Consider the following 43,473-nt stretch of genomic DNA (forward strand, 5'->3'; position numbering starts at 1 on the left):
CGGTGAACAGCTCCCGCTTGACCGCCAGGTCCTCGACGACCGCCTCGAGCAGCACGTCGCAGCCGCCGAGCTCGCCGAGGTCGGTGGTCACGCGCAGCCGGCCCAGGGCGGCGTCGCGGTCGTCGTCGGACAGCCGGCCCTTCGCGACCGCCGCCGCCAGCGACGCCGCCACCCGGTCGTGGGCCGCGTCGGCGGCGTCCGGCCGCCGGGCCCGCAGGATGACGTCATGACCCGATCGGGCCAGCACCTCGGCGATGCCCCGCGCCATCGTGCCGCTGCCCACGATCCCCACCGACCGAACCCGCACCGCCGCCCCGCCGACCGCCCCAGCCTCGCCGGGTGTCGCCGGGCCGCCGGGTGTCCTCGCGGCGGCCGTTCCCGCGCCACCGCCTCCGCCGGGCTCCCCGACTGCACCGGACTCCCCGACTGCACCAGGCTCCCCGACTGCACCGGGCTCGCCGACTGCACCGGGGTCCTTCCTGCCGGGGCCCTCGGGCGGCACGTCCGGGGCGTCCGTCGCCGGATAGGTGTAGAAGCCGCGGCCGGTCTTGCGGCCCAGCAGGCCGGCCGCGACGAGCTGGCCGAGCAGCGGGGCCGGGGCGTGGAGGNGATCGCGGGTCTGGTCGTACATCGACGCGAGGATGGCGTGCGCCGCGTCGAGGCCGATGAGGTCGAGCAGGGCCAGCGGGCCCATCGGATGACCGCAGCCGAGCCGCATCGCGGCGTCGACGTCCTCCCGGGTGGCGAAGCGCGCCTCGACCATCCGCACCGCGTTGTTGAGGTAGCCGAACAGCAGCGCGTTGACGATGAACCCGGCCCGGTCCGCGGCGACGACGGCCGTCTTGCCGACCGCGCCCACCAGCGAGACGACGGCGGCCAGGGCGTCGGCGTCGGTCACCACCGTGCGGACGACCTCGACCAGGCCCATCACCGGCGCCGGGTTGAACCAGTGCATGCCCAGCACCCGGGCCGAGCGACCGGTGCCCGCGGCGAGCTCCGTCACCGACAGGGAGCTGGTGTTCGTCGCCAGGACGGTCGCCGGCAGGCAGACCTCGTCGAGCCGGGCGAACAGGGCCGTCTTGGCGTCGAGCCGCTCGTCGATGGCCTCGATCACCAGGTCGCAGTCGGACACCGCGGCGAGCTCGGTGCCGAGGCTCAGCCGGCCGAGCAGCTCGCCGCGAGCGGCGTCGGCCAGCCGGCCATGGCGGGCCGCGCGGTCCAGGGAGTGCTCGATCCGCCCGCGGGCCCGGCGCAGCGCGTCGGTGTCCCGTTCGACGCCGACGACGTCGAGCCCGGACCCGGCCAGCACCTCGGCGATCCCGGCCCCCATGGTGCCGAGCCCCACCACCCCGACGCGCCGCCACCGCGCGCTCCCGTCGCCGGCGGCGGCGCGCCCACCCGGCGACACCGTCGCACCCTCACCGCCGGTGCGGGAGGCGTTTTCCGACCTGCCGTGCGCGTGCGTTCCCCGCCGGGCTTCTTCGCCCATTCTCAGGCTCCTCAAGGTCGTCGCGACGGCCCGACGACAATGTGCCCGATATCGCGGGCCACACGGTGTGCAACCGCGGACCCGTCGATTCTCCCAGCCTTTCCACCACCCGGCCCGAGATCAGTCGGGGCTTGCCCACGGCGACGGGATCCCCGGCCGCAAACCTCTTTTCAACGGCCTGGGAGAGGAACGACGTAGGACGAGAAACCGCCAAACCCGCAATGACCCATAACGGAATATCCGCGTCCTGGGCGGGGCGGTCAGAACAGGGTGGGAATGGAGGGTTCCAGTCCGCGCAGCTCGTCGTAGTCGACGACGGCGCAGCCCAGACCACGGTCGGCGGCCAGCAGGCGGGCCTGCGGCGTGATCGACTGCGCGGCGAGGATGCCGCGCACCGGATGCGGCAGCGCCGGGTCCGCGTCCANCCGGACGAGGTNGCGGGTGAGCTGCTCGACCCCGTCGATCTCGCCCTTGCGCTTGATCTCGACGGCCACGGTGGAACCGTCGCTGTCGCGGCAGAGCAGGTCGACCGGCCCGATCCCGGTCTCGTACTCGCGGCGGATCAGGGTGAGCCCCGGGGCGATCGCGTCCGGCCGGTCGGCGAGCAGGACCTGCAGGTGCGCCTCGACGCCGTCCTTGCGCAGTCCCGGGTCGACGCCCAACTCGTGGCTGGAGTCGTGGAGGATTTCCTCGAGGGTGATGACGAGCTGCTCGGCGGCCTTGTTGGTCACCCGCCAGACCCCGGACTCCTCCGCGATGACACACGGCGGGCTCATCCAGTTCAGCGGCTTGTAGGCCCNCCCGTCGGCGTGGATCGACACCGACCCGTCCGCCTTGACGAGCACCAGCCGCACGGCGCTCGGCAGATGGGCGGTGAGCCGTCCGACGTAGTNGACACTGCACCGAGCGATGACAAGCCGCATGACGTCACGTTATCGCGACCCCCCTGACCGCCCCGCCGTCCGGTGGCCGCCGGTGCTCACCCGCGGCCGGGACCGCCGNCGGTGCGGGCGGAGACGAGGTCGTCGAGGAGCTCGCGGCGGCCGGCGTAGCGGGTGGCGAGGCGTTCGGCCTGGTCCGGGGCGAGCCGGCCGAGGCGGACGGGGTCGGAGTTGTCCTGCATGTCCGCGTGTTTGACGACGACGGCGAGCGGGTCGCCGGCGACGCGGGCCAGGTAGTCCCGCATCGACTCGTCGGGACGGTGCGACAGGGCGTCGACGGCGGCGACGACGACCGCGGGGTAGCCGGCGGCCGTGAGGTCCGCGAGCGTGGTGTCGCTGTCCTCGACGACGTCGTGCAGGACGGCGGCGAGCTGGGCGGTGTGCGGGTCCACGCCGGCCGGCTCGGCGGNGCGGGCGACCGTCGCCATGACGCGCAGCGGGTGGCCGATGTACTCCTCGCCGCCCTTGTCGATCTGGCCGGTGTGGACCCGGGTGGCGAGGGCGATGGCGTCGTCCAGGGTCGGGCCGGCGCTCGGACCGGCGCTCGAGCTGCTCGGCGCCGGGCCGGGCCGGGCGGGGTCGGCCGCGTCAGGGATGGTCGAGGGCATGCCTCGACCGTACGACGTCCACGATGCCGCGCATGATGGCGTTGAGCTCGTAGTCCCGGGGCGTGAAGACCGCGGCGACGCCGAGGCGGGCCAGCTCGCGGGCGTCCGCCGACGGGATGATGCCGCCGACGACGACGGGGATGTCCCCGGCGCCGGCTGCCCTCAGCCCGCCGAGCACCTCGCCCACCAGGTCCAGGTGGGCCCCGGAAAGCACCGACAGGCCGACGACGTGCACGTCCTCCTCGACCGCGGCGGCGACGAGCTGCCCGGGGGTCAGCCGGATCCCCTGGTAGACGACCTCGAAGCCGGCGTCGCGGGCGCGCACGGCGATCTGCTCCGCGCCGTTGGAGTGGCCGTCGAGGCCGGGCTTGCCGACGAGCATCTTCACCGGCCGCCCGAGCTGCGCGCCCGTGCGGGCCACCAGGGCACGCAGGTCCCCGAGCCCGGTCGCACCCGCACCGGTGTCGCCGCCGACCCCGACGGCGCCGCTCACCCCGGTCGGCGCGCGGTACTCACCGAACACCTTCCGCAGGGTGTCGGCCCACTCCCCGGTGGTGACGCCCGCCCGCGCGCAGGCCAGCGTCGCGGGGACGAGGTTCACCTCGGTGCCGGCGGCGGTGCGCAGCCCGAGCAGCGCCTCCCGGACGGCGGACGGATCGCGCCCGGCCCGCCAGGCGGCGAGCGACTCCCGGGCCGCGGGCTCGACGGCCGGATCGACCGTCTGGATCGCCGTGTCGAGCTCGGCGAGCAGCGGGCTGGGCTCGGTCTCGGTGAACCGGTTCACGCCGACGACGACGTCCTCGCCGGTCTCGATCCGCGCGCGGCGGCCCGCCTGGGCGGAGACCAGCGCCGACTTCAGGTAACCGCTCTCGACGGCGGCCACGGCCCCGCCCATCGCCTGGACCCGGTCGATCTCGGCGGTCGCGTCCGCCACCAGCCGGCGCACCCGCTCCTCGACGACGGGCGAGCCGGTGAACAGGTCGTCGTACTCCAGCAGGTCGGTCTCGTGGGCGAGGATCTGCTGGACGCGCAGCGACCACTGCTGGTCCCACGGCCGGGGCAGGCCGAGCGCCTCGTTCCAGGCCGGCAGCTGCAGCGCCCGGCACCGCGCGTCCTTCGACAGGGTGACGCCGAGGGTCTCCAGCACGATCCGGATGACGTTGTTCTCCGGCTGGGCCTCGGTCAGCCCGAGCGAGTTGACCTGCACGCCGTAGCGGAACCGGCGGGCCGCCGGGTCGCTCACCGCGTACCGGGTGCGCAGCAGGTCGTCCCACAGCCGCCCGAACGCCCGCATCTTGCACATCTCCTCGACGAACCGCTCCCCGGCGTTGACGAAGAACGAGATCCGCGCGCACACCTCCCCCATCCGCTCGGGGGGGATCGTCCCCGTGGCCGCCACCGCGTCGAGGACGGCGATCGCCGAACACATCGTGAACGCGAGCTCCTGCACCGGGGTCGCCCCGGCCTCCTGCAGGTGGTAGCTGCAGATGTTGATCGGGTTCCACCGCGGCAGCTCCGCCACCGAGTAGGCGATCAGGTCGGTGACCAGCCGCAGCGACGGCCCCGGCGGGAAGACGTACGTCCCGCGCGAGAGGTACTCCTTGATGATGTCGTTCTGCGTGGTGCCGGCCAGCTCCGCCGGGTCGGCGCCCTGCTCCTGCGCGACGACCTGGTAGAGCGCGAGCAGCCACATGGCGGTGGCGTTGATCGTCATCGATGTGTTGGTGCGGGCCAGCGGGATGCCGTCGAACAGCGCACGCATGTCGCCGAGGTGCGCGATCGGCACGCCGACCCGGCCGACCTCGCCGCGGGCGAGCGGATGATCCGGGTCGTAGCCCGTCTGGGTCGGCAGGTCGAAGGCCACCGACAGGCCGGTCTGGCCCTTCGCCAGGTTGCGGCGGTACAGCGCGTTGCTCTCGGCCGGGCTGGAGTGCCCCGCGTAGGTGCGGATGATCCAGCCCCGATCCCGGGCTCCGCGCCGGTCGCCGGCACCGACACCGGCACTCGCGTCGGCGTCGGCGTCGAGACGGGCACCGGCGTCGAGACGGGCGTCGGCGGGGCGGTCGGCGCCGGTCTCGGGACAGGCGGCCGGCTGCTGCGTGCGGGTACCGTGCGGATTCGTCGAGCGGGTTGACAGATCCGTCATCGCCGCCGCCTCCCTGGGGCGCTGCGCCGTGGCCGGTGACCGACCGACGGCAGGCGCGGGCGGGGTCATCACGCCGGCCTCAGCCCGCGCGGACCGCGGGCGACGAGTCAGAGACTAGGCCGACCGACCGGGCCCCGCCTGTCGGCGCGGTGCGCGGTCAACCCGCGCAGGGAGCCGGCTGGCCGTTCCACTCGTGGATGAGGGCCGCGGGAATCGTCGTGCAGGCGTTCGGGCCGTTGCGGACGATCGTCCACGGTCCCGTGCCGACCCGCCGCCACACGTACGGGTCGGCCGCGGCGGCCGGTCGGTTGACGCCGCCCGCGACCTGGATGCGGCCGATCGCCCAGTACTCGTCGTGCGCGGCGTCGGCGCCCTCGATGGCGCCGAAGAACATTCCCTGCGGCACGGTGACCTGAGCGGCCGTGATCGTGCTGGCGCCCGCGGCCCTGATCTGCTCGGCGACCGTCCACGACAGGGCCAGGCGAAGAGCGGTGGGGTTCGGCTCGTCGTCGACCCGCATCTGGTGCGCCCGGCCCGGCTGGCGCGCGGCGTCCCACGGCGCGGTGCGCAGGGCGGGGGTGAGCTCGGGCGCCGGCTGGCCGGACGCGTTGACCGACGTGCCGTCGCCCGCGCCGCGGTCGGCGGTGGTGTAGCCGATGGCGACGCCGATCAGGACCGCGACGAGGAACGCCGCGAGCACCACGACCGGCCGCGACTCACGCACGCCGAGAAGCCCCGCGGGCCGCGCACTGCGTTCGCCGGNGATATCCACGCGCGCGGGCACCTCCACGTCCTGCAGACCTCCGTCCGGCGTCCACCATGCCATCAGCCGGGCCCGTGACCCGAAAGCAGTACCCGATCAGCAGGTACCCGGCAAGCATGCCGCATCGGATGTCCAGGCGGCACGCGGGCGCGCCCGGGATGACGGTGCNCATCCACCCAGGTTCGGTGCGCTCTGCTCGGTCGCCGACCGCGAGGGCGGCGCCGCGAGGCGGCTCAGGCGTGCCCGACGTGCACCAGCTCGGTCGACTCCTCGAACCGCAGCAGCCGCCCGAGCCGGTCGGCGGCGAACATCCGGCCCAGCGCGCTCGGCACGTCGACCAGCACCATGGATCGGCCCGCCGCCCTGGCCCGGCGCGCCCCGCCGAGCAGCACCCCGAGCGCCGCATGGTCGCCGAGCTCCAACCCGGCGACGTCGACGCGCAGCGGCCCGCTGCCGTTGTCGATGGCGGCGTGCAGCAGGGACCGCAGCGTGCCCACCGTCCGCACGTCCACCCTGCCCACCAGCCGCACCGCCTGCCCGCGGCGGTCGCCCGCCCCGAGTGGGCCGTACACGTGCACCACGTTCACGCCGTTGTTCATGTGGTCTCCCGTCCCCGGCCGCCCGGCACCCCCGCTCCGTGACGCCGGCGCTACCAGCTATCCGCGCCGACCGCGGGTAGCACCCAGGTGCGGTTCCGCGCATGGCGGACCGCCTCGTGCCCTCTCACCTCGTCCGAACCGTTGTCGCTCGGCCACGGGGGGTCGGGGCCGGTTACCTCGATGATCCCAGCCGTCGCGGCGCGATGTTTCCTCTGTCGGATTCCGCGGACGGGATCAGGACGGATCGGGGCGGGAACTCCTGCCGATCCGCCGAACGTCTGGGACCATGGAGACCGGAGGTCGACGGGCGAGGAGCTCCGTCCGAGGCTCCCGCGCGCCCCCGTGACCCGGCCGCGGCGCGGTGATTCGGAGGTGCCAGGTGGCCGTGAACTCGGCGCAATACCTCGTCGAACCGGCGTTGGCGATGCTGACCGTCGGGCTGCTGATGGTCATGGCGCGCTGGGCATCCGCCCCGCTGCGCGCGCTGCCCCGCGGGGTCGTGCTCGGCGGTGACTTCGGGCTGCTCGTCCCCGTCGCGGTCGTCGACACGCCGGCCGAGGTGAGCCGCGCCCGGGCCGCCCTGCGCACGCAGGGCATCCGCTCCACCTGGGCGATGGCGATGACCCCGCTGCACATCGACGCGGCCGGCAACATCCTGTCCCGCCCCCGGCAACGCCGGCACGTGCTCGTCTTCGGCGCCGACGCGGCCCGGGCCGCCCGCACCCTGGCCGCCCCGCCCGGCGGGCTGTCCTCGCAGACCTGAGCCGCCGCAGACCCCGAGACGCCGCAGACCCCCGAGACGCGGCAGACCCCCGAGACGGCAGCGAGCCGAGACGGCCGCTCAGGCCACCGCGCGGTCGGAGACCCGCCGGATGTCGGCGCCCAGCGCCGTCATGTTCTCCACGAAGCCGGCATAGCCGCGATCAATGTGGTAGACGTCGGTCACTTCGGTCTCGCCCTCGGCGACGAGCGCGGCGAGCACCAGGCCCGCGCCGGCGCGCACGTCCGACGACATCACCCGGGCACCCGTCAACCGCTCGGCCGGTCGCACGATGACGTGATGGCCGTCGGTGCGCAGGTCCGCGCCCAGCTTGTGNAGCTCGCGGCAGAACACGAAGCGGCTGTCGAAGACGTTCTCGGTGATCAGCGACGTCCCGCTGCTGATCGCCTCCAGCGCGATGATCTGAGGCAGCAGGTCCGTGGGGAACCCCGGGTAGGGCAGGGTCACGACGTCGATCGAACGCGGCCGGTCCCGGCCGACGACGCGGAACCCGTCGTCCAGGACGTCGATCTCCGCGCCGGCCTGCACCAGCTTCTCCAGCACGATCCCGAGATGCCCGGCCCGGCCGTGCCGGATCATGACGTCGCCGCCGGTCATCAGCGCGCCGATCGCGTACGTGCCGGCGACGATGCGGTCCGGCACCGTCCGGTGCTCGACCGGGGACAGCGCGTCCACCCCGTCGATCACCAGCGTCGACGAGCCCGCGCCGTCGATGCGCCCNCCCATCGCCGTCAGCATCGCGCAGAGGTCGGCGATCTCGGGTTCCTGCGCGGCGTTGTCGATCACGGTCGTGCCCTTGGCGAGGACGCCGGCCATGAGGAGGTTCTCGGTGGCGCCGACGCTCGGGAAGTCCAGCCAGATCGACGCCCCCTGCAGCCGACCCGAGCAGCGCGCCACCAGCGCGCCGCCCTCGACGTCCACCAGCGCCCCGAGCTTGGCCAGCCCGTTGACGTGGATGTCGAGCGCCCGCGAGCCGATCGCGTCCCCCCCGGGCAGGGCCACCCGTGCCTCCCCGCAGCGGGCGACCAGCGGCCCGAGCACCGCCACCGACGCCCGGATCCGCCGCACGAGTTCCCCGTCGGCCGAGAACCCCGGCTTCTCGGGAACGTCGATGGTCAGCCGGCCGCCGCCGACGTCCCGTTCGACCACTGCCCCGAGTCCGACCAGCACCTCGGACATCACCGTGACGTCGAGGATGTCGGGAACGGCGGTCAGGGTCGTGCGACCGGCGGCCAGCAGGCTCGCGGCCATCAGTTTGAGAACCGAGTTCTTCGCGCCCGGGACGGCGACCTCGCCGACCAGCCGGGTGCCGCCTGTCACGACGAAGCGCTCCACGGACCTCGATGCTAGGTCCTGCGACAAAGATCTTCATCGGCACCCACCGGATTGACCCCCACCACCCTGCGCGCTCGCCTCATCCCGATCCGTCCGTCACCACCACGGACACCCCGTCATGAGCCCGGACGAACGGCTTCCACGTCCTGCTCATCGGCTCGGCGGGCGGTGGCGGGTCCGCCTGGCGTCGGCTCGCCCCCGCGATCGTCGGCGCGGCGCCCCCCGCGTTGCGGCGCGTTGTGCACGCTTGCGGGAGCCAGACCGGGCAGAACGCACCGCAACCGATCTCACGGGGCACCTCGCCGGCGGGGACGAGGGGCGCGCCGCTCCCTAGAGTGGGGGCATGGCGGTACACCTCACCCGGATCTACACCCGCACCGGGGACGACGGCACGACGGCGCTGGGCGACATGTCCCGGGTGGCGAAGACGGATCCGCGGCTGGCCGCCTACGCCGACGTCGACGAGGCGAACGCGGCGATCGGCGTGGCGCTCGCCCTCGGGGGGCTCGCCGACGACGTGCGGGCGGTGCTCGGGCAGATCCAGAACGACCTGTTCGACGTCGGCGCGGACCTGTGCACGCCGGTCGTGGCCGAGCCGGCCTATCCCCCGCTGCGGATCACCGCGGCGTACGTGGACAGGCTGGAGGAGGCGTGCGACCGCTTCAACGCCGACCTGCCGAAGCTCGACTCGTTCATCCTGCCCGGCGGCACCCCGGGCGCCGCCCTGCTGCACACCGCCCGCACCGTGGCCCGCCGCGCCGAGCGTTCCGTCTGGGCCCTGCTCGACGCCGAGCCCGAGCGCACCGGCCCGCTGCCCGCCAAGTACCTCAACCGCCTGTCGGACCTGCTGTTCATCCTCGCCCGGGTGGCGAACCCGCAGGGGGATGTGCTGTGGCGCCCGGGCGCGCACGCCTGACAGGTCGGCCCGGTGGAGCCAGGCACATACCGGAGGGTCGACAGTCCAGTCAACCGAATTGTAGACTGGCGATCATGAGTACGACGGTGCGCGTGAGTGATCGGACGCGGCAGCGGGTCGCGGCCATGGCCGCGTCCACCGGTCAGCAGATGCAGACCATCATCGACTCCGCCGTCGAGGCCTACGAGCGCGAGCTGTTCTGGCGCGGGTTCGAGCAGGGCTACGACCAGCTCGCCGACGACCCGGCCGGCTGGGACGACCTCGACGCCGAGCGCTCGGCCGAGTCGCCGGCCCTGCGGGACGGGTTGGACGGGTTGGACGGGCCGGAGTGATCTCGCCTCGCCGCGGCGAGGTATGGATGGTCGACTTCGGCGAGCCGATCGGCCACGAGCAGGGACTGCGCCGGCCGGCGGTGGTCGTGTCCGCGGATCGGCTCAACCGCAGCCGCGCGGGCCTGTCCATCGTCGTTCCCGTCACCAGGACCCGGCGGGGTCTGCCCTCCCACGTCGAGCTCGCGCCCGGCGGCACGGGCCTGCACCAGACGAGCTTTGCCAAGGTCGAGGACGTCAAGTCGGTGTCGCAGCAGCGGTTCGCCCGCCGCCTCGGCGTCGTCGGCCCCGACCACCTGCTCCGGATGACCGAGGCGCTGAAGTTCCTGCTGGACATGTGACCGCCCGGCGGCCCGCGGCGGCAGGCCCGGGAACGAGCAAGGGCGCGTCCCCCGCGGGGAACGCGCCCGTGACTGCCGGCGTCGACTAGTTGCTCAGCGTGGCCGTCTCGGCCAGGATGCTGACGCCCTGGTGGGTGACGGAGATGAAGCCGCCGTCGACCTGCGCCGAGATCTCCCGGCCGCCGGTCTTGACCCGCACCGTGCCGCCCGGGACCAGCACCCCGAGCAGCGGCACGTGGCCGGGCAGCACGCCGAGATCACCGTCGGTGGTCCGGGNGACGACCATGTCGGCCTCGCCGGACCACACCTCCTGCTCGGGCGAAACGATCGCCACCCGGATCGGCATTACAGGTTCTCCGCGTTCTTCTCCGCGTCCTCGATGCCACCGCACATGAAGAACGCCTGCTCGGGCAGGTGGTCGTAGTCGCCCTGGGAGAGCCGCTTGAACGAGTCGATGGTCTCGTCGAGCGGGACGAACTTGCCGGGGATGTTGGTGAACTGCTCCGCGACGAAGAACGGCTGCGACAGGAACCGCTGGATCCGCCGGGCCCGGTTGACGAGGATCTTGTCCTCTTCCGAGAGCTCGTCGATGCCGAGGATGGCGATGATGTCCTGCAGGTCCTTGTAGCGCTGCAGGATCCGCTGCACCTCGCGGGCCGTGTCGTAGTGCTCCTGGCCCAGGTAGCGGGCGTCGAGGATCCGGGAGTTCGAGTCCAGCGGGCTCACGGCCGGGTAGATGCCCAGGTCGGAGATGGACCGGTCGAGCACCGTCTGGGCGTCGAGGTGGGTGAACGTCGTCGCCGGGGCCGGGTCGGTCAGGTCGTCCGCGGGCACGTAGATGGCCTGCAGCGAGGTGATCGAGTGGCCTCGGGTCGAGGTGATGCGCTCCTGGAGCACGCCCATCTCGTCGGCGAGGGTCGGCTGGTAACCCACGGCGGAGGGCATCCGGCCGAGCAGGGTCGACACCTCGGAGCCGGCCTGGGTGAACCGGAAGATGTTGTCGATGAACAGCAGCACGTCCTGCTTCTGGACGTCCCGGAAGTACTCGGCCATGGTCAGCGCGCCGAGCGCGACCCGCAGCCGGGTGCCGGGCGGCTCGTCCATCTGGCCGAACACCAGCGCGGTGTCCTCGATGACGCCGGCCTCGGTCATCTCCAGGAACAGGTCGTTGCCCTCGCGGGTGCGCTCGCCGACGCCGGCGAACACCGACACGCCACCGAACTCCTTGGCGACGCGGCGGATCATCTCCTGGATGATGACGGTCTTGCCGACCCCGGCACCGCCGAACAGGCCGATCTTCCCACCGCGCACGTACGGGGCGAGCAGGTCGATGACCTTGATCCCGGTGGTGAACATCTCGGTCTTGGACTCGAGCTGGTCGAACGCCGGCGCCTGCCGGTGGATCGACCAGCGCGTCTCGGCGTCGACCTTGTCGACGTCGAGCGGGGTGCCGAGCACGTTGAACACGTGGCCCTTGGTCGCGTCGCCGACGGGCACGGAGATCGGGGCGCCGGTGTCGCGCACGACGGCGCCGCGGACCAGGCCGTCGGTCTGCTGCATGGAGATGGCGCGCACCGTGTTGTCGCCGATGTGCTGGGCGACCTCCAGCGTCAGCGTCAGGGTCTCCCCGCCGATCGTGCGGTCAACCTCGAGGGCCTGGTAGATCTCGGGAAGCTCGTCCGGCGCGAACTCCACGTCGACGACCGGTCCGATGACTCGGGCGACCCGGCCGATCCCCGGGGTCCGGCCCTCCGCCGTGGCCGGCGAGCTGGTGGTGACGGTCATGGCGTCCTCAGTTTCCCTCATTGCCCGTCGCCGCAGCCTCGGGCTAGCCGTTCTCTGGCACCTCCGGCNCCGCCGGCCTGGTGGGCGCGTCCCCGCCCGCCGTCCGCCGGCGCCGTACTTCTACGTTGTGGTCAGTCGGTGTCGTCTCGCCCGGGCACTCGAGGTGAGGTGGGTGCTCGTCCCCCGAAGGTGTCTCACCTCGACGATGNGCCCTCCCGCGTGAGGACGCCCCACTGTCGGTGGTGACCCACGCACCAGTGTCACCCAATGTGTCCGGCGACGCGACGACATGGCGGATGTCCTCGCCAGATCGTGCGCCGCCGGTTCACGTCAGGAGGCCGAAGCCAGGGCGTTGGCGCCACCGACGATCTCGGAGATCTCCTGGGTGATCGCGTCCTGCCGGGCCCGGTTGGCCTGCCGGGAGTAGCTGCGGATGAGGTCCTCGGCGTTGTCCGTCGCGGACTTCATCGCCCGCTGCCGCGCCGCCGACTCCGACGCCGCCGACTCGAGCATCGCCGCGTACAGGCGGCTTTCGACGTACCGGGGCAGCAGCGCGTCGAGGACCGCCTCCGCGGACGGCTCGAACTCGTACTGGGGCAGCGGACCGCCGGCCGGCGGCTCGTTCGTCTCGGTCAGCACCATCGGCAGCAGCCGGCGCGCGACCGGATTCTGCGCGATGGCGGAGACGTACTCGGTGTGGACGACGTGGATCTCGTCGACCCCGCCGTCGGTGGCGTCGGCGACGAACGAGGCGATCAGCGCGTCCGCGACCGACTTGGCGTCGGCGTAGGACGGCTGCTCGGAGAAGCCGGTGTACTCGCCGCTCATCGCCCGGCCGCGGAAGCGGTAGTAGCCCACTCCCTTGCGGCCGATGACGTGCAGCTGCGGCTCCTTGCCCTCCGAGCGCAGCAGCTCGATGAGCTCGTTGGTGCGCCNCAGCGCGTTCGAGCTGTAGCCGCCGGCCAGCCCGCGGTCACTGGTGATCACCACGACCGCGGCCCGGGCGGGCTGGGGTCGCTCGGTGGTCAACGGGTGGCTGATCGTCGTCTGCGACGCCACCGCCTCGATCACCCGGGTGATCTCCTCGGCGTAGGGGCGGGCCGCGGCGACCCGCGCCCGGGCCTTGGCGATCCGGGAGGCCGCGATCAGCTCCATCGCCCTGGTGATCTTCTTCGTCGACTGCACCGAGCGGATGCGCCGCCGGTACTCGCGAAGCTGCCCCGCCACGGATCAGCCCTCGTCGTCGGTGCGTGCCGGAGCCCGGTGGACCGGGATGGACTCCTTGCGGACCGCACTGGGGTCGAGCGGGCTGGCGGCAGCCTCGTTGACCAGCGGCTTGCCGTCGGACAGCGTGAACTGGTTCTTGAACGCCGCGATCGCCGAGTTCAGCTCCTGGATGACGTCGTCGCCGAGCTTGCCGGAGCCGAGGATGGCGTCGTAGATCCCGCGGTGGGACCGGCCGACGTAGTCCAGGAACTCCGACTCGAAGCGCCGGACGTCGGCCACCGGCACGTCGTCGACCTTGCCGGTGGTGCCGGCCCAGATCGACACGACCTGCCGCTCGATCGGGTACGGCTGGTTCTGCGGCTGCTTGAGCAGCTCGACCAGGCGCGCACCGCGGGCGAGCTGGTCACGCGAGGCCTTGTCCAGGTCGGAGCCGAACGCGGAGAACGCCTCCAGCTCGCGGTACTGGGCGAGGTCCAGGCGCAGGCGGCCGGCGACGGACTTCATCGCCTTGGTCTGCGCGCTGCCGCCGACGCGGGACACCGAGGTGCCGACGTTGATGGCGGGGCGGACACCCTGGTTGAACAGGTCCGACTCCAGGAAGATCTGGCCGTCGGTGATCGAGATGACGTTCGTCGGGATGTAGGCCGAGATGTCGCTGGCCTTCGTCTCGATGATCGGCAGCCCCGTCAGCGACCCGCCGCCGAGCTCGTCGGAGAGCTTCGCGCAGCGCTCCANCAGGCGGGAGTGCAGGTAGAACACGTCGCCGGGGTACGCCTCACGGCCNGGCGGACGGCGCAGCAGCAGCGAGATCGCCCGGTACGCCTCGGCCTGCTTGGACAGGTCGTCGAAGACGATCAGCGCGTGCTGGCCGTTGTACATCCAGTGCTGGGCGATCGCGGAACCCGCGTACGGCGCGATGTACTTGAAGCCGGCCGGCTCGTCGGCGGGGGCGGCGACCACCGTGGTGTAGGCCAGCGCACCGGCCTCCTCCAAGGTGTTCACCACCTCGCGGATGGTCGACTTCTTCTGGCCGATCGCCACGTAGACGCACTTGACCTGCTTCGACGGATCGCCGGAGGCCCAGTTGTCCCGCTGGTTGATGATCGTGTCGATGGNGACCGTCGTCTTGCCGGTCTGCCGGTCGCCGATGATGAGCTGGCGCTGGCCGCGGCCGATGGCGGTCATGGCGTCGATCGCCTTGATGCCCGTCTGCAGCGGCTCCTTGACCGGCTGGCGCTGGACGACCGTCGGCGCCTGCAGCTCGAGGGCTCGGGTGCCCTCGGCCTGGATCTCGCCGAGGCCGTCGATCGGCCGGCCGAGCGGGTCGACGACCCGCCCGAGGAAGCCGTCACCGACGGGGACAGCGAGGATCTCGCCGGTGCGGCGGACCTCCTGCCCTTCCTCGATGTGCTCGGCCTCGCCCAGGATGACGGTGCCGATCTCGCCGATCTCGAGGTTCAGNGCGAGGCCCAGCACGCCGCCGGAGAACTCCAGCAGCTCGTTGGTCATCGTGTGGGGAAGACCCTCGACCCGGGCGATGCCGTCACCGGTGACGACGACCCGGCCGACCTCCTCCCGGCCGGCGGAGGTGGCCTGGAAGGAGTCGACGTACTCCCGTAGGGCGTCGCGGATCTCCTCCGGCCGGATGGAGAGCTCAGTCATCGCTTACGTCCTTCGTCGTTCATCGCTGGCAGGGCAGGTCGGCTGGGCGCTGTCACGGTCATGACCGTCACCCGGCTATCGGAGCAGCGCCCGGCGCGCGGCGGCCAGGCGGCGGAGCACGCTGCCGTCGACCACCTCGTCGCCGACCTTCACCACGACCCCGCCCAGGAGCTCGGGATCGAGATCGACCTGAAGTTGGATCTGGCGGCCGAAGTACCGGCTGATCGCCGCGCCCAGGCGGGCGATGACCTCGTCGGTCAACGGCACCGCGGTGCGCACGACCGCGACGACCCGACCCCGGCGGGCCGCGGNGATCCGGCTGAAGTCGGCCAGGCGACGCTCGACGTCACCGTGGATCCGGTCGGCGGCGGCCTGTTGGGCCAACCGCAGGGTGACCGGGTGGGCCCGACCGGACAGCAGCCGGCCCAGCAGCGCGTTCTTGACCGACGCCGGCGCGGCCGGGTCGGTCAGCGCCAGGGCGAGCTGCGGGTTCTGGCCGAGGATCCGGGCGAACCGGAACAGCTCGTCCTCGACCTCCTCCAGCGCGCCGTCCCGCTCCGCCTCGACCAGCAGGGCCTCGACGCTCAGCTCAAGCAGCGCGAACTGCAGGTCGGCCGGCCGGGACCAGCGCGATGAGACCGCGGTCTGCACGATCCGCAGGCTCACCGCGTCGAGCTGGCGGCCGAGCAGCCTGGCCGCCAGCTCCGTGCGCGCCGCCGGGGGGGCTCCCGGATCGGTCAGCGCGCGGCGCACCGTCGGCTCCCGGTGGAGCAGGTCGGCGACGGCCCGCAGGTCGTCGGCAACCCGACTGGCATCCACCGAGGTGACGGCGGCGCCAGGCGGGATCGCCGTGGCCTCGTCGAGGGTCGCCCGTGCGGTGGCGAGCCCGTGCCTGCTGGCTCCCTCCACCGTCAGCCTCCCGACCCCACCGGCGCGGGAGTGCTGCTGCCCGCGCCCTCGGCCGAGTTGTCCAGGGCGGCGATGAAGTCGTCGACGAGCCGGGCCTGGGTGGCGGTGCTCTCCACCTGGTAGCCGACGATCTTCGAGGCGAGATCAATCGCGATCACGCCGACCTCCCGGCGGACCTGAGCCACGATCTGCGCCCGGTCGGCCGCGAGCTGAGCGTCGGCGCGCTCCTTGATCTCGGCGATCTCCCGCTGCGCGGACGCGCGGAGCTCCTCGACGATCTGCCGGCCCTCGGTGTGCGCATCGTCCCGGATGCGCGCGGCCTCGGCCCGGGCCTCGGTGAGCTGNGCCCGGTACTGCTCCAGCAGTGCCTGCGCCTCGCGCTGCGCGGCCTCGGCGCGGGCGATGCCGCCCTCGATGCGCTCGGTGCGCTGCGCGTAGGTCCTGGCGATCTGCGGGCGGATCTTCCAGAAGAAGAAGGCCACCAGCAGCCCGAAGGCCAGGGTGCCGATGAGCAGTTCGCTCAGCGGCGGGATGAGAACGTTCTCGTCGGAATGCCCGCTCTCGCTCGCGGCGAGAAGGATGGCGGCTGATGCGCTCATGGTCGCTGCGCCGGTTTACGGGAAGACGAAGGGAACGACGAAGCCGATAAGCGCGAGCGCCTCGGCGAGGGCGAAGCCGATCAGCATGTACCGGAAGGCGACCTGCTCCGCCTCGGGCTGCCGGGCGATCGCCTGGACGCCGAGACCGAAGATGAGACCGATGCCGATACCCNGGCCGATGGCGGCCAGACCGTAGGCCACGGCGCCGAGGCTCCCGGTCACGGCGTCCTTGGAGGCGAGAACGATCGAGGGGTCCATTACGGTGCTTTTCCTATTCAGTCGGGCACCGGGACTCGGCCGGTGCTGGGGGGAGTGTTCAGAACTAGGCGTGCGCCGCTGCCGGCACGCCCACCGGGGCGTGCTCGGCGAGTTCCTCGGACGGAGCAACCTCGTGCTCTCCGTGCGCCATCGCTCCGCCGATGTAGGCGGCGGTGAGGATGGTGATGATGTACGCCTGGAGGGCATCGATGACGAGCTCGAACGCCGTGAGGACGATCGCCACGAGCAGTGACGCGACGCCGAATACGAAGGGAGGCTTGGGCAGCAGGTAGTCCGCGCCCAGCGAGAAGACCAGCAGCAGGAGGTGACCGGCGAACATNTTCGCGAACAGTCGGATGGCCAGCGTGAACGGCCGGACGATCAGCGTCGACAGGATCTCGATCGGGCCCAGCAGCAGGCGGATCGCCAGCGGCGCGGTGGGCGCCGGGTCGATCATCTCCTTGAAGTACGCACCCGCGCCGTTCGACTTNATGCCGGCGTAGATGAACATCACCCAGGTGACGACGGCGAGGACCATCGGGACCGCGATGCGCGAGGTCGCCGGGAACTGGGCCGCCGGGATGATCGCGAGGACGTTGCTGACCAGCACGAAGCTGAACAGGACCAGCAGGTAGGGCGTGTAGCGCGCGCCCTTCTCCCCGATGACCCCGCGGGCGATCTNCAGATCGACGAAGTCGTACGCGGACTCGCACAGGTTCTGGATCCCGCGAGGTATGATTTTAGCTCGACGGAAACCCAGCCAGAAGATCACCCCGACGAACAGTGCGGCGAAGATCGTAAGCGCGGTGGCCTTGTTGAGGTAGAGATTGACCGAGCCGATCCCGACATCGAACCAGTGCGGAGTCTGGAAGACCTCCTTCGTGGGGCCTTCGAAGCCCTNATCAGCGAGGACCGGCACGACAAACACCTCCATGATCGATTAAGTAGCGCGTCCACGNCTCCGCGAGGTTGCCGTGCCGGCGGCAGATTGCCCCCACCCTACCGGGTTCGCACGACACGCTCACACCGAAGAACGACCTGTAGCCAACCGGCGGCAGCGCTTCGAGGGACACCTCGACAAGCCCAGGCCCTGATGGGTGTCGGCAGGCCGACGTCCTGTTGCCCGCGATACTATCCACACCGGCGCGCCACAGGCACCAACTCGCTTCGAGGTTCACCCCGGTTCAGGTGCGCGTTGTCCGGAGGTTTCGCTCCGTTGATGACGATTCCACATTGCGTGACCACCTCATGACGTCCAGTTCGCACTGACACCCGCCTGCGGGCCGTCGCTCGGCGTGGTGCCGGGACGTGCACGGGCTGCGGTCATCTCGCCACTCCCTCCCGGCGGTCCGCCGCTTGCGCCCACTCTTGCCTATTTCGCCCGCGACGTCGATGACCTGGGAGGTCATGGTTGCGCCGGTGGGACCGGTGCGCGGTCGCCGCGAGTTTTCCCGATGANCGGTGAGATCGCNGCGAATCGGACCGACCGCACCCATGGAACAGCCGGGAATGGTCGGATAGACAGGTCCACGGGCGGGAACGCCGCGGTCCATTCGGAACGGGACGCCCGGGACCATCGGGATGCAACGAACGGGACGACCGGAACGTCCCCACCAACTCCGGCAAAAAAGGGCGAACGACCCTCGACCAACCGGCTAGCGCTGGGTCAGCCGGTAGATGACCAGGTACATGGCGGCGCCCATGCCGACCGCGAGGCCGATGGGCAGGAACAGCGCCCGAAAGCCGAACAGCCGGTCGGCACCAAAGCCCACCAGTCCCCAGAACGCCATCNCGGCGATCAGAGTTCCGAAGACGTTCCACGCCTCGCCTGGGTGNTGCCCGCCCCGGGCGCGCTGCCGGGGCGGACGACCGGACGCGTGCGGGATGCCGGCACCTTCGGGTGATCCACCATCGGGCCCGGGCCGCCGCGCGGCGCCGCCGACCAGCCCCGGGCCGTGCTCGCCGCGCTCGCCGCGCTCGCTGCGCTCGCCGCGTTCGTTCATCGCGTCGGCGGCCGTCGCGCGGGGTCCCAGGCGCCGGGGCGCTCCGGGTCGAAAAACGGCACCCGGGTGTGGGTCGCGACCCAGAGTTCGGCGCCCATCCAGGCGAAGACGCCCCCGAAGATCGACCAGGCGAAGGCCGGCAGGTCGAGCGCCGAGCTGTCCTGGAGCCCCAGCAGCACCACCCCGAGCACCGCGATCTTCAGCGCGTAGGTGCCGAGGGCCGCCGGCAGCAGCAGGTGCGGCGCCCGGCGCGCGACCGCGCCCACCGCCAGCTTGCTGATGGTGAAGAACGCGACGACGATCGCGAGCCCGAGCGCCGCGCTCAGCGCGCCGGTCCCGCCGCGCAGCCCCGCGGAGATCGCCAGGGCGGGCACCGCGAGCGCGAGAGTGAGGAGCAGGCCGAGTCGGATCACCCGGGCCACCGGCACGATCACGCGCGTGCCGACTTCTGCGTACGGACGAGCAGCGCGAGCAGCGCCGCGAGCCCGACCCCGACGGTGGCGACGAGGATCGGCAGGGGGGAGGCGGAGAACGACGCGGCGACACCGCCGAACCCGACCAGAGCCGCCCAGAAATACATGAACAGAACCGCCCTCACGTGCGAATTACCGATCTCCAGCATCCGGTGGTGGAGATGCATCTTGTCGGCCGCGAACGGCGACCGCCCCGCCCGCGTCCGCCGGATGACCGCGAGCCCCAGGTCGAGGAAGGGAACAGCGAGGACGGCCACGGGAATCGCCAGCGGGATCAGCGACGGATACGACCGCGAGGGTCCAGCGTAACCCCCGTAGGCGACCTGCCCGGTGACGGAGATCATCGAGGCGGCGGACAGCAGGCCGATCAGCATGGAGCCGGAGTCGCCCATGAACAGCCGGGNCGGATTGAAGTTGTGCGGCAGGAACCCGACGCACNCCCCGGCGGTGACCGCGGCGAGCAGGGCCGCGGGCGACGCCCGGTAGAAACCGTCGATCACCGCGATCTCGTAGGCGAAGTAGAAGGTCGCCAGTGACGCGATCGCCGCGACGCCGGCGGCGAGCCCGTCGAGCCCGTCGATGAAGTTCATCGCGTTGATCAGCAGGACGGTGGCGAGGATCGACAGCGGGACCGCGGTCTCCGGCCCGAGGCTCAGCGTGGTCTCGCTGTTGCGGTCGATGGCGAACGACCACTGGACGCCGAGCAGCACCATGATGCCGGCGGCGGCGACCTGGCCGGCGAGCTTGGTCAGGGAGTCCAGCTCCCACCGGTCGTCGGCGACGCCGAGCAGGCAGATCAGCGTGCCGGCGATGAGCACGGCCCGCGTCTCCGACCAGTCCTGGGAGACCACCGACAGAAACGGCAGCCGGTCGGCCACCTCCAGCCCGGCGTAGAGGCCGGCGAGCATCGCCAGGCCGCCGAGNCGGGGCGTCGGGATCGCGTGGACGTCGCGGTCACGCACCCCGGCGACGGCGCCGATGCGCATGGCGAAGGTCCGGGCCAGCGGCGTGGCGAGGAACGTCACCGCCGCCGAGACCACGAAGACGAGCAGGTACTCGCGCACCGTCGGGTATCTCCCACTGCCGACCCGGATGTGGTGGAAGGCTGTCGTGCAACGATCTGGCGGACCGATCGGGTGAACGATCCGGTGGTACTGGAGAACTGCCCGCGGCGGCTACCGCGGCTACCGCGGGTAAGCGGGATGCCGTTCGACGAGCGTGGCGACGCCCGCGGCGATGTCCGCGGCGGCGGCGGGATCACGCACCGCCCGGGCGATCAGGGCGGCGATCTCCTTCATCTCGCCCTCCCTCATCCCCTGGGTGGTGACCGCCGGCGTGCCGACCCGGATCCCGGAGGAGATCGCGGGCGGCTGCGGGTCGTAGGGGATCGCGTTCTTGTTCAGGGTGATGCCGGCGGCGTCGCAGCGGGTCTCGGCGTCGCGCCCGCTGACCCCGAGCTCGCGCAGATCGAGCAGCGCGAGGTGGGTGTCGGTGCCCCCGGCGACCGGTCGAATGCCCTCGGCGGCCAGACCCTCGGCCAGCACCTGCGCGTTGNCCACCACCTGGCGAGCGTACTGGGCGTAGGCGGGGGTGGCCGCCTCCCGCAGCGCGACGGCCTTCGCCGCCACCGCGTGCATCAGCGGTCCCCCCTGGCTGAACGGGAACACGGCCTTGTCGATGCGCCCGGCCAGCTCCTCGCGGGCGAGGATCATGCCGCCGCGAGGGCCGCGCAGCACCTTGTGCGTGGTGAAGCTGACGACGTCGGCGTACGGCACGGGGCTGGGGATCGCGCCGCCCGCGACCAGCCCGATGAAGTGCGCCGCGTCCACCATCAGCCACGAGCCGACCTCGTCGGCGATGGACCGGAAGGCCGCGAAGTCGATCAGCCGAGGGTAGGCCGTCGCCCCACAGATGATCATCTTGGGGCGGTGCTGACGGGCGAGGTCACGCACCTGGTCGTAGTCGATGAGCTCGGTGTCCTCGCGCACCCCGTAGGCGACGACGTCGAACCACTTCCCGGAGAAGCTCACCTTGCTGCCGTGGGTGAGGTGACCGCCGTGCGGCAGCGACATCGCCAGCACCGTGTCGCCCGGGGTCAGCAGCGCCGCGTACACGGCGAAGTTCGCCGAGGCGCCCGAATGGGGCTGCAGGTTGGCGTGCTCGGCGCCGAAGAGCTCCTTCGCCCGGGCGATGCCGATCTCCTCGGCCCGGTCGACCACCTGGCAGCCGCCGTAGTACCGCCGGCCGGGATAGCCCTCGGCGTACTTGTTCGACAACGTCGAGCCCAGCGCCGCGAGCACCGCCGGCGAGGTGAGGTTCTCGCTCGCGATGAGCTGCAGGCCCCCGCGCAGCCGGGCCAGCTCGTCGAGCACCACCTCGGCGATGTCCGGATCCGTGCCGGCGAGCTGGTCGAAGTCCGGGCCCCAGAAAGGGGTGCTCATGGCGTACCTACCTCCTGCGCTCGTGCCGCCCGATCGGGACCAATGGTCCTCCGCGCCGGCCCGGCTCTCCACTCGGGCCACCCCAGGACCCGCTCGGGGCCCGGCCGGGCCCGGCCCCGAGCGGGCTCCAGGACCGGTTCACCGGCCGGCAGGTTCCCGCACGAGGGGCAGGACCTCGCGCAACGCGTCGAGGCCGACGGCGCCGCTGCGGACCACGACCGGCACCTCGCCGGTGCAGTCGACGATGGTCGAGGGCACGGCCGCCGGGCACGGACCGCCGTCGAGGTACACCTCGGCGGCACCGCCGAGCTGGTCGACGGCCTCGTCCGCCGTCGTCGCCGGCGGCTGACCGCTGATGTTCGCGCTGGAGACGGCCATCGGCCCGGTGCGACCCAGCAGCTCGATCGCCACCGGGTGCAGCGGCATGNGCACCGCCACGGTGCCCCGGCCCTCACCGAGATCCCAGCGCAGCGACGCCGCGTGCCGGACCACGAGGGTCAGCCCGCCCGGCCAGAACGCCGAGATCAGATCCTTCACCTGCGGGGTCTTGCGGTCGATGAGCCCGTCCAGGGTCCGCCAGGAGCCGACCAGAACCGGGACGGGCATGTTGCGCCCGCGCCCCTTGGCGGCCAGCAGCGCGGCCACCGCGTCCCGGTCGAACGCGTCGGCCCCCAGGCCGTACAACGTGTCGGTGGGCAGCACCACCAGCCCACCGCGGCCCACGGCGGCGACCGCCGCGTCCAGCCCACGGGCCCGCTCGGCCTCGTCGGAACAGTCGAAGCGCTGCATCACCCCTCCTCCCCTGTCGCTCGCTGCCCGGCGCCGGCCCGGCGCCGGCCGGTGACGAACCGGTCCCGCCCGGCCAGGTCGGGATGGTCGGCCACCTCCGCCCACCGCCCGTCGGCCCGCAGCAGGCCCGGTGNGGCGACACCGTGGCCGTCGGCGTGCTCGACGGCGAGCAGGCCCCCGGGGCGCAGCAGCCGGGCCGCCAGGGCGACGACGGCGCGCACCACGTCGAGGCCGTCCGCACCGCCCCACAACGCCCGGGGCGGGTCATGCTCGCCCACCTCGGGCTCCACCTCGTCGCGGTCGGCATCCGGAAGATACGGCGGATTGCTGACGACCAGGTCGACCGACCCGGCGAGCCGGGCCAGCGACGCGATGGGCGGGGCGGTGACGTCGGCCTCGTGCACCGTGACCGGAAGTCCGCTCGCCGCAACGTTACGCCGCAGCCAGCCGAGCGCCGCAGGGTCCACCTCCACGGCGTGCACCCGGGCGCCGGGCACCTCCCCGGCCAGGGACAGCGCGATCGCCCCGGACCCCGCGCAGAGATCCACGCACACCGGGCCGCCGCCCGACACCGAGGGCAGGGCGGCGAGGGCCCAGCCGACGACCGACTCCGTCTCCGGCCGGGGGATGAACACCCCGGGGCCGACGGCGAGGTCAAGATAGCGGAACCCGGCGAGGCCGGTCAGGTGCTGCAGCGGCTCTCGGCGGGCACGCCGGGCCACCAGCTCGTCGAGGCGTTCGGCGGCCGACGGGGGCAGCTCGTCGACGACCACCAGCCGGGCCCGGGAGATCCCCAGGGCGAACGCGGCAAGCTGCTCGGCGTCGGCGCGGGGGCTGGCGACCCCGGCCGACCGCAGCCGTTCGGTGGCCCGTGCGAGCCAGGCCGCGAGCGTCCCGGCGGCCCCGCGGGTCACCGACGGGCCGGTCATGACGCCTGGGCGGCCAGCCGGGCCTCCAGGTCGGCGGCGGCGAGCGCGTCCAGCACCTCGTCGAGCTCGCCGTCGAGCACCTGGTCGAGGTTGTGCGCCTTGTAGCCGACCCGGTGGTCGCTGATCCGGTTCTCGGCGAAGTTGTAGGTACGGACCCGCTCCGAGCGGTCCACGGTGCGCACCTGGCTGGCGCGCGCCAGCGACGCCTCCGCCTCGGCCTTCTCCCGGGCGACGCCGAGCAGCCGCGCGCGCAGGATCCGCAGCGCGGACTCCTTGTTCTGCAGCTGGCTCTTCTCGTTCTGGCAGGACACCACCAGACCGGTCGGGACGTGCGTGATCCGGACCGCCGAGTCGGTGGTGTTCACGCTCTGCCCGCCCGGTCCGGACGAGCGGAAAACGTCGATGCGCAGGTCGTTCGGGTCGATCTCGACGTCGACCTCCTCCGCCTCGGGAAGCACCAGCACCCCGGCCGCGGAGGTGTGGATGCGCCCGGCGGACTCCGTCACCGGCACCCGCTGGACACGGTGCACCCCGCCCTCGAACCGCAGGCGGCCGTACACGCCGTCGCCGGCCGCCGAGCCGCGGGCCTTCACCGCCACGCTGACGTCGCGGTAGCCGCCGAGATCGGACGGGTTGGCGTCGAGGATCTCGGTCTTCCAGCCGCGGCGCTCCGCGTAGCGCAGGTACATCCGCAGCAGGTCGCCGGCGAACAGGGCCGACTCCTCGCCGCCCGCGCCGGCCTTGACCTCCAGGATGGCGTCCCGGGCGTCGTCGGGATCGACCGGGACCAGGTAGGCGCGCAGCCGCTCGTTGAGCCCNGCCAGTTCGACGTCGAGGTCGTCGACCTCTCCGCGGAACGACGTGTCCTCCGCGGCGAGCTCGCGGGCGGCGGCGAGGTCGCCCTCCACCCGCTCGAGCTCCCGGGCCAGATCGACGACCGGGGCGAGCTGCGCGTAGCGGCGGCTCAGGGCGCGGGCCTTCGCGGGGTCGTTGTGCACCGCCGGATCGGCGAGCTGCCCCTCGATCTCGGCGTGCTCCGCGACGAGGCCGTCGAGCGGGGACGTCATGGTGTTTCCTCTTCGCACGTCACGGTCCCGGACGCCGCAGGGCTCCGGAGCCAGGGTCGGCGGGACGGCGCTGCCTGCGGCGCCCCGGACGCAAACGGCGCCCGCCCGGTGATCCGGACGGGCGCCGTGGCCGCACTACTTCGCGCCGCCGACCTTCTCGCCGGGGCGCCGCCGGCCGAACCGGCGCTCGAACTTCTCGACCCGTCCACCGACGTCGAGGATCTTCTGCTTGCCCGTGTAGAACGGGTGGCACTGCGAGCAGACCTCGGCGTTGACGACGCCGTTCTCCTTGGTGCTGCGGGTGGTGAAGGTGCTCCCGCAGGTACAGTTCACGGTCGTCTCGTGGTAGGTCGGGTGGATGTCAGCCTTCATGGTCCCTCTTTCGATGTGGCCGCCGGGTCGCCGTCCGGATGGAGGGCGTGAACCGGAGCCGTCCTGCCACCAGTCTGCCAGAGGCGGACGCCACGTCCGCCGNCACGCTGGCCGTCCACGTCAACGCCGCTGCGGACCGCCCTGTTCCGCCCGGCCCACGCAGGCCGCCCGGCCCACGCAGGCCCCCCGAACCCCGGCAGCCCCTCCCCGCCAAGGCCGCTGATCCGACTGGAGCCCGGCGAGCTGCGGTGCACCGCGCACGGTTGCGGGATGCAGACCGTACAGAACGCACCGCAATGCCGGCATGNACCGCAATCGGCGACACCGACCGATGCGCGTCCCACATTTCACCGAAGACGCAACGGCTCTCCCAGCCGGACCGCCGAAGGCGATCCGGCGTCACCCCGTGTGGCGCCCAAGGACCTGGGGTCCCCACATTTCGCCGAAGGCGAAATGTGGGGCTAATCCTGCGGCGGCGCCGTCTTGGCGATCTGCATGAGGAACTCGTAGTTCGTCCGGGACTGCTTGAGACGGTCGAGCAGGAGCTCCAGCGCCTGCTGGTTCTCCCGGGTGTGGAGCACCCGGCGCAGCTTGTGCATGATCGAGAGTTCTTCGGGGGCGAGGAGGATCTCTTCCTTGCGGGTGCTGGAGGCGTCGACGTCGACCGCCGGGAAGATCCGCTTGTCGGCGATCTTGCGGTCGAGCTTGAGCTCCGCGTTGCCCGTCCCCTTGAACTCCTCGAAGATCACGGTGTCCATCGTCGAGCCCGTCTCGACCAGCGCCGTTGCGATGATCGTCAACGACCCGCCGTTCTCGATGTTGCGCGCCGCGCCGAGGAAGCGCTTCGGCGGGTAGAGCGCGGTCGAGTCGACACCGCCGGACAGGATCCGGCCGGAGGCGGGGGCGGCCAGGTTGTAGGCGCGGCCCAGCCGAGTGATCGAGTCGAGCAGGACGACGACGTCGTGGCCGAGTTCGACCAGGCGCTTGGCCCGCTCGATGGACAGCTCGGCGACGTTGGTGTGGTCGGCCGGCGGCCGGTCGAAGGTGGAGGCGATCACCTCGCCCTTGACCGAGCGCTGCATGTCCGNGACCTCCTCCGGCCGCTCGTCGACGAGGACGACCATGAGGTGGACTTCCGGGTTGTTCGTGGTGATCGCGTTGGCGATGGACTGCAGCACCATCGTCTTGCCGGCCTTGGGCGGGCTGACGATGAGGGCGCGCTGCCCCTTGNCGATCGGCATGACGAGGTCGATGACCCGCGTCGTGAGCAGGTGGGGCTCGGTCTCCATCCGCAGACGCTCCTGCGGGTACAGCGGCGTGAGCTTGGTGAACTCGGGCCGCCCGCGCGCCTCCTCCGGCTCCATCCCGTTAATCGTGTCCAACCGGACCAGCGCGTTGTACTTGTCCCGGCGCTGCTCGCCCTCCTGCGGCGCGCGGACGACGCCGGTGATGGCGTCGCCGCGGCGCAGCCCGTTGCGGCGAACCTGGGCCAGGCTGACGTAGACGTCGGTCGGGCCGGTCAGGTAGCCGCTGGTCCGGACGAAGGCGTAGTTGTCCAGGACGTCGAGGATGCCGGCGACGGGCACGAGGACGTCATCCTCGCGCACCACCGGCTCGTTCTCGGCCGGACCGGCCTGCCCGCCGCGACCGCGGTTGCGGCCACGCTCGCGGAACCGGCCCCGCCGGCTGCGGCCGGCGAAGTCGTCGTCGCTCTGGCCGTTCTGGCCGGAACGGTCGCTACCCGGACGGTCACTACCCGGACGGTCGCCACCGGAGCGGTCACTACCCGGACGGTCGCTACCGGAACGGTCATTACCGGAACGGTCGCCGCCCGAGCGGTCGTTGCCGGAACGGTCACCCTGGGTCCGGTCGGCGCGGCCCGAGGAGCGGTCACCGGACTGCCGGTCCTGACGATCCCCGCCGGACCGACGGTCCGTGCCCTGACGGTCGTTCGTCGGCCGCTCGCCGCCGTCACCGGAGCGACCGCTCTCGCCCGAGCGGGCATTGTCGCCCGAGCGACCGTTGTCACCGGAGCGACCGCTCTCGCCCGAGCGACCGTTGTCACCGGAGCGACCGCTCTCGCCGGCGCGGCCGTTGTCACCGGAGCGGTCGCGGCGGTCCTCACGGCCGCGGGCAGCACCGTCGCCCTGGCGGCCGGGGCTGGTCGCCGGCTGGGGCGGGGCGGACTGGGCGGCGGCGGTCGGCTGCGCGGAGAGGGCCGCCTGCTGCGCCGGGGCCGTCACGACGGGGGCCGGACGGGTCTCGACGACCGTGTCGCCGGCCGGCTCCGGCAGGGTCGGCTGCTCGAGGGTCGGGCTGGCCACGCCGCGCGACGCGCCGCGGCGGGAACGGGTGCGGGTGGTGGTGCTGGAGCCGCCGCCGTCGCCGGCGGACTGCCGGGCCGCCAGGGGCGCCGCGGCGGGCGCCTCACTCGGCGCCGGGATGGGCGCCACCGGTGCCTGGTCGGTGGTGGGAGCGGAAGCGGTGGAACCGCCCGCGGCCTCACCGTTCTGCAGGTTCTGGATCGCGGCGATGAGCTGGCCCTTGCGCAGTCGGCCCACTCCCTGGATACCCATGGACGAGGCCATGGACTGCAGCTCGGGAAGCAGCATCGCGGACAGCCCGGTGCCCTGCCGGCGTCGCCGGGTCGCGGTGGCGCCCTCGGCGGTCGGGGTCGTCGCGGCGGCGGCCCGGGAACCGCGGCCGGCGCGCGCGCTGCCGTTGTCGGCGGCGGGCGCGGTGGTGACGGCGTCTGCGGACGAGGTGCCGGCCGCCGGCCCGCTCTCGTGGGGCGGCGATGCAGGCGTCGCAGGCGCCGCAGACTCACGTGCGCTCACTGGCAGCACGTTGGTGGTGTCGCTCAAGGTTTTCCTTCCCTGAAGGAACTGGCTCCTGATGAGCCGGGCGTAGCTTGTGAACCTTCTTCGCCTGCACAGATGCCGGGTGAAGGGGATGTACAGCACCGGATGGGCGACGTCGCGCCCGTCTACGGCGCCAGCGNCCNAATGCCGCGAGCGAACTCGCCGATCCCGCCCAGGTGTGCCGGTGTGGAGCCGAGGCAACGACGACGAGGCCGAAACACCGGAGTCCCGAACCACGGCCCATCTGGCACTGCCAGAGCGGCACTGCGGGAGCGAGCACGCGCCGCGGTGGCAGCGGGTGCAGTCACCAGACTATCCAGCGGCAGACACCTCGGCAACAACCTTGAGACGTCAGGACTTCCCGATGTGACACACGACCGCGGAGCTGCGGCCCGACCGCCCCACCCCAGCCCGACAATATCACCTTATGAATCCGTTCGACTACCTTTCGGGGTCGAGGCGGGTGACCTGCGCCCCGGAACGGTCAACGCTCAGCGGCGCGACCGAGAACTCGGCGCTCGCCGCGCCCACCGCCGCCGCGGCCTGCTCCCCGCCCACCGCGAGGGCCAACACGGACGGCCCGGAGCCGGACAGGGTCGCCGGCACCCCGAGGGCGCGCAGCCGGGCGACCAGCTCGCCGGTGGCCGGCGCGGCGGGCAGCCGGTAGGGCTGGTGCAGCAGGTCCTCGGTGGCGCTGAACAGCGTGCGGGCGCGCTGCGCCGCGGCCGCGGGCTCGGCGGCGGACATCGTCAGCGCCAGCAGCGCGGCCCGGCCGAGGGTCCGGGCGGCGTCGGGCAACCCGACGAGCACCGGCAGCGCACCCCGCGACGCCTCGGTGGACTGGCGCACGGTCGGCACGAAGACCACCGGCCGCAGCTCGGCGAAGGGGTCGACGCGCAGGCAGCGGGCCCCCTCGACGTCCTGCCAGGCGACGGTGAAGCCACCCGACAGCGCGGCGGCCACATTGTCCGGATGACCCTCGATGTCATGCGCCAGGCGCAGCATCCACGCGGCTGCGGCGGGCACCGAGGTCGCGGGGCCGGCCGAGTCCCCGGGGCCGGGGCCGGCCGCGGCCGCCGGGCCGGCCGCGGTTGCGGTTGCGGCCCGGTCAGCAGGGACGCCGGGACGGGCTACGCCGGGGTCGCCCTGGTTCGCCGCGGGGCCGGCCTCGAACTCCGGGCCGAGATCGGGCCGGTCGAGCGCCGCCGCCGCCACGATCCCCGCCACGATGGCGGCCGCCGACGAGCCGAGCCCGCGGCCGTGCGGGATCCGGTTCACGCAGCGCAGGGCGAGCCCCGGCTGCGGCCGGCCGAGCAGGTCGAACGTCGCCCGGATCGCCCGGACCACCAGATGCGTCTCGTCCTGGGCGACCTCGTCCGGGCCGACCACGTCGACCGTCAGACCGGACGCGGTCATCTCCACGTCGACCTCGTCGTACAGCCCGAGGGCGAGGCCGAAGGCGTCGAACCCCGGGCCGAGGTTCGCGCTCGTCGCGGGAACCCGCACCCGGACCCGCCGGGCGGCGCCGTCGGCACCCGCCCGCCCGGCGCCGACCACCGGCACGCTCCTGTACTCGCCCCGCGCGTCGCGGTCACCCACGCCCGAGAGGTCGCGGTCACCCGCGCCGGAGACACTGCGGACAGCCCCGCCCGGGTTGTCGCGGACAGCCCCGCCGGGGGCCGCCGTTTCGGCCCCCGGGACCGCGCCGGACAGGGCGGTCACGAAGTCTGCAGCCCGAGCGCCTCGGCGGCGCCCGCGACGGTCGGCCGGATCGTCTCCGGCCGGGCCGCCCCGCTGATCGCCCAGTCGGGATCCTTCAACCCGTTGCCGGTCACGGTGCAGACGACGCGCTGGCCGGCCTCGATGCGACCGTCCGCCCGCGCCATCAGCAGCCCGGCGACNCTCGCCGCGCTGGACGGCTCGACGAAGACGCCCTCCCGGCGGGCGAGCAGCCGGTAGGCGGCGAGGATCTGCCGGTCGTTGACGGCGTCGATGAGGCCGCCGGAGGAGTCCCGCGCGTCGACGGCGAAGTCCCAGGAGGCGGGGTTGCCGATGCGGATCGCCGTGGCGATCGTCTGCGGGGAGGTGACGATCTCGCCGCGCACGATCGGGGCCGCGCCCGCCGCCTGGAAACCGCACATCCGCGGCCGGCCGGCGTCGAGGCGGGCGTCCTCCTCCAGGTACCCCCGCCAGTAGGCGGTGATGTTGCCGGCGTTGCCGACCGGCAGGCAGTGCACGTCCGGGGCCCGCCCGAGCGCCTCGACGATCTCGAACGACGCCGTCTTCTGGCCTTCCAGGCGGTACGGGTTCACCGAGTTGACCAGGGTGACCGGCGAGGTGTCGGCGAGTTCGCGGGCGACCCGCAGGCAGTCGTCGAACGAGCCGTCGAGCTGGAGCAGCCGGGCGCCGTGCACGAGCGCCTGGGCGAGCTTGCCCAGCGCGATCTTCCCGCTGGGGACGANCACCGCGCAGGTGATGCCGGCACGGGCGGCGTAGGCGGCCGCCGAGGCCGAGGTGTTGCCCGTGGAGGCGCAGATGACCGCCTGGGAACCCGCGCCGACGGCCCGGCTGATGGCCATCGTCATCCCGCGGTCCTTGAACGAACCCGTCGGGTTCGCGCCCTCGACCTTGAGATGAACCTCACACCCGGTGAGCTCGGACAGGTGCTCGGCGAGCAGCAGCGGCGTGCCGCCCTCCCGCAGGGTGATCACCGGCGTGTCGTCGTCGACCGGCAGCCGGTCGCGGTACTCCTCGATGATCCCCCGCCACGGCCGGTGCGACCGGTCGGGCTGGGTGGATGCCGCCGGCGCCGCCGGCCCACCCGGGAACGACCCGGACTGCGCACGAGCGCTGGACTCGGCAGCAGTGCTGGACCCGGCAGCGGCGCTGGCTCCGACGGCGCTGGACTCCGCACGAGCTGTGGACGTCGTGGTCACGGCTCACCTCCCTCGACCCGCATCACGCCGGACACCGCCCGCACCCCGACGAGGCCGCGTAGCTCCTCGACGGTGGCCGACAGCGCCGCGTCGGGCGCGGCATGCGTCACCAGAACGAGGCTCGCGTCGTCGCCGCGGCCGTCCTGGCGGACGCTCCTGATGGACACATCGTGACGCGCGAAGGCACCGGCGACCGTCGCGAGCACGCCGGTCTTGTCGGTGACGTCGAGATTCACGTGATACCTCGTCACGGTACGGCCCATCGGCAGGACGGGCAGCGCCGCGTAGGACGACTCGCCGGGTCCGCGACGGCCCGCGATGCGGTTGCGCGCCACGGCGACCACGTCGCCGAGCACCGCCGACGCGGTCGGCGCCCCGCCCGCCCCCTGGCCGTAGAACATCAACTGCCCGGCGGCCTCCGCCTCGACGAACACGGCGTTGAACGCCTCCCGCACCCCGGCCAGCGGGTGGGTCCGCGGAATCATCGCGGGATGCACCCGGACGCTGATCCCGTCGGTCTCGACGCTGCGCTCGGCCACCGCGAGGGCCTTGACGGTGCAGCCCATCTCGCGCGCGCTCGCGATGTCGGCGGCGGTGACGTCGCCGATGCCGACCCGGTAGACGTCGTCGATGGTCACCGGCGAGTGGAAGGCGAGCTGAGCCATGATCGCAGCCTTCGCGGCGGCGTCGTAGCCGTCGATGTCGGCGGACGGATCGGCCTCGGCGTAGCCGAGCGCGCCGGCCTCGGCCAGTGCCTCGGCGAACGACGCGCCGGTCTCGTCCATCCGGGTCAGCACGAAGTTCGTCGTGCCGTTGACGATGCCGAGCACCCGGCGGACGCGGTCGCCGGCCAGGCTCTCGCGCAGCGGGCGGATCAGCGGGATCGCCCCACCGACCGCGGCCTCGTAGTACAGGTCGGTGCCGGCGGCCGCCGCCGCGTCGTGCAGCGCGGCGCCGTCGGAGGCGAGCAGCGCCTTGTTCGCGGTGACCACCGGTTTACCGGCCCGCAGGGCGGCCAGCAGCCAGTCCCGGGCCGGCTCGATCCCCCCGACGACCTCGATGACGAGATCGACGTCGTCACGGGCGACGAGTCCGGCGGCGTCCGCGGTGAACAGGCTCGCGTCGATGTCGAGGTCACGGACCCGCTCCGGGCGGCGCACCCCGATCCCGACGAGCTCGAGCGGCTCGCCGACCCGGGCGGCGAGGTCACCGGCGTTGGCCCGCAGCAGCCGGACGATCTCACTGCCGACGACCCCGCAGCCGAGCAGCGCGATCCTCACGGTGCCACCGCCGCGCCGGCCTGGTCCGCCGGGTCGATGTCGAGGCGCAGCAGGTCCTCCTCGGTCTCCCGCCGCACGATCAGCCGGGCGGCGCCGTCGCGCACCGCGACGACCGGCGGGCGGGTGACATGGTTGTAGTTGCTGGCCATGGACCGGTGGTAGGCCCCGCTGGCCGGCACCGCGACGAGATCGCCGGGGCGCACGTCGTCGGGCAGCGGCACGTCGTGGGCGACGACGTCGCCGGACTCGCAGTGCCGGCCGACGAGCGTGACCACGTGGGCCGCGGCCGAGCCCGCGCGGGAGACCAGCCGGGCGGTGTACCGGGCGTCGTAGAGGGCGGTGCGGATGTTGTCGCTCATNCCGCCGTCGACGCTGACGAAGGTGCGCAGCCCGGGCAGTTCCTTGACCGTGCCGACCTCGTACAGGGTCACCGTCGTCGGGCCGACGACGGCCCGGCCCGGCTCCACGCCGAGGCGCGGGACGGCAAGCCCCGCCGCCGCGCACTCCTTGCCCACGACGGCGGTCAGCCGCTCGGCGACGTCGGCCACCTCCAGCGGGGCGTCCTCGCTGGTGTAGGCGATGCCGAGCCCACCGCCGAGGTCGAGCTCGGGCAGTTCGAGGTCGTGGGTGTCGCGGACGCGCGCCAGCAGGCCGACCATGCGGTGCGCGGCCAGGCCGAACCCGGCCGTGTCGAAGATCTGCGAGCCGATGTGCGCGTGCAGGCCGACGAGTTCCAGCGAGCCGGCGGCGAGCACCCGCTCCACCGCCTCGGCCGCCGCGCCGCCGGCGAGCGAGAAGCCGAACTTCTGGTCCTCCTGGCCGGTGGAGACGTAGCTGTGGGTGTGCGCCTCGACCCCCGGCGTGACCCGCACGAGGACCCGCTGGCGCACCCCGGCCTCGGCGGCGACGGCGGCCAGGCGATCGATCTCGGCGAAGGAGTCGACGACGATCCGCCCGACGCCGTAGGCCACCGCCGCCCGCAGCTCGGCGACCGACTTGTTGTTGCCGTGGAACAGCAGCCGCCCGGCCGGGAATCCGACCGAGCGGGCCACGGCGAGCTCCCCGCCGGTGCAGACGTCGAGGTTGAGCCCCTCCTCGTCCACCCAACGGGCGACCGCGCGGCACAGGAACGCCTTGCCGGCGTAGTAGACGTCGCAGTCGGAGAACGCGCGCCGCCAGGCGGCGCACCGGGCCCGGAAGTCGGCCTCGTCCAGGACGAACGCCGGGGTGCCGAACTCGGCGGCCAGCTCGTCCACCCGGACACCGCCGACCCGCAGCACGCCGTCGCGGTCGAGCCGGGCCGTCGCCGGCCAGAGGTTCTCCTCCAGGGCCGCCGCCGACGAGCCTCCCGGCGTCGGGCCTCCCACCGTCAGGGCTCCCGCTGTCGGGGCTCCCACCGCCGGGGCTCCCGCTGCCGGTGCTCCCGCTGCCGGTGCTCCCACCGCCGGGTTGTCGGTCTCGCTCATATCGCCTCTGCCCGTCTCATTCCGCGGCCTGTCTCGTAGGCCCGGCCGGACTCGTTGCCCCGGCCCGACTCGTCTGCGTGGCCGGCCTCGTCGCCGCCGCGGCCGCCGTCAACCATCCGGTCACATCCGCTCGGGCGCGCTGACGCCGAGCAGCCCGAGGCCGTTCGCGAGCACCACCCGGGTCGCGGCGACCAGCAGCAGCCGGGCACCGGTGAGCGGGCCCGCCTCCTCGTCCCCCTGCGGGAGTACCCGGCAGGCGTCGTAGAACCGGTGGTAGACCCCGGCGAGTTCCTCCAGGTAGCGGGCGACCCGATGGGGGCCACGCAGGCTGGCCGCCGCCTCGATCACCCGCGGGAACTCGCCGAGCCCCCGCAGCAGGTCCACCTCGCGCGGATGGGTCAGCAGCGCGACGTCCGCCGTCTCCGACGCGGTCGGCAGGCCCAGCGCCTCGGCGTTGCGCAGCAGCGAACTGATCCGGGCGTGGGCGTACTGGACGTAGAACACCGGGTTGTCGCTGGTCTGGCGGGTCACCAGGTCGAGGTCGAGGTCGAGGGACGAGTCGAGCGAGGACCGGACCAGCGAGTAGCGGGCCGCGTCGACCCCGACGGCGTCGACGAGGTCGTGCAGGGTCAGGAAGGTCCCGGCCCGCTTGGACATCTTCACCGGGGCACCGCCGCGCGAGANCGTCACCANCTGCCCGATGATGACGTCGAGGTTGGTCGCCGGGTCGTCGCCGAAGCAGGCGGAGATCGCCTTCAGCCGGGCGACGTAACCGTGGTGATCTNCCCCGAGCAGGTAGATGAGCTGGTCGAAGCCGCGGCCCCGCTTGTCGCGGTAGTAGGCGGCGTCGGCGCAGAAGTACGTCGGCTGGCCGTCGCTCTTGACCAGCGGACGGTCCTTGTCGTCACCGAAGTCGGTGGTGCGCAGCCACACCGCGCCGTCGGCGTCGTAGACGTGGCCCTGCGCGCGCAGGTCGTCGATCGCCTTCGTCAGCGCGCCGGCGGTGTGCAGCGCCCGCTCGGAGGCCCACCGGTCGAAGTGGACGCCGAAGCCCTCCAGCGTCGACCGGATCTCGGTGAGCATCAGGGCCAGGCCCTCTTCGGTGGTCACCGCGAGCGCGGCGTCCTCGGGCAGGTCGAGCAGGTCCGGCCGGCCCGCCAGCACCGCCGCGGCGATCTCCGCGACATACGCCCCGTGGTAGCCCTCCGCCGGGATCTCCCGGCCGGCGGCCGCGGCCAGTACCGACGCGCCGAACCGCTCGATCTGCACGCCGGCGTCGTTGACGTAGTACTCCCCGCCCACGGAGAAGCCGGCCGCGGTCAGGATGCGGGCCAGCGCGTCGCCGACGGCCGCCCAGCGCGCCGAGGCGAGCGTCACCGGACCGGTCGGATTCGCGCTGACGAACTCCAGGTTGACCCGCACGCCCCGCGGCTTCGCCGCATGCCCGTAGCTCTCGCCGGCCCGCACCACCGTGCGGGCGATCTCGCCGAGAGCGTCCCCGGCGAGGGTGAAGTTCAGGAATCCCGNCCCGGCGATGTCGACGCTCGCGATCCCGCTCTGGGTGGCCAGCCGGCCAGCCAGCACCTCCGCGACCTCGCGCGGCTTGCGGCGCGCCGCCTTCGCGAGCTGCAGGGCCACCGGGGAGGCGTAGTCGCCGTGCCCGGCCGTCTTCGGTCGCTCCACCGTGACGGTGGTCGGCACAGTCACGTCCAGGTCGCCGTCGGCGACCGCGCGACCAATGGCCGCGACGATGGCGTCGGCGAGATCGGCGGGGGTCATGTCGCGATGCTATCGGCGCGACGCCCTCCCACGTCCGCCCGCCGATCCCCGTCAACGCCGCCGCGCGGCGAACCAGCGGGCCGGACCCTGCGAACCCGGTGATCCGCCGGCTGAATCCGGCTAGACCGGCTGGCCGGCGGCGAGCTTCTGGACGACGGTGATCAGCTCGTCGGGGTCGAACGGCTTCGTCAGGTAGTAGTCGACGCCGATGCGAGCCCCGCGCTTGACGTCGGCCTCCTGCGCCCGCGCGGTGAGCATGATCAGCTTGATGTCGGCGGTCGACGGGTCCTCGCGCAGGGCAGCGGCCACATCCCAGCCGTTCATCCGCGGCATCATGATGTCGAGCGTGATCACCTGGGGATCGACGGTCNGCACCACCTCCAGCGCGTCGACACCGTCGACGGCGGTATGGACCTCGAAGCCTTCCAGCTCAAGGTTGACGACCACGAGCTGACGTATCACCGCGTCGTCGTCGACGACGAGGACCCGGGGGGCGGCTTGGTACACACCGGAAGCTTACGGCCGACCCGGGTGCGCGATCCGCCGTTCCCGCCTGGTAACGTATGCCGCGTTGCCCCAGAGCCCCCGTAGCTCAGGGGATAGAGCACCGCCCTCCGGAGGCGGGTGCGCAGGTTCGAATCCTGNCGGGGGCACCAAGCAGAAGGAGGGAAGCCGCCGCTCCCCATCGATCACTTTCGGTCCTCTCCCTTGGTCATCTCCGTGTACCCTCTCGGTAGGCTTGGAGCCAACGATGCTACTGCCGATCTTCGCCACAGATCTCGCCGTGTCGCCATATAGGGTAACTCTGCATCGAGCGGTGCGGGTGTCGCGGTTGTAGCGGATCTCCAGGCGGAGGGCTGCGAAGAGCCGGCGGCTGATCTCGTCTGGTAGTCGCACGAGGTCGACAGCGCCCANGGGCAGCAGTCCGAGCAGGGCTGGGTTCGGCGCCTGCCGCACCTGTTCGCGTAGATCTTCGAGTTCGCGTTCGAGTTTGGTTCGTTCGGCTCGAAGCTCGGCGCGGCGCTCCGCGAAGTCGTGCTTCAGGTCCGGGNCTGGATTTTCTGCATCATCGACCAGTTCGAGGTTTCTGATCAGGCTCCGTCTGCGACGCTCGTTGTCGGCGAGGGAGCGTTCCAGCGTGGCGATGCGTCGATCACGATCATCGCTGTCGCTGTCTCCCCCCGTCGTCAGCGAGCTGGCGAGCAGGTCGCGTCGGTACTGGCCGAAGATCCGATCGGCGAGGAACTCGCTGAGGCCCTCGACGACCGGTTCCTCGCGGACCCAGCAGCTGGATGCTGCCGGGTGCCCGGCGGGCACGTAGCCGGGTTTGGGTGCGCACACGTAGTAGCTGACCCCGTGCGAGGTCTTGCNGTACATGNGCCGTCCGCACAGGTCGCAGAACAGATGGCTGCGTAGCCGGTAGAGGCGGCGTGTCTGAGGGTGACGGTTGCGGCCACCCGCGCTGCGGGACTTGGCGTGCTGGCTGGCGATCTGCTGTGCCTCGACGAAGCCTTCGAGGGTGACGTAGGCGTCGTGGGTCGGCTGGGGTGACCAGATCCAGTCTTCGACCGGGTTGGCGCGGTTCCNCCCGCGTTTGCGGGCGCGGCGTCCCCAGACCATGTGGCCGGTGTGCTTCGGGTTGGTGATGATCTCTCGGACGTTGGAGATGGTCCATCGGCCGACGGCGCGGGCGGGGTCGACCGGCGTGGGCGGTGGGCTGGCGACGAGGTCTTGGTTGAGCCGGTCGGCGATCTGTTGGTAGCTGAGGCGTTCACCGATGCGCCAAGCGAAGATCTGCCGGACGACGGCTCCCTCGACGGGGTCGGCGGCGAGTCTGGTCTTCTTGACGCCCTTGGCACGTTTGGCGGGTACTGAGTGCGGAATCTGGACGGCGCGGTAGCCGTAGGGTGGCTTGCCGATGTTGAAGCCCTGTTCGGTGTGGACCGCGAACCCGTCCCAGGACTTCTCCAGCATCTCCAGGACGTACCACTCGGCGATGCCCTGCTTGACCCGCCGGGTCAGNACGGTGGTCGCGCTGGTCTTGCGCCGGCCCTCGGAGCCGATCTGGATCGGCTCGTCGGCCGCGAGGAGGCGGACCCCGACCTTCTCCAGGTGATGTTCGATGTAGGTGCCGTAGTAGGTACGCCGGGCGATGCGGTCGATTGACTCGCAGATGACGTAGTCGAACCGCCGGTCGGGTCGTTCGGCTTCGGCGAGAAGATCCTGGATGCCGCCGTCGCGCGGGATCGGAATGTCGAACAACTCGTGGGCGCTGCCNCGGCCGCGGGACGACAGGTCCATGCGGCCGGACTCGATGTCGAAGAAATGCGCGACGATCACCGCGTCGTCGGGAATGACCGCCGAGCAGCGGCGCAGTTGCCGTGGCAGGGACAGGGTCGGGTCCTGCTGGTCTTCGGTTGAGGTCCGGCCTGCGAACGCGACTCGGGCCACCAGCCGGCCCGAGTCGGCCCCTGCGGCGGCTACTCTGAGGGATTCTCCCCATCTCTTGATTTCTGCTGGGCTACCCATTCGGTCACCTCTCGTATCGCCCGGATCTGCGCGCGCCTCAGCGTTTCCCCGAGGCTTCCTGCGGCTATTTCGACCTCGAATACTAGCTTGGGATTTTCGGCCCGTCGAAATCCNCCGTGGCCGCCGGAATCAGCGTCGGAGGCCCGGTCCTGGGGATTATCCATCGGACCGCAGCCTCAGTCGGGTCGGCATTCCATGAATGGCGGCAGGACGCTCTGCCAGCATGAGACAGACGGCGGACGGTGAATGTCCGCTCACTGTGCGGCGGGAACGCCGCGACGCGATTTTCTGGAACGCGCGCCGCTGCCTGGGAAGTGGCCTCACCACAGCGATCCGTGTNCGTCTCTGTCGCTATCCGTGCGGCCCGAGTCGACGGTTTCCCAGGGCAGGAGGTGGGGGCTGAAGATTCCCCGGCCGGACGGGGCGAGGAGTTGCGCGCGAAAGAACGTCCGCCCGTCGACGATCGGATGGTGGGCGTAGGGACAGACGACCCAGTGTTCGGGTGGGACGGGCTGGCCGTTGGCTGTGCGACCCCAGACGGTGGCGCCGGTGTAGACGGGGTTGGCGAGGACCCGGCTGACCGATGTTGAGGCCCACGGTCGCGGCAGGCCCGTGGCGGGGTCGGCAATGCCGTGGAGGTCATTGACGACGCGCAGGCGGGTGGCGATGGCGCTGGGGGTGAGCCGGTCGTCGACCCGCCACTGGAAGATCAGCGCGACGACGGACGCGGGTGCCGGGTCGAGCACGAGGCGGACGCGGCGGCGGGGCTGGCCGTCCGGGTCGACAACGGTGACTCGGTGGGGCAGGTAACCGAAGGGCACGGGGCCGAGGTGGTAGCCGGCACGGACGAGGTCGATCTGGGCTTGGCGGGCGCGTTGGGTGGTCCAGGCGTGGTGGGCGGCGAGTAGCCGGGCCTGGCGGGCGGCGCGGGGATGGGTGAGCCGCCACCACCAGCCGGGTCGGCGCGGCAGCTCGGGCGGGGCGGGTGGCAGCGTGGGGATGGGCAGCAGGTCAGACATGCGGGGCTCCAACCAGAGCGGCGGGGCCGGCCGCGGCGGTGCGTCAGCGCGCGGGCCCGGCCGGCGCGGAGGGCTAGACGGCCGGGCGGTGCGGGGCGCTGGGGGCGGTATGGGGTGCCGGTGAGGGCGGCGGGTCCGGCGGGTGCGGGTGGCCGGCTTTTCTACCCTCGGCGCGGAAGACGATCACGTCCTGGTGGACCGGGTAGGCGCGGGCCGGCCTGGTCGAGCGGTGCAGGCCGAGTTCCCGGAGGTAGGGAACGGCGGTGAGCGCGACGGCGCGTTGTACCGGCCGCAAGCCCACATCGCGGCCGGCGGCGGTGATCTGACTGGCTAGGTCCACCCCGCCCTCGACGCAGTAGGCGGCGATGAGGACAAGGTGCCCGCCGGGCCGAGGCAACTCCCGGTAGACCGCCAGCCGTTCGCGCAGCCAGTCGCTGGTCGGACCGGCCGGCTCGGCGGGGNCGGGGGGNGCGATCGTGGTCAGGACCAGGTCAACCGGTCCGAGTCCGGTCCAGGACTCGCTGTCGGGCAGCCGGTCGAGGATCATGCCGTCGCCGCGGGCGCCGCGGGCCTTCGCCAGGGTGAGCACCGTACGGGCGGCCTCCCACCGGTCGTCGGTGGTGATGCCGATGGCATGGCGGCGGGCGTGCACAGCTTCGGCCACGACGGTCCCCGGCCCGCAGTCCGGGTCGCAGACCGTGTCCCCGGGACGGCTGTAGACCGCGATCGCGTGGGCGGCGACCGCCGCTGACACCGCCGCGCCCCCGTGCTGCGCGCCGGCGGTCGGTCCGTCGGCCTGCGGGGTGGTGATGCCGTGCCGGCCGGTTGGCCAGACCGTCGCCCACTTCGCGTCGCAGCGCCACGTTTCAACGTCGCCGCTCATCGGGCGGCGCTCCATGCCGGAGGCACCGCCGGGTTCACCGCCGAAAACAGCAGCAAATCGGAGTGCACCCGCTGGGCGATCACCCCGCCGGGGATGGGCGTGGCGGGCCGGTCGAGTCGGTCCAGAGGGATCTCCAGCAGGACGATCCGGTCGAGCAGCGCGAGCCCGCCGCGGCCCGCTGCGGCGGCCAGTTCGACGGTGGGGTCGATGAGCCAGNCGCCGAGGCTGTCGCAGCGGCTGACGACGGCGAGCGTGCCGCCGACACCCAGCAGACCGCCCCAGTCGATCCGAGTGAACCAGCCGAGCCGGGTCGGTTCCACGACCGTGACGACCAGGACGAAGCGGTCGGGGTCCGGACCGGGACCGGCCACGCGCTCCGGTCCGCAGGCGGACCCGGCCCATCGCGGCGACGCGTCGGCGGACGCGGTCCGGATCTGGACGCGCCGGCCGAGTCGGGCGACGGTCCCGGCACAGGCGGCGAGTCCCTCGCCCAGCTCATCGTCGCCGGGCTCGGCCGGCCGGGCGGGCTGCCCCGGGGGTGGCTCGGTCAGCAGCAGGACAGGGTCGCCGGGACGGCTGACGGTGACGACGAGGCGTTCCACAGCGNCTGGAAGCCAGCCGGCCGAGGTCTGGCCGGGTGTGGCTGGCGAGCATGGCCAGACGGTTGCCGGTCGGCCCGCCGGGACGACCGGCAGGGTGTTGCGGTCGGACTCGGATGAGATGGGCACTGATGGTCCTGCCTTTCACGACGAGCGTGTTTCCGCGGTCGTAAAAGGAGACCGGCTGCTGTGCCGTTTTTTGCCATCACCCCCACGACTTTCTTCAAGATTTTTCCCGCTGGCTCGGGTCTAGTCAGACCGGACTATTGATCGCTGTCATCCCGCTGGCGGCACCCGATGAATGGGCTGGAAACTTTTTTCAAGATTTTTCTCGCAGGTGCCAGCGGAGGTCGATTGATGATCGCTGGGCACGTGACAGCGATCATGAGCAGCGCGACAGCAATGCCACAGCGTCCCAGGTCAGACGCCCGCTGTCAGGTCCGAGCCGGCTCGTGGCCTGCGGCAGTGGAGGAGGCGTGTGGGAATGCCGGCATCGGCTCGCTGTGATACTTCCGGCCGACAGCGATCTTCGCTGTGCCTTCACCGGGAGATCGCACTGTCTTTTCGCTGTCTTTGATGTGGCGTCCTTGGAGCTGTCCGAATTCCGCGACGCCCGAAGGACGGCGGACCATGCCCGACGAAACGTTTTCCCTTCCTGTGCGAAACGCCGACACGAACGCACCGGCATTGCCTTTGGCAACCTTGCGGGACTGCTTCGCGCTCCTGGTCACCGACCCCGACCCGCTCGCCCTGGACGGCGCACCGGTGCCCGGCCTACCCGACCGGCTTGTGGCGCTCGACGAGCTGCGCGACCGGCTGCTGGCCCGCTCCTGCGCGCAGACCACCAGCGACACCGCCTGGAAGGTGGTGATCCGCCGCTCCCGCGTCCGTGGCGGCGCGTGGACGGTCGGCGCCGCCGGGATGGCGCTGCCCGCACTACGGGCGGTGGCCTCCCGGCTCGGCGAGCACAGCGGCCTCGAAACGGCCGACGTGCAGGCGGAGGTCCTGACCGGCTTCCTCACCGCCCTCGCGACCGTCCGCCTGGACCTGCCGCGCATCGCGGTGNGGCTGCGCTGGGCCGCCTACCGGGCCGGCCTGGACCTGCTCACCCAGTCGCTGGAGACCCCGCATCCCGACCTGGGCCTGTTCCGCACCCTCACTGTCACCCAAGCGCAGGCGCACGGTCCGTACGAGGTCCTCGCCGACACGGTCGCGGACGGGGTCCTGACCGAGACTGAGGCCGCCCTCGTCGCGGCGACCCGGCTCGATGACGTCTCGGTCGCTGCGTGGGCCGCCCGCCACGCCACCCCGGCGCGCACCGCCTACCGACTTCGCGACCGCGCCGAACGGCGCCTGGTCGACTACCTCACCGGCCAGCGCGTGCACGCGCCCGCTGACGATCCCGCCTCTCGGCCACCCGGCCCACCAGCCAGCAGCGCGACGTCCGCCACAACACCCGACCCGGCAGGGGTGCCCTCCATGGTCGCGGGGGTGCCGGCATGAACCCGACCCGACCGCGGCCCGAGGCCCGCCCCGCCCGCTCCCGCGCGGACGGCCGGCGTGCCGTGGCGCGCCGAGCGGTCCTGCTCACCGTGCTCGTGCTCGCGCTCGTGCTGGCGGGCAGCGTGGCGGCTTTCGCCGCGCCGGCGCCGGCGCCGGCTGTGGCGCCGGATCTGAACACCGTCCTGAACAACGTCCGCAACTGGATCATGGGAATTCTCGCGCTGCTGGCGACCGTGTTCCTCTCGATCGGCGGGGTGCGCTACCTGATCTCCAACGGAGATCCCGGCGAGGTCGGGAAGGCGAAGGACAGCTTCCGCAACGCGGGCTGGGGGTACGGGCTGTCCGCGCTCGCCCCGGTCGTCGTCGCGATCCTCAAGCAGATCGTCGGGGGCTAGCCCATGACCGCCGCCGTCCCGGCGCGCCGCGCGCCGGCGCCTGTCTCCCTCGCCCACGCGGCCCGGAGGCCGGCCCGCCCGTGGCGCCACCGCCGGGGCCGTGGGCTGCGGCTGGTCGGGACGGCGGCGCTCGCCGTGGTGCTGCTCGTTGCCTGCCCTGCCTTGGCCTTTGCCGACGTTACCCCCGCTCCCACCCCGGCCCCTACGCCGAGCGCCGCCGGGCCGACGCCGAACCCGCAACCCGGACCGTCTCCGGTACCCCCGGGTCAGGGATCGTCACCCATGCCCACCCCGTCGTCCGGCGGGAGCACGCCGTCGACCTCGAACCCGCCCGGCGGCGGGACCGGAACCGGCACCTCGTCCCCACCCTGCGCGGACGACGACGCCGACTGCCTTCCCCAGCCCACCGCACCGCCACCCCCGACCCCGCACACCACCCCGACCACGCCGGACACCGGCGACGGAGGCGGCGGGGGCGNCGGAGGAGTCGTCGGCTGGATCACCCGCGGTATCACCAGCGCGATCAACAGTTTCTTCCGGAGTCTGGTGACCGCCGCCCTCAACCCTTTGTTGGACCTGCTGGGCCGCACGCTGCTGACCACACCGAAACCATCGGATCTGNCGGCCATCGGCGAGCTGTGGACAACCTCGTGGGGCATCACCGTCGCCACCTACAGCATCCTCATCATGATCGGCGGAATCACGATCATGATGTTCCAGTCGGTCCAGGCTCGGACGTCCATCAAGGAGATCACNCCGCGCATTCCCCTCGGGTTCCTGGCCGCGACTCTGTCCCAGTTCCTGGCCGGTAAGGCGATCGAAATCGCGAATCCGTTGCCCGCCGCGATCCTCGGGCAGGGACTCGACCCGGACACGGCCTCCCAACAGTTGCGGAACATCATTCTCGGCGCGATCGCGCCACCGATCGGGCCCACCGGCGCCACAGGTGTCNTCAACCGGAGCATCTTCTTCATCTTTCTGGGACTGTTTCTCGCTGGCTCGATCGTCGCCTTGCTGTGCACCTACATCGCTCGGATCACGATCACCGTGGCGTTGATCGGAATCGCGCCGCTGGCCCTGTCGGGGCATGCCCTACCGCAAACCGAGAAGATCNCGTACTGGTGGTGGAAGGCATTCTTCGCCTGCATCAGTATCCAGATCGCCCAGTCCTTCGTTNTNATCNCNNNNTTCAAGGTGTTCTTCGCCCCCGGTGGTTTCACCGTGTTCGGCCCGAAACCGGACGGGCTGGTGAACCTGCTGGCAGCCATCACCCTGATCTATTTCCTGTTCAAGATCCCGTTCTGGATGATGCCCAAGATCGGCCAGGGCGGCAGCGGCGTTCTGGGCCGGATCGTGCGCGCCTACGTCACCGGTCGCGCCCTGGGTCTGCTGGGCGGCGGACGGTTCGGCCGCGGCCCGCAGCGCACCCCCACCGCCCGCCGCCGCCAGACGCCTCCTCCC

24 protein-coding genes, 1 tRNA gene and 44 pseudogenes (1 of these 69 cut by a window edge) are annotated in these 43,473 nt (G+C 72.4%); 8 read left to right on the forward strand and 61 right to left on the reverse strand.

The genetic code is table 11. The annotated features are described in order from the left end of the window. From UK94_RS66210 to UK94_RS26360, 9 genes and pseudogenes are all read right to left on the reverse strand, one after another. Positions 1-608, reverse strand: a pseudogene (locus UK94_RS66210) (3-hydroxyacyl-CoA dehydrogenase NAD-binding domain-containing protein) (its annotated part extends 163 nt beyond the left edge of the window); the annotation flags it as partial. A 1-nt stretch (position 609) separates the two neighbouring features. Beyond that, positions 610-1,489: pseudogene (locus tag UK94_RS66215) on the reverse strand (3-hydroxyacyl-CoA dehydrogenase NAD-binding domain-containing protein); the annotation flags it as partial. 260 nt (positions 1,490-1,749) lie between these two features. Beyond that, positions 1,750-1,913: endonuclease NucS (locus UK94_RS66220; protein ID WP_235490013.1), on the reverse strand; the 164-nt coding region annotated here is incomplete at its 5' end. Positions 1,914-1,926: 13 nt separating this feature from the next. Then, positions 1,927-2,288, reverse strand: a pseudogene (locus UK94_RS66225) (endonuclease NucS); the annotation flags it as partial. 1 nt (position 2,289) lies between these two features. Further along, a pseudogene (locus tag UK94_RS66230) lies at positions 2,290-2,381 on the reverse strand (endonuclease NucS); the annotation flags it as partial. A 110-nt stretch (positions 2,382-2,491) separates the two neighbouring features. Beyond that, positions 2,492-2,839: pseudogene (locus UK94_RS66235) on the reverse strand (phosphohydrolase); the annotation flags it as partial. Position 2,840: 1 nt separating this feature from the next. Continuing rightward, positions 2,841-3,038: pseudogene (locus tag UK94_RS66240) on the reverse strand (phosphohydrolase); the annotation flags it as partial. Beyond that, the gene (locus tag UK94_RS26350) at positions 3,019-5,184 is read right to left on the reverse strand and encodes a protein meaA (RefSeq protein WP_235489985.1); all 2,166 of its coding nucleotides are present in this window, start codon (positions 5,182-5,184) and stop codon (positions 3,019-3,021) included. The gene UK94_RS26350 and the pseudogene UK94_RS66240, both read right to left, overlap by 20 nt. 996 nt (positions 5,185-6,180) lie before the next feature. After that, the gene (locus UK94_RS26360) at positions 6,181-6,546 is read right to left on the reverse strand and encodes an STAS domain-containing protein (RefSeq protein ID WP_011606983.1); all 366 of its coding nucleotides are present in this window, start codon (positions 6,544-6,546) and stop codon (positions 6,181-6,183) included. Positions 6,547-6,931: 385 nt separating this feature from the next. On the opposite strand from UK94_RS26360, the gene UK94_RS26365 reads away from it, so the two are divergent. Further along, positions 6,932-7,309, forward strand: a complete 378-nt coding sequence (locus UK94_RS26365; RefSeq protein ID WP_231861350.1) for a hypothetical protein — start codon at positions 6,932-6,934, stop codon at positions 7,307-7,309. A 78-nt stretch (positions 7,310-7,387) separates the two neighbouring features. On the opposite strand, the pseudogene UK94_RS66245 reads toward UK94_RS26365, so the two are convergent. From UK94_RS66245 to UK94_RS66255, 3 pseudogenes are all read right to left on the reverse strand, one after another. Continuing rightward, positions 7,388-7,642 (reverse strand): annotated as a pseudogene (locus UK94_RS66245) (UDP-N-acetylglucosamine 1-carboxyvinyltransferase); the annotation flags it as partial. 1 nt (position 7,643) lies between these two features. Next, a pseudogene (locus tag UK94_RS66250) lies at positions 7,644-8,047 on the reverse strand (UDP-N-acetylglucosamine 1-carboxyvinyltransferase); the annotation flags it as partial. 1 nt (position 8,048) lies between these two features. Next, positions 8,049-8,647, reverse strand: a pseudogene (locus UK94_RS66255) (UDP-N-acetylglucosamine 1-carboxyvinyltransferase); the annotation flags it as partial. A gap of 358 nt (positions 8,648-9,005) precedes the next feature. Between UK94_RS66255 and UK94_RS26375 the strand changes: the two are divergent. From UK94_RS26375 to UK94_RS26385, 3 genes are all read left to right on the forward strand, one after another. Next, positions 9,006-9,578, forward strand: a complete 573-nt coding sequence (locus UK94_RS26375) for a cob(I)yrinic acid a,c-diamide adenosyltransferase (protein WP_011606987.1) — start codon at positions 9,006-9,008, stop codon at positions 9,576-9,578. Between the two features lie 92 nt (positions 9,579-9,670). After that, positions 9,671-9,910 (forward strand): hypothetical protein, encoded by a 240-nt coding sequence (locus UK94_RS26380; RefSeq protein WP_235489987.1) that lies wholly within the window; start codon positions 9,671-9,673, stop codon positions 9,908-9,910. Continuing rightward, positions 9,907-10,248 carry a type II toxin-antitoxin system PemK/MazF family toxin gene (locus UK94_RS26385; RefSeq protein WP_083866924.1) on the forward strand — a complete coding sequence of 114 codons (342 nt, stop codon included), beginning with the start codon at positions 9,907-9,909 and terminating at the stop codon, positions 10,246-10,248. Before UK94_RS26380 ends, UK94_RS26385 begins: the two co-directional genes overlap by 4 nt. Before the next feature lie 85 nt (positions 10,249-10,333). Here UK94_RS26385 and UK94_RS26390 read toward each other — a convergent pair. The 48 genes and pseudogenes from UK94_RS26390 to UK94_RS75145 form a co-directional block, all read right to left on the reverse strand. Further along, positions 10,334-10,524 (reverse strand): F0F1 ATP synthase subunit epsilon (locus UK94_RS26390; protein WP_235489989.1); only part of this gene is annotated, 191 nt, incomplete at its 5' end. A 1-nt stretch (position 10,525) separates the two neighbouring features. Beyond that, positions 10,526-10,594 (reverse strand): annotated as a pseudogene (locus UK94_RS66260) (F0F1 ATP synthase subunit epsilon); the annotation flags it as partial. After that, the gene (gene atpD / locus UK94_RS26395; protein ID WP_041939784.1) at positions 10,594-12,033 is read right to left on the reverse strand and encodes a F0F1 ATP synthase subunit beta; all 1,440 of its coding nucleotides are present in this window, start codon (positions 12,031-12,033) and stop codon (positions 10,594-10,596) included. The pseudogene UK94_RS66260 and the gene atpD, both read right to left, overlap by 1 nt. 330 nt (positions 12,034-12,363) lie before the next feature. Beyond that, positions 12,364-12,968: ATP synthase F1 subunit gamma (gene atpG, locus UK94_RS26400; RefSeq protein ID WP_235489990.1), on the reverse strand; the 605-nt coding region annotated here is incomplete at its 5' end. 1 nt (position 12,969) lies between these two features. Continuing rightward, a pseudogene (locus tag UK94_RS66265) lies at positions 12,970-13,260 on the reverse strand (F0F1 ATP synthase subunit gamma); the annotation flags it as partial. Positions 13,261-13,263: 3 nt separating this feature from the next. After that, positions 13,264-13,994 (reverse strand): annotated as a pseudogene (locus UK94_RS66270) (F0F1 ATP synthase subunit alpha); the annotation flags it as partial. A 1-nt stretch (position 13,995) separates the two neighbouring features. After that, positions 13,996-14,043: pseudogene (locus tag UK94_RS66275) on the reverse strand (hypothetical protein); the annotation flags it as partial. Between the two features lies 1 nt (position 14,044). Next, a pseudogene (locus tag UK94_RS66280) lies at positions 14,045-14,375 on the reverse strand (F0F1 ATP synthase subunit alpha); the annotation flags it as partial. A 1-nt stretch (position 14,376) separates the two neighbouring features. Beyond that, positions 14,377-14,721, reverse strand: a pseudogene (locus UK94_RS66285) (F0F1 ATP synthase subunit alpha); the annotation flags it as partial. A 1-nt stretch (position 14,722) separates the two neighbouring features. Further along, a pseudogene (locus UK94_RS66290) lies at positions 14,723-14,922 on the reverse strand (F0F1 ATP synthase subunit alpha); the annotation flags it as partial. Between the two features lie 75 nt (positions 14,923-14,997). Further along, on the reverse strand, positions 14,998-15,233 hold a 236-nt coding region (locus UK94_RS66295; protein ID WP_235489992.1), incomplete at its 5' end, for a F0F1 ATP synthase subunit delta. A 1-nt stretch (position 15,234) separates the two neighbouring features. After that, a pseudogene (locus UK94_RS26410) lies at positions 15,235-15,831 on the reverse strand (F0F1 ATP synthase subunit delta); the annotation flags it as partial. A 2-nt stretch (positions 15,832-15,833) separates the two neighbouring features. Beyond that, positions 15,834-16,175: pseudogene (locus tag UK94_RS66300) on the reverse strand (F0F1 ATP synthase subunit B); the annotation flags it as partial. Between the two features lies 1 nt (position 16,176). Beyond that, positions 16,177-16,430: pseudogene (locus tag UK94_RS66305) on the reverse strand (F0F1 ATP synthase subunit B); the annotation flags it as partial. A 15-nt stretch (positions 16,431-16,445) separates the two neighbouring features. Next, the coding region (locus UK94_RS66310) for an ATP synthase F0 subunit C (protein ID WP_235490014.1) at positions 16,446-16,602 on the reverse strand (157 nt) is incomplete at its 5' end. Between the two features lies 1 nt (position 16,603). Further along, positions 16,604-16,688 (reverse strand): annotated as a pseudogene (locus UK94_RS66315) (F0F1 ATP synthase subunit C); the annotation flags it as partial. A gap of 64 nt (positions 16,689-16,752) precedes the next feature. Beyond that, a partial coding sequence (locus UK94_RS66320; RefSeq protein ID WP_235489994.1) for a F0F1 ATP synthase subunit A occupies positions 16,753-17,028 on the reverse strand: 276 nt, incomplete at its 5' end. 1 nt (position 17,029) lies between these two features. Continuing rightward, positions 17,030-17,178, reverse strand: a pseudogene (locus UK94_RS66325) (F0F1 ATP synthase subunit A); the annotation flags it as partial. Between the two features lies 1 nt (position 17,179). Further along, positions 17,180-17,369: pseudogene (locus UK94_RS66330) on the reverse strand (F0F1 ATP synthase subunit A); the annotation flags it as partial. 1 nt (position 17,370) lies between these two features. Continuing rightward, a pseudogene (locus UK94_RS66335) lies at positions 17,371-17,588 on the reverse strand (F0F1 ATP synthase subunit A); the annotation flags it as partial. A gap of 1,099 nt (positions 17,589-18,687) precedes the next feature. Beyond that, complete coding sequence (locus UK94_RS26435; RefSeq protein ID WP_011606999.1) at positions 18,688-19,125, reverse strand: hypothetical protein; 438 nt, start codon at positions 19,123-19,125, stop codon at positions 18,688-18,690. After that, positions 19,122-19,567, reverse strand: a pseudogene (locus UK94_RS75140) (undecaprenyl/decaprenyl-phosphate alpha-N-acetylglucosaminyl 1-phosphate transferase); the annotation flags it as partial. The pseudogene UK94_RS75140 and the gene UK94_RS26435, both read right to left, overlap by 4 nt. A 36-nt stretch (positions 19,568-19,603) precedes the next feature. Beyond that, positions 19,604-20,087 (reverse strand): annotated as a pseudogene (locus UK94_RS66345) (MraY family glycosyltransferase); the annotation flags it as partial. 261 nt (positions 20,088-20,348) lie between these two features. Continuing rightward, a pseudogene (locus UK94_RS66350) lies at positions 20,349-20,718 on the reverse strand (serine hydroxymethyltransferase); the annotation flags it as partial. A gap of 1 nt (position 20,719) precedes the next feature. Then, positions 20,720-21,605: pseudogene (gene glyA, locus UK94_RS26445) on the reverse strand (serine hydroxymethyltransferase); the annotation flags it as partial. Positions 21,606-21,743: 138 nt separating this feature from the next. Next, a partial coding sequence (locus tag UK94_RS66355) for a Sua5/YciO/YrdC/YwlC family protein (RefSeq protein WP_235489996.1) occupies positions 21,744-22,032 on the reverse strand: 289 nt, incomplete at its 5' end. 1 nt (position 22,033) lies between these two features. Next, a pseudogene (locus tag UK94_RS66360) lies at positions 22,034-22,394 on the reverse strand (L-threonylcarbamoyladenylate synthase); the annotation flags it as partial. Next, positions 22,394-22,527: pseudogene (locus UK94_RS66365) on the reverse strand (peptide chain release factor N(5)-glutamine methyltransferase); the annotation flags it as partial. The pseudogenes UK94_RS66360 and UK94_RS66365, both read right to left, overlap by 1 nt. 1 nt (position 22,528) lies before the next feature. After that, positions 22,529-23,323: pseudogene (prmC, locus tag UK94_RS26455) on the reverse strand (peptide chain release factor N(5)-glutamine methyltransferase); the annotation flags it as partial. Next, positions 23,320-24,141: peptide chain release factor 1 (gene prfA / locus UK94_RS26460; protein WP_235489998.1), on the reverse strand; the 822-nt coding region annotated here is incomplete at its 5' end. The pseudogene prmC and the gene prfA, both read right to left, overlap by 4 nt. Before the next feature lies 1 nt (position 24,142). Further along, positions 24,143-24,390, reverse strand: a pseudogene (locus UK94_RS66370) (PCRF domain-containing protein); the annotation flags it as partial. 135 nt (positions 24,391-24,525) lie between these two features. Then, a complete protein-coding gene (rpmE, locus tag UK94_RS26465; RefSeq protein WP_011607005.1) occupies positions 24,526-24,762 on the reverse strand; it encodes a 50S ribosomal protein L31 in 237 nt (78 codons plus the stop codon). 461 nt (positions 24,763-25,223) lie between these two features. Beyond that, a partial coding sequence (rho, locus tag UK94_RS66375; RefSeq protein ID WP_235489999.1) for a transcription termination factor Rho occupies positions 25,224-25,849 on the reverse strand: 626 nt, incomplete at its 5' end. Position 25,850: 1 nt separating this feature from the next. Continuing rightward, positions 25,851-25,992, reverse strand: a pseudogene (gene rho / locus UK94_RS66380) (transcription termination factor Rho); the annotation flags it as partial. Position 25,993: 1 nt separating this feature from the next. Next, positions 25,994-27,374 (reverse strand): annotated as a pseudogene (locus UK94_RS26470) (Rho termination factor N-terminal domain-containing protein); the annotation flags it as partial. 690 nt (positions 27,375-28,064) lie between these two features. Further along, complete coding sequence (locus UK94_RS26475; protein ID WP_157734450.1) at positions 28,065-29,345, reverse strand: homoserine kinase; 1,281 nt, start codon at positions 29,343-29,345, stop codon at positions 28,065-28,067. Next, positions 29,342-29,524: pseudogene (locus tag UK94_RS66385) on the reverse strand (threonine synthase); the annotation flags it as partial. The gene UK94_RS26475 and the pseudogene UK94_RS66385, both read right to left, overlap by 4 nt. 1 nt (position 29,525) lies before the next feature. After that, positions 29,526-30,084, reverse strand: a pseudogene (locus UK94_RS66390) (pyridoxal-phosphate dependent enzyme); the annotation flags it as partial. 1 nt (position 30,085) lies between these two features. Further along, positions 30,086-30,559: pseudogene (locus UK94_RS66395) on the reverse strand (pyridoxal-phosphate dependent enzyme); the annotation flags it as partial. Beyond that, positions 30,556-31,839, reverse strand: coding sequence for a homoserine dehydrogenase (locus UK94_RS26485; RefSeq protein WP_011607009.1), 1,284 nt, complete (start codon positions 31,837-31,839; stop codon positions 30,556-30,558). The pseudogene UK94_RS66395 and the gene UK94_RS26485, both read right to left, overlap by 4 nt. Next, positions 31,836-32,198 (reverse strand): annotated as a pseudogene (locus UK94_RS66400) (diaminopimelate decarboxylase); the annotation flags it as partial. The gene UK94_RS26485 and the pseudogene UK94_RS66400, both read right to left, overlap by 4 nt. 1 nt (position 32,199) lies before the next feature. After that, positions 32,200-33,305: pseudogene (gene lysA / locus UK94_RS26490) on the reverse strand (diaminopimelate decarboxylase); the annotation flags it as partial. Between the two features lie 120 nt (positions 33,306-33,425). Continuing rightward, the coding region (locus tag UK94_RS66405) for a DALR anticodon-binding domain-containing protein (protein ID WP_268761659.1) at positions 33,426-33,988 on the reverse strand (563 nt) is incomplete at its 5' end. A gap of 10 nt (positions 33,989-33,998) precedes the next feature. Continuing rightward, on the reverse strand, positions 33,999-34,089 hold a 91-nt coding region (locus UK94_RS66410), incomplete at both ends, for a hypothetical protein (RefSeq protein ID WP_235490016.1). Between the two features lies 1 nt (position 34,090). After that, positions 34,091-34,831, reverse strand: a pseudogene (locus UK94_RS66415) (arginine--tRNA ligase); the annotation flags it as partial. Position 34,832: 1 nt separating this feature from the next. Beyond that, positions 34,833-35,084: pseudogene (locus UK94_RS66420) on the reverse strand (arginine--tRNA ligase); the annotation flags it as partial. A 120-nt stretch (positions 35,085-35,204) separates the two neighbouring features. Further along, positions 35,205-35,454, reverse strand: a 250-nt coding sequence (locus UK94_RS66425) for a response regulator (protein WP_235490001.1), incomplete at its 5' end; no start/stop codon positions are given. A gap of 1 nt (position 35,455) precedes the next feature. Beyond that, positions 35,456-35,591: pseudogene (locus UK94_RS75145) on the reverse strand (response regulator); the annotation flags it as partial. Positions 35,592-35,665: 74 nt separating this feature from the next. Here UK94_RS75145 and UK94_RS26505 point away from each other — a divergent pair. After that, positions 35,666-35,740 (forward strand) — tRNA-Arg (locus tag UK94_RS26505). A gap of 2,213 nt (positions 35,741-37,953) precedes the next feature. On the opposite strand, the pseudogene UK94_RS26520 reads toward UK94_RS26505, so the two are convergent. Continuing rightward, positions 37,954-38,632 (reverse strand): annotated as a pseudogene (locus UK94_RS26520) (recombinase family protein); the annotation flags it as partial. A 2,175-nt stretch (positions 38,633-40,807) separates the two neighbouring features. Between UK94_RS26520 and UK94_RS66435 the strand changes: the two are divergent. The 3 genes and pseudogenes from UK94_RS66435 to UK94_RS66445 form a co-directional block, all read left to right on the forward strand. Next, positions 40,808-41,179 (forward strand): annotated as a pseudogene (locus UK94_RS66435) (hypothetical protein); the annotation flags it as partial. 434 nt (positions 41,180-41,613) lie between these two features. Continuing rightward, the gene (locus tag UK94_RS26540; protein WP_055751985.1) at positions 41,614-42,012 is read left to right on the forward strand and encodes a pilin; all 399 of its coding nucleotides are present in this window, start codon (positions 41,614-41,616) and stop codon (positions 42,010-42,012) included. Between the two features lie 1,188 nt (positions 42,013-43,200). Further along, positions 43,201-43,473: pseudogene (locus UK94_RS66445) on the forward strand (hypothetical protein); the annotation flags it as partial.

The organism is Frankia sp. AvcI1 (genome assembly GCF_001420875.1).
Lineage (GTDB): Bacteria > Actinomycetota > Actinomycetes > Frankiales > Frankiaceae > Frankia > Frankia alni.

Bases quoted from the DNA above. Each gene is read 5' to 3' on its own strand.
- UK94_RS26350 (WP_235489985.1), bottom strand. From the start codon at position 5,184: ATGACGGATCTGTCAACCCGCTCGACGAATCCGCACGGTACCCGCACG.
- UK94_RS26360 (WP_011606983.1), bottom strand. From the start codon at position 6,546: ATGAACAACGGCGTGAACGTGGTGCACGTGTACGGCCCACTCGGGGCG.
- UK94_RS26375 (WP_011606987.1), top strand. From the start codon at position 9,006: ATGGCGGTACACCTCACCCGGATCTACACCCGCACCGGGGACGACGGC.
- atpD (WP_041939784.1), bottom strand. From the start codon at position 12,033: ATGACCGTCACCACCAGCTCGCCGGCCACGGCGGAGGGCCGGACCCCG.
- rpmE (WP_011607005.1), bottom strand. From the start codon at position 24,762: ATGAAGGCTGACATCCACCCGACCTACCACGAGACGACCGTGAACTGT.
- UK94_RS26540 (WP_055751985.1), top strand. From the start codon at position 41,614: ATGAACCCGACCCGACCGCGGCCCGAGGCCCGCCCCGCCCGCTCCCGC.